40 protein-coding genes are annotated in these 56,045 nt (G+C 65.6%); 5 read left to right on the plus strand and 35 right to left on the minus strand.

Features of this window, described 5'->3' with window-relative positions; translation table 11 throughout:
* The 3 genes from QMZ25_RS01135 to QMZ25_RS01145 form a co-directional block, all read right to left on the minus strand.
* Positions 1–4,352: Ig-like domain-containing protein (locus tag QMZ25_RS01135; RefSeq protein WP_283218996.1), on the minus strand; the 4,352-nt coding region annotated here is incomplete at its 3' end.
* 590 nt (positions 4,353–4,942) lie between these two features.
* Entirely contained in the window at positions 4,943–6,409 is a 1,467-nt protein-coding gene (locus tag QMZ25_RS01140) for an amidohydrolase family protein (RefSeq protein WP_283218997.1), read from the minus strand.
* A 51-nt stretch (positions 6,410–6,460) separates the two neighbouring features.
* Positions 6,461–7,165 (minus strand): ankyrin repeat domain-containing protein, encoded by a 705-nt coding sequence (locus QMZ25_RS01145; protein WP_197571162.1) that lies wholly within the window; start codon positions 7,163–7,165, stop codon positions 6,461–6,463.
* A 92-nt stretch (positions 7,166–7,257) separates the two neighbouring features.
* Here QMZ25_RS01145 and QMZ25_RS01150 point away from each other — a divergent pair, with 92 nt between their 5' ends.
* The gene (locus QMZ25_RS01150) at positions 7,258–8,139 is read left to right on the plus strand and encodes a LysR substrate-binding domain-containing protein (RefSeq protein WP_283218998.1); all 882 of its coding nucleotides are present in this window, start codon (positions 7,258–7,260) and stop codon (positions 8,137–8,139) included.
* A 99-nt stretch (positions 8,140–8,238) separates the two neighbouring features.
* Positions 8,239–8,880, plus strand: coding sequence for a hypothetical protein (locus tag QMZ25_RS01155; protein ID WP_065175273.1), 642 nt, complete (start codon positions 8,239–8,241; stop codon positions 8,878–8,880).
* A 108-nt stretch (positions 8,881–8,988) separates the two neighbouring features.
* Here QMZ25_RS01155 and QMZ25_RS01160 read toward each other — a convergent pair whose 3' ends face one another.
* A complete protein-coding gene (locus QMZ25_RS01160) occupies positions 8,989–11,715 on the minus strand; it encodes a TonB-dependent receptor (RefSeq protein ID WP_283218999.1) in 2,727 nt (908 codons plus the stop codon).
* Positions 11,716–11,977: 262 nt separating this feature from the next.
* On the opposite strand from QMZ25_RS01160, the gene QMZ25_RS01165 reads away from it, so the two are divergent.
* Positions 11,978–12,529 (plus strand): GNAT family protein, encoded by a 552-nt coding sequence (locus QMZ25_RS01165; RefSeq protein WP_309250431.1) that lies wholly within the window; start codon positions 11,978–11,980, stop codon positions 12,527–12,529.
* On the opposite strand, the gene QMZ25_RS01170 is transcribed toward QMZ25_RS01165, so the two are convergent.
* From QMZ25_RS01170 to QMZ25_RS01225, 12 genes are all read right to left on the minus strand, one after another.
* A complete protein-coding gene (locus QMZ25_RS01170; protein WP_180875322.1) occupies positions 12,526–13,302 on the minus strand; it encodes a CDP-diacylglycerol diphosphatase in 777 nt (258 codons plus the stop codon). The genes QMZ25_RS01165 and QMZ25_RS01170 overlap by 4 nt on opposite strands.
* Positions 13,303–13,359: 57 nt before the next feature.
* Positions 13,360–15,057 carry a DUF2235 domain-containing protein gene (locus QMZ25_RS01175; protein ID WP_128989198.1) on the minus strand — a complete coding sequence of 566 codons (1,698 nt, stop codon included), beginning with the start codon at positions 15,055–15,057 and terminating at the stop codon, positions 13,360–13,362.
* Positions 15,044–15,544: a DUF3304 domain-containing protein gene (locus QMZ25_RS01180; protein ID WP_065182772.1), complete on the minus strand. Its 501-nt coding sequence runs from the start codon at positions 15,542–15,544 to the stop codon at positions 15,044–15,046. The genes QMZ25_RS01175 and QMZ25_RS01180 overlap by 14 nt, the downstream gene beginning before the upstream one ends.
* 16 nt (positions 15,545–15,560) lie before the next feature.
* Complete coding sequence (locus QMZ25_RS01185) at positions 15,561–16,424, minus strand: DUF4123 domain-containing protein (RefSeq protein WP_065182771.1); 864 nt, start codon at positions 16,422–16,424, stop codon at positions 15,561–15,563.
* 2 nt (positions 16,425–16,426) lie between these two features.
* Positions 16,427–19,201 carry a type VI secretion system tip protein TssI/VgrG gene (tssI, locus tag QMZ25_RS01190; protein ID WP_283219000.1) on the minus strand — a complete coding sequence of 925 codons (2,775 nt, stop codon included), beginning with the start codon at positions 19,199–19,201 and terminating at the stop codon, positions 16,427–16,429.
* A 122-nt stretch (positions 19,202–19,323) separates the two neighbouring features.
* Complete coding sequence (locus QMZ25_RS01195) at positions 19,324–19,941, minus strand: decarboxylase (RefSeq protein WP_128989192.1); 618 nt, start codon at positions 19,939–19,941, stop codon at positions 19,324–19,326.
* A gap of 126 nt (positions 19,942–20,067) precedes the next feature.
* The gene (locus QMZ25_RS01200; RefSeq protein ID WP_345782727.1) at positions 20,068–20,475 is read right to left on the minus strand and encodes a hypothetical protein; all 408 of its coding nucleotides are present in this window, start codon (positions 20,473–20,475) and stop codon (positions 20,068–20,070) included.
* A gap of 269 nt (positions 20,476–20,744) precedes the next feature.
* The gene (locus tag QMZ25_RS01205) at positions 20,745–21,200 is read right to left on the minus strand and encodes a decarboxylase (protein WP_283219001.1); all 456 of its coding nucleotides are present in this window, start codon (positions 21,198–21,200) and stop codon (positions 20,745–20,747) included.
* 197 nt (positions 21,201–21,397) lie between these two features.
* Positions 21,398–22,978, minus strand: coding sequence for a DUF2235 domain-containing protein (locus QMZ25_RS01210; RefSeq protein WP_331250516.1), 1,581 nt, complete (start codon positions 22,976–22,978; stop codon positions 21,398–21,400).
* A gap of 357 nt (positions 22,979–23,335) precedes the next feature.
* On the minus strand, positions 23,336–23,815 hold the full coding sequence (locus QMZ25_RS01215; protein ID WP_227255287.1) for a DUF3304 domain-containing protein: 480 nt from the start codon (positions 23,813–23,815) through the stop codon (positions 23,336–23,338).
* Between the two features lie 10 nt (positions 23,816–23,825).
* Positions 23,826–24,722, minus strand: coding sequence for a DUF4123 domain-containing protein (locus QMZ25_RS01220; protein WP_053518389.1), 897 nt, complete (start codon positions 24,720–24,722; stop codon positions 23,826–23,828).
* Positions 24,719–27,502 carry a type VI secretion system Vgr family protein gene (locus tag QMZ25_RS01225; RefSeq protein ID WP_283219002.1) on the minus strand — a complete coding sequence of 928 codons (2,784 nt, stop codon included), beginning with the start codon at positions 27,500–27,502 and terminating at the stop codon, positions 24,719–24,721. The genes QMZ25_RS01220 and QMZ25_RS01225 overlap by 4 nt, the downstream gene beginning before the upstream one ends.
* 233 nt (positions 27,503–27,735) lie before the next feature.
* Here QMZ25_RS01225 and tssA point away from each other — a divergent pair, with 233 nt between their 5' ends.
* A complete protein-coding gene (gene tssA, locus QMZ25_RS01230) occupies positions 27,736–28,794 on the plus strand; it encodes a type VI secretion system protein TssA (RefSeq protein WP_065182766.1) in 1,059 nt (352 codons plus the stop codon).
* A 56-nt stretch (positions 28,795–28,850) separates the two neighbouring features.
* Here the strand turns inward: tssA and QMZ25_RS01235 are convergent, their stop codons facing one another.
* The 6 genes from QMZ25_RS01235 to QMZ25_RS01260 form a co-directional block, all read right to left on the minus strand.
* Positions 28,851–29,636 carry an OmpA family protein gene (locus QMZ25_RS01235; RefSeq protein ID WP_111185953.1) on the minus strand — a complete coding sequence of 262 codons (786 nt, stop codon included), beginning with the start codon at positions 29,634–29,636 and terminating at the stop codon, positions 28,851–28,853.
* A gap of 2 nt (positions 29,637–29,638) precedes the next feature.
* A complete protein-coding gene (gene tagF, locus QMZ25_RS01240) occupies positions 29,639–30,622 on the minus strand; it encodes a type VI secretion system-associated protein TagF (protein ID WP_053518394.1) in 984 nt (327 codons plus the stop codon).
* Positions 30,619–34,320: a type VI secretion system membrane subunit TssM gene (gene tssM / locus QMZ25_RS01245; protein WP_283219003.1), complete on the minus strand. Its 3,702-nt coding sequence runs from the start codon at positions 34,318–34,320 to the stop codon at positions 30,619–30,621. The genes tagF and tssM overlap by 4 nt, the downstream gene beginning before the upstream one ends.
* Positions 34,321–34,336: 16 nt before the next feature.
* Entirely contained in the window at positions 34,337–35,770 is a 1,434-nt protein-coding gene (locus QMZ25_RS01250; RefSeq protein ID WP_283219004.1) for a hypothetical protein, read from the minus strand.
* Between the two features lie 42 nt (positions 35,771–35,812).
* The gene (locus QMZ25_RS01255; protein ID WP_053518398.1) at positions 35,813–36,073 is read right to left on the minus strand and encodes a PAAR domain-containing protein; all 261 of its coding nucleotides are present in this window, start codon (positions 36,071–36,073) and stop codon (positions 35,813–35,815) included.
* Between the two features lie 105 nt (positions 36,074–36,178).
* Positions 36,179–37,048: a M15 family metallopeptidase gene (locus QMZ25_RS01260; protein ID WP_263174667.1), complete on the minus strand. Its 870-nt coding sequence runs from the start codon at positions 37,046–37,048 to the stop codon at positions 36,179–36,181.
* A gap of 209 nt (positions 37,049–37,257) precedes the next feature.
* Here QMZ25_RS01260 and QMZ25_RS01265 point away from each other — a divergent pair, with 209 nt between their 5' ends.
* A complete protein-coding gene (locus QMZ25_RS01265; RefSeq protein WP_164151841.1) occupies positions 37,258–38,007 on the plus strand; it encodes a hypothetical protein in 750 nt (249 codons plus the stop codon).
* A 50-nt stretch (positions 38,008–38,057) separates the two neighbouring features.
* On the opposite strand, the gene QMZ25_RS01270 is transcribed toward QMZ25_RS01265, so the two are convergent.
* The 13 genes from QMZ25_RS01270 to tssB all read right to left on the minus strand — a co-directional run bounded on the left by QMZ25_RS01270 (position 38,058) and on the right by tssB (position 55,900).
* On the minus strand, positions 38,058–38,999 hold the full coding sequence (locus QMZ25_RS01270; protein ID WP_283219005.1) for a DUF6708 domain-containing protein: 942 nt from the start codon (positions 38,997–38,999) through the stop codon (positions 38,058–38,060).
* Between the two features lie 59 nt (positions 39,000–39,058).
* Positions 39,059–40,108 carry a DUF6708 domain-containing protein gene (locus QMZ25_RS01275; protein WP_164151845.1) on the minus strand — a complete coding sequence of 350 codons (1,050 nt, stop codon included), beginning with the start codon at positions 40,106–40,108 and terminating at the stop codon, positions 39,059–39,061.
* A gap of 3 nt (positions 40,109–40,111) precedes the next feature.
* Positions 40,112–42,853, minus strand: a complete 2,742-nt coding sequence (locus tag QMZ25_RS01280) for a T6SS effector BTH_I2691 family protein (RefSeq protein WP_283219006.1) — start codon at positions 42,851–42,853, stop codon at positions 40,112–40,114.
* Positions 42,846–43,697, minus strand: a complete 852-nt coding sequence (locus QMZ25_RS01285; RefSeq protein ID WP_081284442.1) for a DUF4123 domain-containing protein — start codon at positions 43,695–43,697, stop codon at positions 42,846–42,848. The genes QMZ25_RS01280 and QMZ25_RS01285 overlap by 8 nt, the downstream gene beginning before the upstream one ends.
* A 3-nt stretch (positions 43,698–43,700) precedes the next feature.
* Entirely contained in the window at positions 43,701–46,442 is a 2,742-nt protein-coding gene (locus tag QMZ25_RS01290; protein WP_283219007.1) for a type VI secretion system Vgr family protein, read from the minus strand.
* 121 nt (positions 46,443–46,563) lie between these two features.
* Positions 46,564–46,914 carry a hypothetical protein gene (locus QMZ25_RS01295; protein WP_053520392.1) on the minus strand — a complete coding sequence of 117 codons (351 nt, stop codon included), beginning with the start codon at positions 46,912–46,914 and terminating at the stop codon, positions 46,564–46,566.
* A 22-nt stretch (positions 46,915–46,936) separates the two neighbouring features.
* Positions 46,937–49,690, minus strand: coding sequence for a type VI secretion system ATPase TssH (gene tssH, locus QMZ25_RS01300; protein WP_253120209.1), 2,754 nt, complete (start codon positions 49,688–49,690; stop codon positions 46,937–46,939).
* Between the two features lie 66 nt (positions 49,691–49,756).
* Complete coding sequence (gene tssG, locus QMZ25_RS01305) at positions 49,757–50,848, minus strand: type VI secretion system baseplate subunit TssG (RefSeq protein WP_053520394.1); 1,092 nt, start codon at positions 50,846–50,848, stop codon at positions 49,757–49,759.
* Positions 50,812–52,647, minus strand: a complete 1,836-nt coding sequence (gene tssF / locus QMZ25_RS01310) for a type VI secretion system baseplate subunit TssF (protein ID WP_164151852.1) — start codon at positions 52,645–52,647, stop codon at positions 50,812–50,814. The genes tssG and tssF overlap by 37 nt, the downstream gene beginning before the upstream one ends.
* Positions 52,647–53,135, minus strand: coding sequence for a type VI secretion system baseplate subunit TssE (gene tssE / locus QMZ25_RS01315; protein ID WP_057496761.1), 489 nt, complete (start codon positions 53,133–53,135; stop codon positions 52,647–52,649). The genes tssF and tssE overlap by 1 nt, the downstream gene beginning before the upstream one ends.
* Before the next feature lie 126 nt (positions 53,136–53,261).
* Positions 53,262–53,759: a type VI secretion system tube protein Hcp gene (locus QMZ25_RS01320; RefSeq protein WP_006465355.1), complete on the minus strand. Its 498-nt coding sequence runs from the start codon at positions 53,757–53,759 to the stop codon at positions 53,262–53,264.
* Positions 53,760–53,905: 146 nt separating this feature from the next.
* Entirely contained in the window at positions 53,906–55,396 is a 1,491-nt protein-coding gene (tssC, locus tag QMZ25_RS01325; RefSeq protein WP_053517619.1) for a type VI secretion system contractile sheath large subunit, read from the minus strand.
* A 3-nt stretch (positions 55,397–55,399) separates the two neighbouring features.
* Positions 55,400–55,900, minus strand: a complete 501-nt coding sequence (gene tssB, locus QMZ25_RS01330; protein ID WP_053517620.1) for a type VI secretion system contractile sheath small subunit — start codon at positions 55,898–55,900, stop codon at positions 55,400–55,402.
* Positions 55,901–56,045 lie beyond the last annotated feature (145 nt).

A 56,045-nucleotide genomic window follows, 5' to 3' on the forward strand; every position in this document is an offset into this window, starting at 1 on the left:
CCGCTGCCATCGGCCGTGGTCTGCCCGATCGGAGTGCCGCTGCCGTCGGTCAGCACGATGACCGCATTGGCTTCCGCAGTGCCACTGATCTCGACCCCATTGCTGGGATCGATCACGGGCGCCGACGGCGCAACGCCATCGATGGTGATGGCCGCCGGCGCACTGTCGACACCCGAAGGACTGCGCGCGATCACGTTGACCACGGTCCCATCGGGCAGCGGTACGCCCGGGGTGAACGACCAGTTGCCACTGCCGTCAGCCGTGACCTGGCCGATCGGGTTGCCGCTGCCATCGGTGATAATGACCGTATTGCCCGGATCTGCACTACCGCTGATCACCGAACCGTTGCTGGGATCGATCAGCGGAATCGAGGGCAGCGAGCTGTCGACGGTGGTGCTTGCCGGTGCGCTGGTGTTGCCTGCGGCATCGGTCGCGGTGACGTTGACCACCGTGCCATCGGGCAGCGGCGTGGCGGGGCTGAAGCTCCAGTTGCCACTGCCATCGACAGTGGCCTGCCCGATCGGATTGCCGTTGCCGTCGGTCAGCGTCACGGTGCTGTTCGGTTCGGCGGTACCGGTGAGGACGTTGCCATTGCTGGCATTGACGACCGGCGTTGGCGGCGCCACCGCATCGACCGTGGTGCTGCCCTGCGGGCCGGTGTTGCCGGCCGCGTCCTGCGCGACCGCGTTGACCACCGTCCCGTCAGGCAGTGCCGTGGCCGGGGTGAAGCTCCAGTTGCCACTGCCATCGGCCGTGGTCTGTCCGATCGGGTTGCCGTTGCCATCGGTGAGGATCACCGTGGCGCCGGCCTCGGCGGTGCCGGTGATCGTCGTGCCATTGCCCGGTTCGAGCACGGGGGCCGGCGGCGGCAGCGCATCGACGGTGATGGCCGCCTGGGGACCGGTATTGCCGGTGGCATCGGTGGCGGTCGCCACGATCACCGTCCCGTCCGGCAGCGGCGTGCCGGGAGTGAAGCTCCAGTTGCCACTGCCGTCGGCGGTAACCTGGCCAATCGGATTGCCGCTGCCGTCGGTCAGGATGACCCTGCTGCCAGCTTCGGCAGTACCACTGACGGTGGTGCCGTTGCTGGGATCGATGACCGGCGCCGGCGGCGCACTGGCATCGACAGAGACGGTGGACGGCGGACTGGTATTGCCTGCCGCGTCCACCGCCACGGCCGTGACGACGGTGCCATCGGGCAGCGGGGTGGCCGGCGTGTAGCTCCAGTTGCCGCTGCCATCGACGGTGACCTCCGCGATCAGACCACCGTTGCCATCAGTGAGGATGATCGTGCTGTTGGGCTCGGCGGTACCGCTGACCGTGTTGCCGTTGCTGGGATTCAGCACCGGCGTCGCCGGTGGCAGCGCGTCCACGGTGATGCTGGTCGCGCCGCTGGTATTGCCAGAGGCATCGGTGGCGGTCGCGCTGACGACGCTGCCATCGGGCAGCGGCGTAGCGAGCGGGAACGACCAGTTGCCGTTGCTGTCGACCGGGGCCTGACCGAAGGGATTACCGCTGCCATCGATCAACGTGACGACACTGCCCGGCTCGGCCGTGCCAGTGAGCGTGATGCCATTGCTCGGGTTGACCACGGGTGCGGCAGGTGCGACGGCATCGACCGTGATCGACGAAGGCGCACTGGTGTTGCCGGTGGCATCGGTGGCCGTGGCGTTGATCACGGTGCCATCAGGAAGCGGCGTCGCCGGAGTGAAGGTCCAGTCGCCAAAGCCATCGGCGGTGACCTGCGCAATGAGATTGCCATTGCCGTCGGTGAGCGTCACCGTGCTTCCCGGCTCGGCGGTACCTACGATCAGGGTGCCATTGCTGACGTCGAGCACGGGCGCCGACGGCGCCTGCGAGTCGATGGTGACGCTGCTGCCGACGCTGGCGTTGCCGGAGCCATCCACTGCCACGGCGTTGACCACCGTCCCGTTGGGCAGCGGCGTGGCGGGCGTGTAGCTCCAGTTGCCGCTTCCATCCACCGTTACGCTGGCAATCGGATCACCATTGCCATCGGTGAGGATCACCCTGCTGCCAGGCTCGGCGGTACCAGTGACTGCGCTGCCGTTGCTCAGGTTCAGCACAGGCGCGGCCGGTGGCACCGCATCCACCGTGGTGCCGCCCTGCCCGCCGGTGTTGCCTGCCGCGTCGGTGGCGGTGGCATTGATCACGGTACCGTCCGGCAGTGGCGTGGCCGGGGTGAAGCTCCAGTTGCCGTTGCCGTCAGTGGTGGTCTGGCCTATCGCAGTGCCGCTGCCGTCAGTCAGCGTCACGGTACTACCGGGCTCGGCCGTACCGCTGATGCTCGTGCCGTTGCTGGGAAGGACGACCGGGGCGGCCGGAGCGACCGCGTCAACGATGATGCTGGCGCCGGGGCCGGTGTTGCCGGTGGCGTCCGTGGCACTGGCATTGACCACGGTGCCGTTCGGAAGCGGCGTGGCCGGGGTGAAGCTCCAGTCACCGTTGCCGTCGGCGGTGACCTGCCCGATCGGATTACCGTTGCCATCGGTCAAGGTGACCGTGCTGCCGGGCTCGGCGGTTCCGCTGAGCGTGGTGCCGTTGCTGGCCTCGAGTATGGGCGCGGCAGGCGGCTGCGAATCCACGGTGACCGTTGCCGGCGGGCTGCTGTTGCCTGAGGCATCCTGGGCAACCACCGTGACCACCGTGCCATCGGGCAGCGGCGTGCCGGGGGTATAGCTCCAGTTGCCGCTGCCATCGACGGCGACTTCCGCAATCGGATTGCCGTTGCCGTCGGTCAGCACCACCGTGCTTCCGGGCTCGGCGGTGCCCGTGAGCGTGCCGCCATTGCTGGGCTCCACGGTAGGCGTGGACGGCGCGACCGCATCGACCGTGATGCTTCCCTGGCCGCTGGTGTTGCCGGCCGGATCGGTTGCGGTGGCATTCACCACCGTGCCGTCCGGCAACGGCGTGCCCGGGGTGAAACTCCAGTGGCCATCGCCATCGGCGGTGACCTGGCCGATCGGGTTGCCATTGCCGTCGGTGAGGGTCACCGTGCTGCCGGCCTCGGCGGTACCGCTGATCGTCGTGCCGTTGCTTGGATCGATGACCGGTGCGGCAGGCGCAACGCCATCGATGGTGATCGACGTGGCGGGGCTGGTATTGCCGGCCGCATTCTGGGCCACGGCAGTGACCACGGTTCCATCAGCAAGCGCCGCAGGCGGCGTGAAGCTCCAGTTGCCGCTCGCATCCGCTACCGTCTGGCCGATCGGATTGCCATCGCCATCCGTAAGCAGGATGGTCAGGCCCGCGCCCGCCGTTCCGGAAATCACACTGCCATTGCTGGCATTCACCAGCGGCGCGTCGGGATAGTCGGGCGCCTGCACCGTGACCGGCGGACTGCTGTTGCCGGCCGGATCGGTCACTACCACGCTGATCGTCTCGCCTTGGGTCAGCGGTGGATCCAGTGGTACCGTGAACTGGCCGTCGCCGCCGATCACCACGGTGGCATCGGGCTGGCCATCGCCATCGGTATCCACGCCCACCGTTGCTCCCGGCTCACCGCTGCCGCTGATGCTGCTGCCGTCGTCAGCCACCACCACGTTGCTGGCCGCTGCAGGCGGTGTCGTATCGGGGGCCGTCGCCTGCCCCGGTCCGCTCACGTTGCCGGCGGCATCGACCAGCGTCACGCTGACGCTCTCGCCGTTGGTCAACGGCGGCGACAGGGTGACACTGAATCGCCCATCGGCACCCACCGTTCCGGTCGCATCAGGCTGCCCGTCACCATTGGTATCGACGCGCACCGTGGCACCGACTTCACCGCTGCCGGTAAGCGTCCGGCCGTCCGCACTGAATGCCAGCCCGGTGGGTGCGGCCGGCGGCGTGGTATCGGGTACCGGGGGATTCTGCGGTGGATTCGGCGATCCGCCACCGCCACCGCCGCCGCTGTCGGCCAACGCCACCGCTGCGCCGACCGCGGCCAGCCCGCCCAGCACCATCGCGCCGCTGATGCCACTGCCTGCGCTCGCGCCCGCTGCAGTCAGCGAGTCGAACCCAGCCAGCGTCTCCTGCGGCAGATAGCTCGCCGCCAACGGCCCATCGCTGGCCACCGCCGGCAGATCGACGGCCACGAGCTTCTTGTCATCCACCAGGAACAGATGGCTGGGCGATTGTCCTTCAGCATAGAAGTTGACGATGCGGACGTTCTCGCCGGTCTTCAGCTGCACCACGAGATCCTGGCCGTCCTTCACGTAGCCGGCGACCTGGTCTGGATCGATGTCCAGTGCGACGTTGCTGCTCTGCTGCAGCCTCACGACATCATTGAGGACGGTGGTGGCGGCGGTATCGGAGCTGATCGATTCGCTTGCCGGGACAACCTTGACGCGGATGGCCATGGGACATTCCTCTCTACAGGCGCACCGCCATGCGCACAACGACGTCACGCACAGCGATCACGCTGGCACGGCGGCACGGAATGGATATGTTTTCGCGCGAAGCCACCGCCAACGGGCAAAACGCCTGCTGCCGGATACGTGCTTCGGATTCTTCAGGCGACCGGATGCAGCGATGCGACGCGCCCGGTCGTGGTGCGATGCAGCGCTACAGCGTGGGCGCGAGATGCAGATGCATGAACGACAATCCTCTTGTCTGGAATCGCCGACGCGCGTTCAGCGACGCGGTCAGGGCCGTCGGACGTCGGCCATTGCTCCCCGTCCGCTGCGGGAGGGTATACACCGCGTCGAAGTGAACGTTCCATGCAGATCGCGTGCATGCGGCCTTCATCGCGCAGGTCGTTGAAAGCTCTGTGACGCAGTTGGCACGTCATTACGCCGGAACACCCGTTTTCACGGGAAAAAATGCGATCCAAATTGACGCTTCAGGCTCGTTTTGCGCAGCGCAAAACGAACGAAGGAACGGTCGGGAGTGCCCGCAGCAACGCGTGGCGACTCCCCCGTTCCCCTCATCACTACAACGATGACTGCGTTCAGTCCGCTGATCGGGCCTTGTCTGCTTCATCGTTCCACGCGGCCACGCGCGCGCGGGTGTCGGCCAGCATCTTGTCCAGCGCTGCACGATCATGCACGTGGCCGCGCAGGATCACGCTGTCGATCTTCCCGGTCGCGGCGATGTCCTGCAGCGGATTGGCGGTCAGCAGTACCAGGTCCGCCGCCTTGCCGTCGGCCACGCTCCCGTAGCGGTCCATCTGCCCGAACCAGGCCGGGCCAGACCGCGTGGCCGCTGACAGGGCCTGGGGCGGTGTCAGCCCTTCCTGCACGAACAGCTGCAGTTCCTGGTGCAGTCCGATCCCGGGATAGTTGAACGAATTGAGGAAGCCGGCGTCGGTGCCGGCAATGATCGTCACACCCGCTTCCTGAAGCATCGGCAGCACCGCGGCCACCTGCCGGTACTGCGCATGCCGCGCCTGGATCTGTGCCGGCGTGGCCTTGGCCGCGCGCTCCACGCGCCACTGGTAAGTGGCACGCAGGCCTGGGCCGATGTAGGCCAGATAGGGATCGTGGGCATGATCGTCCTGGTCGAGGAAGTCGAGAATGCGTCCGCCGTTGAGTGTGGGCGTCACGAACACGCCTCGACGGGCGAAATCACGATACGCGCGCATCGCGGTGTCACGGTCGAAACTGGCATCCAGCTGCCGGTTCGCTTCCGTACGATCGATACGCCCGGCGCCGAAATCGGCTGCAATCCGCGCCTCATCCCTGCTGCCCGCCTTGAACGCATAGTCCAGGTGTTCGATCGACGCCAGGCCAGCATCGACCGCCTGCTCCACGGTCAGCGCCATTGGGATATGGCCCGATGCCCTGAATCCTGCCTTGCGCGCGGCGGCAGCCGAGTACAGGAACAGTTCCGGCGTCAGCGTACTGTCCGTGATCTTGACGAAGTCAACCTTGTCGCGCTGCAGGCGCGTGATCGCCTGATCGGCATCGGCGCGGCTGCCGACTTCGATCGTCCCCTTCCAGACCGGCTTGATGCCTTCGATCTTGGCGCCGGAGCTGAGCAGGCGTGGACCGAACAGTGTGCCGGCGGCGATCTCGCCACGCCACTGCAGCACCTGCTGCGGCAGATCACCCGAACAGTCGCGCACGGTGGTGATGCCATGGGCGACGTACAGCGGCAGCAGTGCCTTGTTCTCTTCGATCAGCGCAGGGCCTCCACCGAAGTGCACATGCATGTCCCACAGTCCCGGAATCAGGTACTTCCCCTGCGCATCCAGCTGCCGGTCCGCGCGCCACTGGCCCTCCAGCCCTGCGTCAGGGCCGACCGCAACAATCGTCTCGCCGCGGATCACCACGCTCTGCCCCGGCAGGGTGCGGGCGTGCTCCACATCGACCACGGTGGCATTGCGGATCAGCAGATCGGCACGTTCGGCTGCAGCAGCGGACAGCGGTGCGCAGGCGAACAGCACAGCAAGGGACAACGGGCGGAAACAGAACATGGACAACATCCTGATGGGCACGGCCAGCGTGCGGAATGGAAGGAGCAGATATCAGCGTGTCGCGCCATGCTGGCGCAGCAGGGTTTCGATCGCGGCCTGGCCGCGCTGGCGCGCGTGAGCCAGCGGCGTCACGCCCTCGCCGTCGGCCAGCTCAGGATCGGCGCCCGCTTCGAGCAGCAGCTGCACGATCTGCGTGTGGCGCGGCCCTCCGTCGCCGAGCAGGATCGCCTCCAGCAGCGCCGTCCACTGCAGTCGATTGACGTGGTCCACTGCCACGCCCGCACGCAGCAGCATGCGCACCGTGGTGACGTGGCCACGCTCGGCGGCAGGAATCAGGGCGGTGCCGCCATAACGGTTGGTGCTGCGCAAGTCGGCACCATGGCTCAGGGTCAAGGCCAGGATCCCGTCCAGTCCGCGCGCACCGGCGTACAGATAAGCACTGTCCTGCAGCCTGTCCTTGGCGTTGACATCGGCCCCCGCCTCGATCAGCACGCGCGCCGCGTCCACGCGGTTGCCATGGGTCGCCAGCAGCAGCGCGGTGCGGCCCTGTGCGTCGCGCGCTTCCAACGCCGCGCCATCGGCCAGTGCCTGGCGCACCGCTCCGGCATCGCCGCGGCTGGCGGCCTCCCGCAACCGCACGTCGGCCTGGCCGGACGGGTCTGCGGCACAGGCCGGAAATGCCACGGCCAGCAGGCACAGCAGAAGCGCGCGCCGTGAAGGCGCAGCCCAGCGCAGACAGCGGTGTTGCAGGTGCATGATGAACCCTCCGGAATCAGTCGGCCGGACGTTGCCGGTACCTTGGCCGCATGGTAGAAGTCGCCACGGGTATCCAGAAATGAAATGTTCAAATGCAAGAAAGTTCAAGATCGAATAGGTCACTGTTCGAACTGGACCTGCTGCGGGCCCTGGTGATGGTGGCCGACTGCGGCAGCTTCACCACTGCGGCCACCCGCCTGCACTCGACCCAGTCCACGGTCAGCCAGAAGGTGCGCCGTCTGGAAGAGCTGGCCGGTCATCGCCTGCTCGAGCGTGGCCATCGCGATGTGCAGCCCACCGACGCCGGCCACACGCTGCTGGGCTATGCGCGGCGCATGCTCGACCTGAACGAGGAAATGGCACAGGCGTTGGCGGGCGCCACGGTCGAAACAGCGGTCCGCATCGGTGTGCCCGAGGACTTCGTCAACGCGCAGACCACGCGCATGCTGGCCGCTTTCAGCCGCCGCCATCCGCAGGTGAAGCTGGAGATCAGCAGCGGCCTCAGCCGCGATCTGGCCCATGGCTTCGATCATGGCGAACTGGATCTGGTCCTGGTCAAGCAGCGCCGCAACAGCCGCCAGGCCGTGCATTGCCGGCGTGAACCCATGCACTGGATCGACAGCCTGCGCAGTGGCTGCCTGCTGCAGGAGCCCCTGCCGCTGGTGACCTTCCCGCCGCGCGGACTGTACCGCGACGAAATGATCCAGGCGGTCGAAGCACTCGGCCTGCGCTGGCGCATCGCCTTCACCAGTTCATCGCTCAGCGGCATCCAGGGCGCGGTTGCCGATGGCATCGGCATCAGCCTGCTGCCGCGCCGGGCAGTGGGCCGCGGACACCGCATCATCGACGGCGAACGGAACCTGCCGGTGATCGACAACTACGAGATCGGGCTGCTGCACCGTGGCGACGCCGATGATGCCGTGCGTGCGCTGGCCAGCGAGCTGTGGCAGCAGGTGCAGCGCGAGCCGGTATGAGCCCGTTCGATGAATACCGCCGGGAGCAGGGGCGCGGCGGGGGCGCCGTACACAGCGCTGAACGGGTACCATAGACACCTGTTTCCGCTGTGATGCCGCATGGGCCCGTCCGACCGCCACGATCGTATCCGCCGCTGGCAGGCCGCTTCACTGCTTGCCGCCGCGCCGATCGCCAGCCTGTCCGCCAGCGATGCCGTCGGCGCTCCGCCGCCGCAGGCACCGCCTGGCCAGCAGCGGATCGCCCCGGCGGCGCTGGTCGAACGGCTGCATCAGCGGGTGCTGTCCGGGCAGAGCGCCACAGCCACGCTGGAAAGCTGGTGTGCCGAACACGGCCTGGCCCAGCAGGCCCGCGTCCGCGCGGTGCGCATCCATGGCGATGACAAGCAGGCCCCGGCCGAGGTGCTGCAGGCACTGGGCGCCGACTCCAGCGCCGCGCTGCGCTACCGCCGCGTGCAGCTGGTGTGCGGGAACCGCGTGCTGTCCGAGGCCGACAACTGGTACCTCCCCGGCCATCTCAGTACGGCGATGAACCAGGTGCTGGACAGCACCGACGAGCCTTTCGGCCGCGTGGTCGGCCCGCTGGGCTTCCAGCGCGAGACCGAAGCCGACCAGACCTTCTGGCCCCCCCGTGGCGAGGGCGACCACGGCATCATCCTGGAAGTACGCGCCTTGCTGCGCGACCGCCAGCAGCAACCTTTCAGCTACGTCATCGAATCCTATCTGGTACAGGCGTTGCCGTAAGCGTGATTGCGGATGGCTGTGACGACTGTCCGCGCGTCGTGAAGGCACCAAGCGACGCCTCTCCGCTCGCCGCAGACGCGAGTCGAAGAGGCGCCCCACCTGCGCTGCTCAGTTGAAGCGGTAATCCATCTCCATCCAGAACTGGCGGCCATAGGGGTCGTAGTTGCCGACCGGATAGAACGGCCAGCCCCCCCCGTTGCGGTCCGCCGGCGGCCGGCTGTTGCGCAGGTTGTTGACGATGACACCCAGCGACAGGTTGTCTCCGAAGGTGCGGAACACGCTCGCGTTGTACGTCATGTACGGTCCGATGCGGCCGCTGCCGTCGCTCTTCGGCAGCGAGCCATAGCGGTTGCCGTACACCGTCGCGGTCCAGTCACCGCGGTTCCAGGTCACGCTGCCGTTGACCTTGCTGCGCCACTGCCAGTCGTCGAGGGAATTGCGGATGTCACGCACCTCGTCATCGGCGAACTGCCGGTACTCATGCTCAAGCACGACGGTGTAGGCCAGGCGCGTGGTGAAGCGCCCCGCCCGCCCGGCATCGAAACGCCAGTTGCCCTTCAGATCGATGCCGCGCACGGACTCGGATGCCGCGTTGATCGGATTGATCAGCACCCGGGTGACCTGGTCCGGCTGCACCGCCGCCGTGGAAGGATTACGGATCACGCGGGCCAGCGCGTCCTGGCACAGCGGCGAACCGATATCGCGCACTTCACCGCCCAGGGTACGGCCGAGGCGGCAATCGGCTTCGTCGCGCAGAATGCGGCTGCTGTCGAGATTGGTCACCTCGTTGTCGATGCGGATGTCGTAGTAGTCCGCACTGAAATCCAGGCTTGCCAGCGGCGACCAGACCACACCAAAGCCGTACGACTTGGCGGTTTCCGGTTGCAGCTGCGGATTGGCGCGGTTGCTGAAGTCGATGGACAGCCTGTTGAAGTCGCAGTCGTCATACGGCTGACCGGCGGTACGGCACCGCCAGTAATCGGTCATGCCCGGGTTGTAGCCGCGGGTTTCAGTGGCGAACACGTAGTTCATGTCCGGCGCACGGAAACTGGTGGCGGCCGTGCCACGGATCAACAGGCTGTCCAGCGGGCGGAACTCCACGCCGAAGCTCCACGTCGCCTTGCCGATGTGTTCGCCTGCGGCCCGGTACTGATCGTAGCGGCCCGCCAGCGTGGTGGTCAGGCGCGGCAGCAACGGCAGCTGCAGTTCGGCGCCCACCGCATAGCGATCACGCTCTCCTCCTGCGCCAACGCCGGCACTGGTGTTCCAGAACTCTCCGGTTCCCAGCCGCGGGTCCGGTCGGTTGCGATACCCCTGGCTGCCGGCCTCGACCACGGCCGCCAGCGCCGCCTCGCCTCCGGGCAGTTCGAACAGGCGGCCGTTGACGCTGGCGCTGAAGGTCTGCAGCCACGCCGCATTGCGGCTCTCCTGGTAACCGGACAACTGCCCGTACTCGTCCGGCGTCAGCGGCTGGTAAAGCCGTGCCGGATCCGGCGCGTAGACTTCCACCCCGTCGCGCACGCCCAGCGTCGGTCCGAGCAGGTATTCGTTGATTCCCGCCAGCAGCACCGGCCGCCGCGTCCGGTTCTCGTAGCGCGAGCGGCTGTAGACGGCCTCGTAGTCCCAGTCGCTGTCACCCAGCTGGCCGCGTACACCGACGTTGAACGACCACGATTTTTCCAGGAAGCGATTGGCGTTGCGCGGCAGGCCGCCCACTTCTTCCGGTGCGAACCGGCGATACCAGCTCTCCAGTTCACCACTGTTCTGGTTGTAGAAGTAATTGCGTGCGGACGTCCACGTCGGGGCACGGGTGTTGTTGTAGATGGTGGCGCTGCCCACGGCCAGGTCGGCGAACAGATCGGTCCGTTCGTCCAGGTGGAAGGTCAGCAGGCCATAGCCATCGAGGTTGCGCTTTTCAGTCTGCACGGTCCAGTAGCTGGCGGCGGCCTCGTTGCTGCCGCAGTAACTGCCCAGGCGCGGATTGGTGGCGCGGAACACGCTCCCGCCGTAGATCCCGGAAGCGGCATCGCAGCCGTCACTGCCCGGGTCGATGTTCCTGCCGGTGGCTGCATTGCGCCGATAGGCGATGGCCGTGGCCTGCGGGACCGTGCCACGCGGATCATCGTCCAGCGAGTCCATGAAATCGCGCTGGCGTGCGTGGATGGCCTTGCGGATTCCCAGCTCGAAGCCGAACACGCCTTCCCATCGCTCACCGGCACCACCTCCCACCACCTGCACGCGCTGGTTGTCTCCCCCGCCCTGCTCGGTACCGCCGGCACGTACGTTGATGTCCACGCCGTCGTAGCGCTCCTTGAGAATGATGTTGACCACGCCGGCGATGGCGTCGGAACCGTACACGGCCGAAGCGCCGCCGGCGAGCACTTCGATACGCTCGATGAGGGCGCTGGGAATGTTGGCCAGGTTCACCACGTTGACCGAGCCTTCGTAGGCCAGCGGATAGTCGGACTGGCGACGACCGTTGACCAGCACCAGCGTGCGGTTCGGCCCCAACCCGCGCAGATTGATGGTGTTGGCGGCCGGGGTGAAGGTATTGCCGTAATCCTCGCCCTGCACGTTGCCGGTGTTCTCGGTCAGCGCACTCAGGGCGTCGAATGCATTGCGGTAGCCCTGCGCGTCGATCTGCTCCCGGCTGATCACGGTCACCGGCGACGGCCCTTCAACGCTGGCGCGCGGAATGCGCGAACCGGTGACCTTCACTTCCTGCAGCGATGTAGGTGCGCTTTCCTGCGCGAAGGCGGGCAACGAGGCCAGCATCAGGGACGACAGCGCGAGCACCAGCGGACGATGGCGCAGCGCCTGGGGAGAGGCGGACATGGGCTTCCTGGGGGAGTTGGACGATTGGACGGGACGCGGCGGCCTGTGCACGCATAACGATCCCGTAACGAAAGTGTCCCGAACGGACAGTTTCAGCGGAAATGACCAGGCCTGATGGGCTTATGCCGGAACCTGATAAGTGACACCGCGCGCTGACAACGTGCGTTTTACAACATTCTTGATGGTGTGGCGGCGCATGTACGGGCATCGTCAAGCCATGACGACCTGTTCCTTCGGCCCTCCGATTCCGCCGCTCCGCCCCGTGCTGCGCCAACACCTCGTGCAGCTGCAGGCGGCCCCGATCACCCTGCGCCTGTTCAACCGCGCCGATCTGCCACGCTGGCGCGCCTTCGACGATCGAAGGAGCCGCGGCATCTTCCGCCCGTCAGGCGTCGACGAGGAAGCGCGCTTCCTGGCAGGCGTCCACCGTTCGCGCCTGCAGCAGGACAACGACCAGCTGCTGCTGGGCGTGTTCGATGACCGGCACGGCATGCTGCATGATCAACTGCAGATCCAGCTGCACTCCGCCCACGCCCGTTGCGCCGAGCTGCGTTCAATGCAGCACAGCCACGAGCATCCCGCGCAGGCGTTGCAGGCGCTGTGCCCCTTCCTGTTCGACCAGGTCGGACTGCATCGCGTGTTCACCCTGCTTCCGGTGGCCAGCAGCACGCCTTTCGTCGATGCACTGCGCTCGGTGGGGTTCGAGCATGAAGGCCTGCTGCGCGATCACCATCTGGATATCGATGGCTGGCAGGACCGGCAACTGCTGGCCTTGACCGCGCCGCGCTGGCGACAACAGGTCCGCCCGGACTAGCGGACCCGCTCCAGCGCGGCATCCGCCCCGGTCAGTACCGAGCACGCATGGTCCTGCAGCTCCTCACCGCTGGCCTCATTGCCGGTCGCGGGATCCAGGCGGGTCGCCAGCAGAATGAAGCCGGGGCCTCCCAGCACATTCTCGCGGCCCGCCACCACCAGGCTCCATTGGCCGACATCGGGCAGCCCGCTCAGGTCATAGGCGAGCAGGTTCAATGGATTGGCACGCAGTTCTGCTCCCGGCAGCATGCGCGCAACGTAACGATGGCCACGCAGCGGCACGGGCAACGCCGCCCACTGCATTCCGACCGCCGGGGCGTGCGTGTCCAGCGCCTGCAGCACATCGGCGCGCAGGCAGTCGATGTGGATGTGAAGCTGATGCTGGGAACGGCCGTGCGGCGAGTTCAGTGCAAGGCTTGCGACAGTGCGCGGCAGGGGGCGGCCCAGCGCCTGTTCGGTATGCCCGCGGGCCTGCCAGGCAGCCGCGAAGTAGTTCGGCGCACCGCGCTGGTACAGCACAGCGCTCTCGATGCCACTGACCTTGTCCAGTGGCATCAGCAGGAACTGGTAGTCGCCATGGGCGTCCTTGATGAGCACATCGCGGCGGGCCGCGGTCGCGTCCCGTTGCAGGCAGGCGCCACGCGGCACATCGGCACCGCGGCAATCGCGCTCGATAAGCCTCCACAGCGCATCCGACGGGACCGGAGCCGGCGCAGGCGCGCTGGCGCAGGCCGCCAGCAGCGAACAGGACAACAACAGGATCAGGCGGGTCACGGGTCTCACAATCGACGGCACGGCCAAGGGCTGCGCCGGCCAGTGTACCCTGCCCCCTCAGCCGGGCACGGCTTCTCGCGTATCCGCCGTCTCCTCGACCTTGCCGGGCGTGTACTTGGTCGCGCCGAAGTACAGCACCCGCCATTGGCTCAGGTTGCCGATGAACCAGTGCGCCACCGAGTCATGACCGTACCCGTCGAAGAAGGTCTCCACGTCCGGCGGCAGCAGGGTCGTATTGTCCCAGGATTCCAGAGTGACCCGCTCGGCCATGGTCAGCGTTCTGCCGCGCTCCCGGCGCCGTCGCAGGCTGACGATCTTGTCCAGCAGCGTGTCGTTCTCCTTCTCCAGCCCCCGGCGCTGCTTGCGTACCGCAGAGAGCTCATCGTTGCGCGCCTTCAGCTCGTCTGACACCCGGTTCCATTCGGCGGTCTTCTCCGCATTGCCCTGGTCGGCCAGATGCAGGTTGTCGTTGTCCCAGGGCGATGGCAGCTGCGACTGCCGTCGGCGCAGCGTGCGCACCTGTTCGCGCAGGGCCTCTTCGCGTGCAGCAAGCCGCTGCATCGACGGCAACTGGTCACCACGTGCCACGCGCACGCGCAGCCAGCGATACAGCAGCTCCATATGCGACGCCTGCACGTCCTCCATGCGTCCACGCTTGACCCGCACCGCCTGCAGATAGGCGTTGAACACCGCCTGCAGTTCCGGATCCTGCTTGTCGAACTCAGCCTTGACGTGCTGTTCCAGGCGACTGATCGGGTTGAGCAGCACCCCCCTGGCCTGCGCCATGTCATACATCTCGTTCAGGGCAAAGCGCGCGATGCTGTTCCGGCGCCCCTGGTGCTGGGGATCGTAGCCACCGCCCACGTCCGAGTGCACACCCGGGAACCATATTTCCACCGTGTTGGCGGGGTATTGGGCATGCTCGCGGGTGGAATCCAGGGGGAACTGGCCGCGCAGCTCATGGGCGGCGGTCATGTGCACCGACTGCTCCACGATCTCCGGTATGGTCATGCCTTCAGCCCATCCGGTATGCCCATTGCGGTAGTTCACTGCCGCCGCCGTCAGGCTGGGCCACACCGAGCACACCGTATCGAACACGCCCATGAATCCGATCCGCAGCGGAATACGCTCGCGGTACAGCCAGGTGCCATCGGCCTGGCGTCGGCAGCGCGCGGCCAGATCGCGGGCGAACGCGCGTGCCGAAGCCGCTCCGCGCGAAAAGCCCAGTACCGACACGCTGACCACCAGGATGCGCATCGGCTCGGGCTGGCTGTCTATCAGCTCGTCCAGCGACTGCAGCGCGAAGTCGATGCGCTCGCGCCCGCCCTTGCCGATGGACAGCCCCAGCAGCCCCCCCTTATCACCGACCTCCGGGCACGGTGTTCCTACGCCGGACAGGTACTGCCGTTTTATGTTCCGTGTGTCGTCCCTGTGCGCGATGAACAAGCGGGCGATGTTCGACAATGCGCGCTCATTCTGGGCCTTGTTCAGCTCCTCATCGCGATTGTTGCCGGTGCCATCGAAGAATACGGCCAGGTGCAGGCTCTGCGTGCATCCCGTAGTGGCCGCTTCCTTGTCGGGCACGGTGCCACACATCGCCTCCTGGCGACGGCGGCGCTCGGCATCGCTCAGCGGACGTGTGCCGCGGGCCAGTCGCGCAGTGCGTGCCGTGCCCTCAGCCTGGGCGACCGGATCCGGGGTGCCCGGTTCAAGATCCACCTGCCCGGGAATCGCGGTCGGATCAATACTGGTCATGGTCCTTGTGCTCCTTCGGCACTGGCATGCGCCGTACGTCCCACTTGTTCACGCCCTTGTCCAGCAGCTCGGCCTCGACATGGCCGTCCGCATAGAAGTGCAGCAGCAAGGTGGCCGGGTTGGGCGGATAGGGCGTCTTCAGCGGTACCACGGCTTCACGCGGCACGCGGTGCCCTTCATCCAGATAGCGGTTGGTGGCCAGATCGTATCGGTTGGCCTCGATCCAGCGCACGCGCACGCTGTGCGGCCCCTTGCCTCGTGGCGCGCGGGGGCCCATGCCGGAACCACCGTTGGTGTACCCGTCCAGCCCTCCGAGATACTGCCCGTCGACACGCACGTCAGCGAGGTAGTTCGGACTGTAGTTGAAGGCGAACAACGACATGATCGGCGTCTTACCGCGTGCCATCGCCCGGCTGCAGCCGACGCCCATCAGCAGCAGTGCGATCACCGCCAGCGCGCTCCACCACAGGTACTTGTTGCCCATCATTCCGATCGCGCTCCGTTCAGTCCCAGCTTTCTTCAAGCGGCCACACTTCGTCACCGATATCGGCAGCGCTGCGCCGCCCCGCCGCGAAGTCCTGCAGGCGAAGCCGCCATGCGGGATCCTCGCCAAGATCGACACCGGCCAGCAGCGCCCAGGTCGACACCATCACCAGCCGTCGGCTGTCCTCGATGCCGACGTCCGCGGCCGTGGCCACCACCCGTCGGAAGAAGGTATACCAGCGCGCACGGGGAAGCCGCGCCAGCAGCTCCGGATCGGAGAGCTGGAAGTGATCGATCAGCGTGTAGGGGTAGCTGGCATCGATCAGGGCGCGCCGCTGCGCCGCCTCCAGCACCCAGGGAGGATCGTGCGGATCCTGCACGCTGTCCTGCAATTCCAGGTGCGCCCATTTCAGATCGTGGCGCAGGTACCACCAGCGCTCTCCCAGCGCCAGGAAGGCCCGGCACTGCGCCGCGTCCAGCACCTGCACCCACCATGGCAGCACGCGCGCGTCGAAGAAGCGGGCCAGGAACAGCTTGCCGTTCGGGTAGCTGGCGTCCAGCCGTCTCTGCAGCCGCTGCTGCAGCTCTTCCGCAGGCAATGCCGTGTCGATCAGGCTGAGCAGGCCCGGAGAACGCGCGTACGACGCCGCACGCTGCAGGAAACCGTCAAGCTCCAGGCCACGCGGCAGGCGCGCGAGGAACACGCTGGCGTCATCCGTGCCATCGGCCAGCAGGCCGTCGAACAGGGGCAGCGGCGCCCAGGGCAGCGCGCGCAGCAGTTGCAGGGGCTGCTCGCACTGCGCGCCATCAAGCAGAACGTAACGCTGGGTGCCCTCCTCCAAAGGCGGTGGCGAGAACGGTGGGAACTGCCAGTCGTTGGCCACGCTCAGCCTCCCTTCGGTGTCAGCGGGGCTGCACGCTGTGCGGCCAGCAGCAGGCATTCCTTGCAGACCGACTGCGGGAAGACCGGCAACGGGTAACGGCCGCGATCGCCGGGCAGGAACGACTTGCGTCCGGCGTGCACGGCGATCCTCCCGGGTGCGTTGAACACGATGTTGCCGCCGCTGAGGGTGATGCTGGCCCCGCCTGCGGTGGCCACCTGCACCGTCCGGCCCGCAGCCACCTCCACGGCACCCTGTGCGCTCGTGCCCCGCAGCGACTGCCGCGACTGCACGCGCACTTCGTCCTGTTGCGCCTTGCCGTCCAGCACCTGTTCGCCACTGGCCAGGGTCAGCGCCGGCTCGCCCGGATCAGCCCCCTCCAGTGTTGCGGCCAGTACGCCGATGGCCTGCCGTCCATGCCAGCGCGCCTGCCCCATCACCACGGCCTCGCCGTGCTGGCCGCTGCCCAGTGCCAGTGTCTCGCCCGGCGCCCAAAGCAGCCCCTGTCCGGCCACCATCAGCGCACCATCAGGTGCAGCCAGGCCCAGCAGGGCATCGCCGGTATGCGGAACGCGGCCCTCGCCGGCATCACCGCTGCGTTCCGGCGCCGAGCCGGCCGCATCCTGCAACGCGCTACCGGGCACCGTACTGCGCACGCTGGCCAGCAGCACCGGCAGCGGTGACTGCGAAGCGTCCAACCGCGAGCGCTGCGGCGATTGCACGCCGACATGCGCGGCCGGCCGCACTGTCAGATGCGTACCCGCCGCCGCAGCATGGCTGTGGGCCAGCGTGGCCAGCTGCTGCAACAGCGCAGCAGGCTGTGCCGCCGTACCTGCCGGTTCGACGCTGCGGCGGGCATAGGCACTCAACCAGAGCCCGCCTTGCCCGCGCACGCTGCCCCAGGCGTCGCTGCGCAACTCGAATCCACTGCCGCGGAAGCTGCCTCGATGATTGTCCGCCTGATGGCGCAGATGCCCCAGCGTCAATGCCGAAGCCTGCTGGCTGCTGGCCAGCTGGGCCCGCAGCTGCTGGTCGCTGTCGTCGAACAGCAGCCGGTTCCAGCCACCCCCCTGCCATTCCCGTGATTGCACACCCCACAGCGCACCGGCGTTGCGGTGTGCCTGCTCTCCGGCCGCCGCCGCGTGCCAGGCAGGCGCTTGGCCGCCTCCGAGGTTGGCCTGGGCACTGCCGGTGCCATCCCTCGCCTGTGCGTACATGGACGTATCGGCTTCAGCGCTGGCGCCCGCCGGTGTCGGCGCGACGCCGGCTTCGCCGCGCCCGTTGTACAGCGCGCCCAGCACCAGCGGCCGGTCGATGTCGCCCTCGAGGAAGCCCACCAGGACTTCCTGGCCGATGCGGGGCAGGAACTGGCTGCCCACGCCCGGCCCCGCATAGCGCTGCGCGACGCGCAGCCACGCGCTGTCCGTGCTGCCCTCTTCCTGCTGGAAGTGGAACCGCACGCGGAGCCGTCCCAGTGCATCGGCGTGCAGCTCGGCGCCATCGGCGCCCTGCGCAGCCACCACGACCGCTGTCTGGTAACCGGGCGCCAGCGGCCGCGGATTGCGTCGCGCACCCGTGCCGTCCCATAGCGTCGGACGCCAACGCCGGTCGCGGGGCAGAGCGACGAATGTCTGTGCGTAGCCCTGCGTCTGGGCAGCCACCTGCAGCGTGTCCGCGGTGGCGGCGGCATCGTCCATCGTTGCCAGCGCCTGGCGCAGATCCACCGGCAGGTTGTTGACCCCGGCGTGCTCGACGTCCACCAGCAACAGTTCGGTCGGCACCGACCCCGGCGTTCCGCTCAATGACCAGACCTGGCCGGCATCAGCGCTGCGCACACTGCCACGGCCGTGCCATTGCAGTGCCTGCGCTTCCAGTGCCTCGGCGACCAGACGAGCGTGGTGCTGCAGCTCGGCCGCGTCGGCAAAGGCATGCGCGCCAACCGGGTCATAGTCCTCGCGCCGCGCCTGCCCGCTGCCCTGCACCGGCAACTGGCCGGCCAGCGAGCGCGCACTGCGGTAGTCGCTGCTGTGCAGTTGCACGTGCGTGCTCTGCAGCCGCCGTTGCAGGCCAAGCTGCTGCACGCCATCACTCTGCTCGGTGCCATCGGCGCGATGGAAGCGGATCCCTCCCGCCGACTGCGACGCAGCGGCTTCCGGCAGGAGGGTCGAATCGGCGAACAGCAGCACGCCGTGGCCGGCCGTCGCCTCCCCGGTATCCTGCACGCACCAGCCCAGCCCTTCTTCGGCCAGCAAACGCTGCACGAAGGCCAGGTCGGTCTCGCGGTACTGCACGCAATAGCTGCGCGGCCGGGATGCGGCCAGCATCCCGTCGACCTCATCGCTCCAGCGCCAATGCGCATGTTGCGGGTGCATCTGGAACACCGCGTCCACGATCTCGCGCACGCTCTGTTCCTGGAACACGCGGCTGCAGCGGGCCTGGTCGAGCCACCAGGTCCAGTCACGCAGCGTGATGCGATAGCGCACCAGTCCACCGTCAGCGCCCACGCACTGCGCATCGGCGATCACGCCGTGACGCGGCCAATCCTGGCCATCGGCCAGGTGCACATGCAGGCATGCGGGCCGCCCCGGCCAGTCAGCCAGTGGCAGCGATGCGTCCAGCGCGAGTACATCGATCTGAAGATGCCGCCCCTGCGACAAGGCATCACGCCCGTGCCACCGGTCGACAACGACCGCCGGCATGCCGGGGAGATCCAACCGATACAGGCGGCTGCCGGCATCAAGACCCGCTGCCTGCACCATGAGGTTGCGAATCGCTTCCATGGCGTTCCTACCGTTGCTGCCCTCCGCGACGCGGCGGGCAGGTCCTTCCCCTGTAGGGCGACGGTAGCAGATGGAAAACGGCGGCGCACGCGACCGCCGTCACGCCGGATTAACGCTCCGGATCAATAGGTTCCGTAGGACACTTCGACGATCACCGGCTTGCCTGTGTCTTGTGCCGGTTGCAGGGTGAAGCGGTCCAGCGCGCTGCTGTCATCGCCCAGCGGCGTGCTGCGGAACTGCAGACGGTAGGTCGCCCCCGCCTGCACGCTGCCATCGGGCAGCAGGCGCGCGTCGGCAGGCAGCAGCAGGCCTCCCAGATCGCTGTAGGCCTCCGGCGCATCGCTGAACCCGTAGTCGACCAGTTCGCCAACGCGGCGCATTTCGTACACCCGCGTCGGCCACGGGCGGGCCGTGCTGCGCCCGTTGCGCAGGTCGGTCACCCACTGCTCGGGCAATTGATAGACCTTGCGCAGCGCCGTGTCATCCAGTTCGGCGCTGGCCACCTGCAGGCAGCACACCAGCCGCTTGCTCTCGCGGTCATACACCGAGAAGCGCGCATCGCGTGCGACCGGCATCGGCAGCAGTGCGAACGGGACGTCGCGCAAGGCGGGCTCGGCACCATCGCGGGAGTCCAGGTTGCGCCAGCCACCAAAGGCCGGTTCGGCGGCCTGTGCCAGCGGCGCCGCCAGGCACAGCGCCACCGCAAGCCCGCCGGCGGTGCGTCCGATCCACTTCTGCATGTCGTTCATCCGTCGATGGCCGGTGGCCAATCAGTTTCGTGAGGATGCCATGAAGGTGCGACGGTTGCCACGTCGGGCAGCGCGGCTCGTTAAGCCGGGCCTGGCGATCGCCGGGGAACGCGGCCGCTACTGCATGTACTGCGTGGTGTGGCCGGTGAATCTGACACCATCGAATCCGAAGCAGAAGCGGCCCTCTTCGAATGCCCGGTAGACGAGCAGTGCGCCGCTCACGCAGAACGTGTCGCTCTCAGCGGATGTCTCCACCGTGCCATAGGTACGTGCGCCATCCTTGCCCACCAACGGGCCCGAGAACGCATCGATGGGCAACGGATACACGGTGCCGTCGCGGCTGTCGATCAGCACGATGGAGCGCTGGAAGTACTCCTTGCGCTCATCCAGCTGGACCAGGATGTAATGCCGGTTGAAGTTCGGCACCTGGGTAAGGATGGCCTGGTCGATCTGCGCGCGATGCTGCGCATCACAGAAGTCCACCGGGCTGTACTCGTACGCGCAGCCGGAGTGTGGATAGCTCATCACAACGCCTGCGTAGGGCGCGTTGTGGGGCGTCGATGCTGGTCCTTGGCTGGCCGCGGTCGAACCTCGCGATGGATCCGGCTTGCCGGCGCACGCGGCAATCAAGACAAGCAGGATCAGCAGCAGCACTTGCTGGAAACCGCAGCAGCTGTCCGAAGTCCTGTTGCGCCGCACGCAGTCCTCCATCAGGTTCGACATGCACATCCCGCAGTAGCCCCCAGGTCCGCATGTGTTCCGTACATGCCTGCGCGCCGATTCAATGGCGGCGACTAATAGGTTCCGAAGGGCACTTCGACCTTCAATGCCGCACCGCCCTTGGCCGGTTTCAAGGTGTAGGTATGAACGCCACCGTCACCATCGGCCAGCGAGGTCTCACGGCGCTGGACCGTATAACGCTCGCCGTCGATCTCCAGGGTGTCGGCCGCCACCGCCCGCGCGTCGGGTGGCAGCAGCAGACCACCAGCCGCTTCACGTTCTTCCTTGAAGGTGTAGCTGCTCAACGCACCCTGCACCTTCAGCAGCTGCACATGCGGGCGATAGGGTGCGGCATCGGGATTCCAGCCATTGGTCAGATCGGTGATCCACGGCCCCGGAATGTCAAAGCGATCCTGGAGCTCACTTTCGCCCACCTCGGCACCGTCCACCGACAGGCAACACACCACCTTGCCCGCCTTGGCGTCGTAGGCGGCCCATCGACTTCCCGCTGCTGCAGCGTGCGGCAGCATGGAGAAATGGTACTGTCGCTCCAGATCGCTGTCGGAGACTCTGCGCCAGCCGCCCACTTCGGGAGGCTGTGCATGGCACCCCACCGTGAGCAGTACACCGGCTACTGCAGCAGCCCGAATCACGAAGCCAGACATCTTCAGTTGCCTGCCTTGGACCAGGCCATCATTGCAACGGGCATTCCAGACGCTGCATCGCCTCACCCGCCCATTGCCGAGCCCAGCTGCTGGAACGCGCCGCCGATGGTGGGGATGTTCGCTGGCGGCAGCGTGGCCGGATCCCGGCACTCCTGAGCCCTCCTGCCGGCCACACTGAAGACCTCGCGATAGCGGAGGTAGCCGTAGGTATTGACGGCAGGAATATTCAGCTCCGTCCACTTCCCGATGTAGAAGCCGGCCAGCGAGTCATGCATGTAGTTGTCAAACAGCACCGTACTCACATCGGGTACCGGCGCACCGTCCAGCACAAGGTTAAGCAGAGTGCTGGTCTCGGCCGGGATTTTTGCGTAGTCGTAAGCCGCCTGGGAGGCCCGTGGCGTAGGTTCAAATACCGGACGCCCGATCTTGCGACCCGCCTCCATGCGTTTCTGGCTTTCGTCCAGCTGCCTGCGGTAGGCCGCCATCTCCTCCTTGCCCCTGCGCAGCTTTCCAACCAGATTTGCGAAATCGCGCTGCGCATTGGCCAGATCCACCTGATCCTCGGCATCGGACTGCTTGAAGAACGGCTGTTGCAGCACGCTCTGTGGACCATTCGGCAGCCGCTTGCCCTTCCAGGCAACGTACTGCCGGCAATGTCCTGCAATCTGCTGCGTGTGCGCGCCTCCGGGGACACCGTGACCGGTCAGCCAGGCGTTGTAATCGCGGATCAGCTGTGGGTGGCAGCCGAAATGCATGGCGAGCACTGGCTGCGCCCCCAGTTCCTCGATCGTTTTCATTATCACGCCTGCCTTGACGGCCTCATGATGCATGTCGATCAACGGAATCTGCGCAAGCTTGGCGGTACCGTTCGCGGCACCGGAAACGAAGTCCTTGCCCTGGCCGCCGGGCGAGTAGCCGCCACCGACATCCGAGTGCATGCCCGGGTAAAGCACCTCCTTCCCGCTGGTCGCCAGGTCCAGCGGGAAATTGATCCGCTGCTCGTGCAGGGCGGCGAAATGCACGCTCTGGCGCGCTTCCGGGTGAATGCTCATCATGTCACCGGCGGCCCAGTCCCACTTGCCCTTCGAGACGCGGCTCATCGCAGCAACGCCGACCGACGCAACGGTATCGAAGATGCCCATGAAGTTCAGGTAGAGCGGAATGCCGGCAATGTTGTAGCCACAACCGCTGCCCCAGGCTTCTGCCGTCTCATACAGCCGGTGCACGAACGCCCGCGCCTGTGCCGCGCCACGCGAGAAGCCGAAGACGGAAACGTGCACCGACTTGACGCGGCGCTGGTGCCCCTTGACCACGCGCTCCAACCGCTGCGCGATCGCCGTGAGCATCGCGCGTCGCGTCATGCCTTCCAGCAGTCGCGTCTCGCTCATTGAGGCGACCAGTACTTTGGCTTCGTTGGGCTGGATCAGGTCACCACCGTTCAGGTACTGATGTACCGAATTGATGACCTGCAGGATGGCCCAGTGGATGCGGTCCGCACCATAACGCGCGGCGCCGCCTCCCAGCGTGTCACCATCCTGGTTGGTATCGCCGACGTCGGCGAATGGCGTGCCGACGCCGGGAACGTAGATGCTGAAGAAGCCGTTGCCACGCTCCTTCAGGGCGGCGTCGTACAGGCGCGCCACATTGCTGTGACCGTTGCGGGCCAGCTGGGTCTTGGGGGAGCGCGTCTTGCCGGTTACAAAGGTCCCTTCCCACTCGCGGTTGTTGCCGGTGCCGTCGAAGTAGATGCCTACGTGCACCTGGCCCTGGCATTCGGAGCCCTTCTCGCGCATGCACGCCATGGCCCGCGCCCGCTGCTGCGCTTCGGCGCCGCTCAGCGCTCTGCGTCCATCTGCCGGCATTGGTTGCGCGCCGGTTGCCGTGCGTCCACTCATGTCCTTGTCTCCTGGATTCGCTGCTGGTCCCCGCCGGGATCGTTGTCCTTGTCACCCACGCCAAGCATTCGGATCGGATGCCCGGTGAGCGACCGGGCCCCGTGATCACTTTTCAAGCGGGCGCCGAAGGTGCTCCCAGACTGGATTCTCGCCCTCGCGCAAGGGCGCCTCGGGGCCGGTCAATGGATAGTCGGGATGACCGAGCACAAGATTGGTGACGAAGACCTTGATCTCGCCATTGCGCAGGAAATGGACGGCCAGGTTTCCGAGCTGGTTGTACTTCGGAATCGCAACGGTCTTCTTCTGGAACGTTTCGAGATCCGTGGTCCATTCGATCTCCACCTTCATGTCCGGCGTCCATCGATCAGGCAGCACGACGCAGCAGACAGTTCCGCCTTCCGAGTGGGAATCGGCCGACCCGCCACTGCCGCCATTCACGAGGAACTGCGCAATGTATGCATCCGTATGGTTGTAGCCGAGCACGGCCACCGGCGTGGAGGCCGTCCGTCCCTTGCAGGCCGCCAATGCCGGCAACAGGAGCAGCAACGCCAGGGCCGCCAGCAGATGGGTCCGCATCAAACGCATGATTCTTCCTTCACGTCCACGAGGGTGCAGGCTCGGCCTGCAAAGGCGAGGCGGTGTGGTCCCACAGCGGGACGCCCGTCGTCCAGACATCTTCCGGCAGCGCTGATGCCCAGTCCGCGAACGGCACCTCACAGCTCCCGGCAGGCTGCGCGAAACGCGCCTGCACGGCAGGATGGCCGCGGCACGCGCCGGAGGTGTACAACGCCAGCAACAGGTACTGCACGTGATCGTCCACCTGGTTCACACCGTGGGCGATCGTATCCTGCATAAGGTCGACGACGAACGGGTACAGCGATCGATACGGCACCCGCTTGATCTCATCGGGGATGACCCTGCGAAGCTGGGCAATGGCCACATCCGGCTCGCACGCGTCCAGCAGGCGCGTGTACTGGTCTTCGTCCAGGCGCAATGGCGGAAGCGCAGGCAGGCCGGCATCATCCATTCCGGCCAGCATCTCGGCCAGCGGCCATTCCTGCAGATCGCCGTAGCGGTCGAAGTACTGCAGGCGCTGTACGCCCTCCAGCAGGGCGGCACGCTGCGCAGGCAACAACAGATCCAGCAGTGCAGGCAGGATACGGGTGTCGTACCAGCGCAACAGCATCTCGCGACCGCCCTTCTCGGGCACCTTCACCAGATGGAAAGCACGCAACCGCTTCGCGAGATCGTCCAGTTCCAGTGCACTCCACAGCAGGGTCACGCCCGGCCTTTGCGCTCCCATCTGCCGGATCTCCGCATCCAGCTGCGCGTGCAGGTCCCTGTCCGTCCAAGCCACCAGCAAGGGAGCAATATCCAGCAGGCCGGCCTCGGCCGTGCCTTCGAACAGCGAGCGGTAGCGCGCGCCAAGACGCTCCAGCCGCTCATGGAAGTGCGACCGCTGCGCGCTGTCGATCACGGCGTAACGATTCACACCAGCACTCCCGGCGTGCCCTGGCGCATGGCGTCGAGAATGCAGCTCTTACAGCTGCTGCGCGGGAACTGGGGAAGCGGATAGCCCTGCTGCGCCGGGCCGACGAATGACTTGCTGCCGGCATGCACCTTGATCGTGCCCGGACAGGCGATGGTGATGTTGCCACCGGCAATGGTCAGGCTGGCCCCCCCGGACGTCGCCACGTGGATCGTATTGGCCGCGGCGAGTTCCACCGGCGCCTGCGCGCTGGCCCCGCGCAGAGCGCCACGCGACTGCACGCGCACCCCATCCGCCTGGGACTGGATATCGAGCATTTCAGTGCCGGCCACGACGTCAAGCGCGGTGGGTGCGGCCGCTGCGCCCTCAACCACGGACGCAAGCACGCCGATCGCCTGCCCCGCATGCAGACGGGTCTGCCCCATGGTAACCGTGTCGCTATGACCGCCACTGGCCAACAGCAGGCCTTCACCGCTCCCCCAGTGCACTCCCTGGCCTGCCACCTGCACCAGTCCCTGCGGTGCGGCCAGTCCAAGCAGTGGATCACCCGAATGCGGCACGCGATCCTGCCCAGCATCCGACTTGCGCTCGGTCGCACCACTCTTGCCGATATCGAATCCATCACCGCCCGTGGTGGTGCGTACGCTCGCCAGCAGCGCGGGAACCGGCGACTGATCGGGAACCAGCTCCGAGCGCTTTGGCGCGCGCGCGCCCTCCTGCATCGCCAACGGGCTGGTCAGGTGCGTACGCGCGGCCTGGGTGAAGCGTTCGCCCAATGCCTGCAACTGCGTGAGCAAGGCAGCGGGCTGCACTGCCTCGCCCGCAGGTGCCGTCGACCGATGCCCGTACGCCGTGAACCAGGCACCGGCCGTGGCGCGCACCGCGCCCCACGCGTCGCTGCGCAGTTCAAAACCGGTGCCACGCAGGCTGCCGACATAATTGTCTGCCTGGTGACGCAGGTGCCCCAGGGTCAGTTGTGACACCTGCTGGCTGCTGGCCAGCTGCGCGCGCAGTTGCTGGTTCGAGTCATCGAACAGCAGATGGTTGGCGCCCTGCCCGCCTTCCCACTCGCGCGAGCGGATACCCCACAGCGCACCGCCCTGCCGATGCGCTTGGTCCCCCATGCCGGCAGCATGCCAGGCCGGCGCCTGGCCGCCACTGAGGTTGGCCTGCGCGCTGCCGCGCATGTCTGCAGCCTGGCCATACAGCGACACGTCGCTCTGGCCGCTTCCGCCGGCTGGCGTCGGTGCCACGCCCGCCTCGCCACGTCCGTTGTACAGGGTGCCCAGCACCAGTGGCCGATCGATATCGCCGTCGAGGAAGCCCACCAGCACTTCCTGACCGATGCGCGGCAGGAACTGGCTGCCCACGCCGGGTCCGGCATAGCGCTGTGCCACGCGCAACCATGCGCTGTCGTTGGCTCCGCCGCCCTCGCCTTCCTGGAAGTGGAAACGCACGCGCACGCGGCCATGGCTGTCTGCGTGCAGGTCCTTGCTGGCGCCTCCGTCGCCGGCAACCACGACAGCGGTCTGGTAACCCGGCACGGTCGGGCGCGGATTCAGCCGTGCGCCACTACCGTCCTGCAGCAGCGGGCGCCACGGCAGGGTGCGATCCACCGCGCCGAAACGGTTGCCATACCCGGTTGCTTCGGCCTGCTGCCAGAGCGCAGCGTCGGCCGGATCGATCGGCGCCACGCCCAGCGCGTCATCGAGGCTTCGTCGCAGATCGGTAGGGAGATTGTTGATGCCGGCATGTTCGACGGCCACCAGCAGCAGCTCAGGCGGTGTCGCACCGGGGGCCTGCTGCAGCCGCAGCCATTGTCCGGACTGGAAGCCGCGAACCGTACCCGACCCCTGCCAGCCACGGCTGTGGGATTCGCGCGCCTGCGCCTGCAGGCGGGCCTGGCGCGCACCGGCGGTACTGTCGCTGAAGGCGTAGGCACCTACCGCATCGTAGTCTTCGCGCGACGATTGGCCACCTCCGCCCTCCATCGGCGACTGTGCCACCAGTGCGCGTACCTGGCGGTAATCATCGCTCTGCAGGCTGATCGAGGTACTGGCCAGGCGCCGACGCAGGCCGATGGCCTGCACGCTGTCACTGGATTCGGTGGCGTCACTGCGATGGAACCGCACGCCTGCAGCCGCGCTGGTGGCATCTTCCGGCAGCGCGACGCTGTCGGCGAAGATCTCCATGCCATTGCCGCAGGGCGCTTCCTCATCGGCGTACAGACGCCAGCCCAGGCCTTCTTCGGCGAGCACGCGCTGCAGGAAATCCAGGTCACTCTCGCGGTACTGCACGCAGTAGCTGCGCACGCGCTGGCCAAGGAAGGCGTCGACGCCCTCGGCCCAGCGCCAGCGCGCGATGCCAGCGTGCCCTGCCAGTACGGCATCGACGATCGCACGCACGCTCTGTTCCTGGAACACGCGGCTGTGCCGAGCATGCTGCAGCCACCACGTCCATGACACCAGCTGCAGCCGGTAGCGCACCAGGCCACCGTCGCTGCCCAGGCAGGAAGCGTCCGCGATCAGGCCGCTGCGCTGCCATTGACCACCATCGGCCGTCTGCGCGACCAGTGTCGCACGCGTGCCCGGCAGGGCGTCCAGCGCGATATCAGCGCGCGTGGCGAGTACATCGACATCGGTCCAGGCATGCTGGCCGAGCGCATCACCGCCGCGCCACCGCTCCACCGTGCACCCTTCCAGTGCATCGGACCGCAGTCGATACAGGCGTTGCGCGTCACCGAGCCCGGCAACCTGGGTCATCACGTAGTTCAGCTGATCCATGCCAATTCCAGTGTGAAGACGCCTGCACCTACCCGGCGGCGTCGGATTCCAGCCATCAAATCTACCAGATTGCGGTGTTCGTCAAAATCACGACGCCTCTACCGCCATGGAAGTGCGTTGTTCGTCACATAACTGACGGCATTCCGTATTCAGGCATGCCTGGACGGACCAATCCCGCGACCGCGTTCACATCGGCGGGCTAGAATCGCCCACAGTCCCCAACGAGACCCGCCATGCTGGATCAGGAAGCCCTGCTGGCCCCGATTTCGGAACACGCCCCGACCGGTGAAGACCTGTCGTTCTCGGCTGAATTCGATCGGATCATCGAAAACCGTCGTGCCGACGACCCGACCCTGGACCAGGGGGCGTGGCAGACCGACATCAAGTACGCTGACTGGAGCAGCGTGCTGCGCGATGCCACCGACCTGCTGCAGACCCGGACCAAGGACCTGCGGCTGGCAGGCTGGCTCAGCGAAGCCGCCACCCAGCTGGAAGGATTCCAGGGCCTCGCCGCTGGCTACCGGCTCACCGCCGGCCTGTGCGACCGCTACTGGGATGACGTGCATCCGCAGGCACCTGACGGCGATTTTGAAGAGCGCATCGGCAACCTGAGCTGGTTGCTGACCAACTCGCTGCAATGGCTGCGCTCCGTGCCGATTGCCGTCGCGCCGCAGGGGCGTTTCAGCCTCGCCGACTTCGAGCATGCCCATGCCCGTGCCAACAGCGGCGAAGAGGATGACGGCCGCCCTGGTCTGGACATTCTCACTGCCGCCCGCCGCGATACCCAGCACGGGTTCTACCGGCAGCTGGCCGACGACCTGCCCGACTGCAGCCAGGCCCTGGCCGAACTGCAGGCCGCGGTCGACAACCGCCTGGGGCTGGATGGCCCAAGCTTCAGCGCGGTGCGTGAGCAGCTTGAACACCTGCAGCGCACCGTGCTGCGCTTCGCACGCGAAGCCGGGGTGTTGCTCGATGGCGAAACCGAAGCCTCCTCCGACGATTTTGAAGATGCATCGTTCGGCCATGAGGCGCCCGCGACCGAAGCGGCCCCGGTGACAGCACCGCGTGGCCCTGCGGGTGCACCCGGCTCGCGCAAGGAAGCGCTGCAGCAGCTGCGCCAGGTCGCTGAGTTCTTCCGTCGGACCGAACCGCACAGCCCCGTGGCCTATCTCGCCGAGAAGGCCGCACGCTGGGGCGAGATGCCGCTGCATGTCTGGCTCAAGCGCGTCATCAAGGACCACGGCACGCTGGAACAGATGGAAGAGATGCTGGACGTCAATCCAGAAGACTGATCTGCCTGCGGATCCCGCTCATGCGGGGATCGGGTCTGGCCCGATCCCCGTCATGTTTACTGGATCTTGAACTCGATGCGCCGATTGCGTGCGCGGCCATCGTTGCTGGTGTTGTCCGCCACCGGCTCGTCCGGTCCCTTGCCGACGACATCCATGTGGCTGCCCGGAATGCCCTTGGACACCATGTAGTTCTTCACCGACAGCGCACGCGCGTGGCTGAGCGCCAGGTTCGATTCGCGCTGCCCGACATTGTCGGTATGGCCGATGATCAGGAAACGGCTGTCCGGCATCTGCGCCATCTTGGCGACCATCTCGTCGAGGATGCTCATGCCGAACGGGGTCAGACGCGCACTGCCACTCTGGAATTCGATGATGCGGTTGGCCAGCGTCTGGTCCAGCACGTTCTGCTGCGAGCCGACCTTCAGCGCGTTGGTCACGGTGTAACTGGTATTGCTGGCCAGACTCAGGTCGCTGGCCACCTGCTGCCGCAGCGCTTCGTTGCCGACCTCACCGGTGATCCGCACTGCCTGTCCGTTCACTTCCAGCTTGCCGGGCGACACCCGCTTCAAGCCGGGATTGATCATGCCCGCCACGTAATCGCCCCAGTTCGGCGGGGTCGCGATCGTCTCGACCTGGATGCGGTCGACCACGCGCTCGGCGCCATACACGGCACGCAGATTGTTCAGCAGCTTGGCCTTGGTCGCCTGGTCAGGCACCACGCCTTCGATCACCACCGGTCGTTCGGTGGCAGCCTGTGCCGCAGCAGGCGCGTTCTGCGCGGCCAGCGGCACGGCTGCGAGCAGCAGCGGCAACGCAAGGGAGAGAGGGTTGCACAAGCGCATCATCAGGTTCCCAGGAAAGTCTCGCCGAACAGCTTGCGTGCGGTGGCCAGGGCCAGATCGTCACGGTCGAGGAAGCTGCCGAAGCGGTTGAGGTTGTAATCGCCGCGCAGATAGTCGTCCACCCATTCCGAATGCTGGATCCGGATCAGGAAGTCGCCGGCTTCCGCCGGGTCCAGCACCGCACGCAGCACCTGGCGGTCGGCGCCGTTGAAACCGACGATCATGCTCGGCGCAGCGTCGTTGCGGATCAGCACCGCCAGTTCGAAATCGCCGCGGGAGACGAAGCTGGACAGCAGATCCAGCCAGAATGCCGCCACCAGTGGGCGATAGGCCGGGTCACGGACCAGCGGAAACACCAGCGCCTTGTCGATGTTGACATCGCCCCCGCTGAGCACCGGCTGCAGCAGCAGGCCCAGTGCCGGCAGCACCTGTCGCAGCGCCACCTCGCCGTGACCGGAATCGCGCAGGCGCGACTCGAGGTCTGCCACCGAGGTGCTCTCCAGGAAGTCCTGGAAGCTGCCGTTGTAGTCACCGGGATCGGTGCTGATGCTGAAACGTGCGTCCGCCAGCTGCGCCAGCGCCTGCGCCGCGTCGCTTTCCTGGTAGGCCTGGCGTGCCAGGCGGGCCAGTCCGGACCAGGCGTTGGACATCGCCAGCGGGCTGCGGCCGATGAACGGCAACGGTTCCGGCGCATCCAGGCGCAGCGCGGACAGCAGCGGGAAGCGGCGTTCGGAGGAATCGCGGCTGGCCAGGAAGTGCCCGCAAAGCACCATCTTGCTGCGAGAACCCAGGAACGCGTAGTGGATCTCCGGTGCCTCGTCGTAGCGCTGCTTCCAGTCCGGGCTCTGGCTCAGCAGTTCCAGGCTCTCGCCTGCCCACCGGTCCAGCCAGCCCAGCAGCTGGTGATTGTCGGCCGCACGGACGAAATCACCGCGCGAGGGCACCTTGCCGAAGTACGAAACTCCGGCACTGACGACGCGGCTCATTGCGCACCTCCCGTGGTCTGCGCCGCAGCAGGCGCGGTGGCCGCCGGCGCGGGCGCGGCAGGGGTACCACCGGCCACCCGCTCGGGAAGCTGCAGGCCGCGCTGCCAGTCGCCACCACCCTCGCTGCCGCTGCCGGCCCGGCGGACGATGCGCATTTCCACCGTCACGGCCACACCATTGCCGTTCCAGGTGATACGGCTGGAATCATCCAGGCGCTCGTATTCGCCTTCGGCCATCAGGCGGTTGAAGCCGTTCGCGCCCGGTGCACTGAATACCTCCACGGTACGACCATCGCCGGTCACCGCCGTGATCTTCACGCCCGGCACCTGCCCCGCGTTCGGGTACTGCATGGTGGTCCACTGCGGCGGGGTATTGCGATAACGAAGCACCTGGCCATCGATCTCGATGCTGTACTCCAGCGCGCCGGCAGCCGGCGACGGCAGGATCTCGAAGATCGTGGTGTCCTGCGCCGCGCCGGCGGCAGAGCCGCTCACCCAGTTGCCATAGTTGGCAACCAGCTCAGCCGACAGGTTCACACCCTGTCCTGCCCAGCGGCGGGTCTCCAGCAGCGGACCGCGCTGGATCACCAGCGTGCCGAGCGCGTCCTTGTTGAAGGCGGCAATGCTGCCACTGGCACCGAAGATGCCGGCGATGTCGCTCGGTGCGGCATCCACATCCGAGTTGAGGTTGAACGGGTACTGCTGTCCGATGCGTGCCTTGAACGGGTCGTAGACCTGCGCCTTCCAGGTCTTGTTGACCTCTTCCTCGGTCGGCGGGATCAGGGCGCTGAAAGTCTGGGTCAACGGGCGCAGCAGCAGCGGGCGCAGGGCTTCGCGCTGCTTCTCGTCCAACCCGGTCAGTACCTGCTCGTCGACCAGCGCCAGGCCCGCGCTCAGTTCGGAGCCTTCATTGCTGAAGGTGTCCTGCATCAGCTTGCGGGTGCCCACGCCGATTTCGCCCTGGCTCTTGATGGCATTCAGGCGCGCACGCAGTTTGCCCAGTGTCTCGAAGTAGGCCGTGATCACTGCCGGCTGATCGCCGCGCTCACTGGTGAGCCGCGCGATGCCTTCGAACGCCTTGCCGATCGGACCCACCGGCTGCGCGGCGGCCGTCGCTGCCGGGTCCTTGCGCAGGATGGTGCGCTGGAACCAGGCCACGAAGCCCTTGCGCGCCTTGCTCGAACGCGCCTGCGCCGGCGGGTTGTCCCATACCGTCTCCTCGTTGATGCGCTCCAGCAGAACACGGAGCGGCGAGTTGCCAGGATCACCCAGCTTGTTGATGCGGGCCACCGCCTCGTCGAACGTACTGAACTCGGCCACGCTCAGGCCCTGCACGAACTTGCTCCACTCGCGCGCGTAGTCGTTCTTGTACAGGGTCACCAGCTCGCGCGAGACATGCTCGGGGCTGCCGGCCAGCGACAGATCGCTCTGCTCGGTGGTACCCAGCACCCAGTCGGTGGTGCTCAGCTGGGTATTGGCTGCTTCCTTGATCGCATCCTTTACGTACTCTTCCCACGCCTTGCGCGTGAACGCACCGGAAATCGCATAGCTGCCGTTGATCAGGCGCCCGTTGCGCTCCACACCCACCAGGCTGTCGACGGTGGTGGTTCCGAAGCGGGCGCCGGCACGTGCCTTGATCTGCGCGTACACGCGCTCCATCGCCGGCTGCCCCTTCATCACCTGCCCCAGCGCCTGGCGCGTGTCGGACACCAGCGTGACCTTGTTCTGTATCTGCGGCCAGCTGGGCTGGCCCGCCTGCGCCACGTAGAAGGTCATCAGCTTCTCGGCCGCGCGCACCATCTCCTCACGGCTCATCTGGCCGCGGTTGGCCTCCAGCCAGGTGCGCCAGAACAGGGTCAGCTGCTGCGACAGGTGAGCACCTTCGACGTACTTCGGGTTACCCAGCATCAGGTAGGTCTTCAGTGCGTTGTACGCATCGTTGGTACTGGTTGGCGATGCGTTCTGATACAGCACCTCGCTCTCGGCAGCAGCGCTGCCGCCCTGGCCGAGCTTGTCGCGCTCGGCGACCACCTGGCCGAGATAGTTCTCCAGATTGGAGACGGTCGGCGCCAGCATCACCTGCTGCATGCCGTGGTTGTACTCACGCAGCAGCTTCTCGCGGATCGCGGTGCCCTGGTACAGGCCCAGATGGGTGGTGATGCCGCCTTCCTTGCCATAACGGTCCAGCTGCTCCATGCGATCCTGCAGCAGAAGCAAGGCATCGATACGCGACTTCAGGTCCATGCGGTCCTTCTGCACGCGCACGGCCTGATCCAGATCCTTGGTGGCATTGGCCACCAGCTGGGCATTGGTGGTGTACGACCAGGTCCACAGGCCCAGCGCGAGCGCCAGCACACCCACCGCGCCCAGGAACACGCCATAGCGCAGCCGGTTCTGGTGCGGGCTGGAATACTGCCGGACCAGTTCCTTGTCGGCGAAGATCACCTTGCGGAACAGGTCCTTGAGGAAGAACGCGGTATGGCCGGTCGGCGCCTCGTCGACATTGGACCCGCGCTCCAGGTTGAACTGGCGGCCGACGCGCTCAGACGCGTGATGCACCGAACGGCCTTCCTGCAGTGCGCTGGAGAAGTAAAAGCCACGGAACACCGGCTTGAACTGGTAGGGGTTGTCCTCGAACAGCGTAGCGATGAAGGTGCGCAGCGCCGGCTTGATGCCGACGAACTCCAGCGGCAACGACAGCAGCCCAGGCGAGACTTCACGGCCACGCTGCATCGCCATGTGGGTCAGGCTCATTTCCTTGATGCCTTCGGCCAGCTCGTCGAAATGGCTGTCGAATGCCGCCAGCGCGTCGCCCTGCTGATGCACGTCGAACGGCAGCGTCGCACCCCACACATGCTCGCGCTCGCCGGGATCGAGGTTGCGGAAGAACTCGCTGAAACCGGCGATGAGGTCGGCCTTGGTGAACAGCACATACACCGGCGCGAACACTTCCAGCCGCTCGGTGATTTCCTGCACGCGCTGGCGCAGGTTCTTGGCCAGCTCGATCGCGAACTCCGGCTTGCTGCCGGACAGCTCGGCCAGGCTGGCGGCGATGATCACGCCGTTGATCGGTGCGCGCGGGCGGTTCTTCTTCAGCAGGCCGAGGAAGGTCAGCCACTCCATGCGGTCCTCGACGCTGACCGAGTAGCGGCCAGCGGTGTCGAGCACGATACCGTTGGTGGTGAAGTACCAGTCGCAGTTGCGGGTACCACCGATGCCCTGCACCACGTTGCCGCGGTTGTCCTCGAACGGGAACTGCAGGCCGGAATTGAGGATGGCCGTACTCTTGCCCGCAGCCGGATTGCCGATGATCACGTACCACGGCAGCTCGTACAGCGCGGCGTTGCCCTTCAGCACGCCCATCCGCGAGGACTTGATCTGCTTGACCGCGTCCATCATGCGCGTGCGCAGCGCCTCGGTATCGGCACGCTGGGCGGGTTGAGCGGTGGCTACCGCCTTGTCCGCCTCATCCTTGACCATCGCCTCCACGCGCTTGGCCGCGCGACGGGCCAGGATCCGCTTCACGATCCAGACCAGCAGCGCCAGCACCAGCAGGCCGGCCAGCACGATGGCCACCCAGATGCCGATCTGCCGTGCTTCGGCCTCACCGTAGTGGGCCAGCGCAGCGGCACCGACCAGGCCGAGCACCATCCAGAGACGGTAGTCGCGCAGGTAGTAGCTGAAATTGCTCAAACTCATGCAGGGATCCAGGAAGTCAGGGGGCCGACGGCGCATCGGCCGCCTGCGTCGGGGAAGGAAGAGGGTCGACCAGGCCGAACAGTCGCTGCTGGTTGTCGGCCACGCCGAGCAACAGCACCGGCTCGGCCTGGCGGTCAAGCTGTGCGCGGGCCAGTGCCAGCTGCGCCAACGGCAGCACCGGGCCCAGTTCGCCTGCGCTGATCGCCAGCGCCAGGCTCTGCGGACTGAAGTCCAGGTCGGGAGCCAGCGACGCCGTGATGGCGGCGGCATCGACCATCAGATCGCCCCGGTGATCGGCATCATGCAGCACGAACTGGGCCTGTGCGCCCTCCAGGCCCAGCGTCTGCTGCCACTGCGCAGCGAGCGTCGCCAGCTGACGGCGCTGTTCGGCCGGCCGGGTTGCCTCGATCTGCTCGGCGCGTACCAGTTGCGGGCGCCACAGCCGCGCGTCGCCTTCATGGGCAACGCCCCGGCTCGCCAGCAGGACGCCGGCAGCACCCTCACCCGGTATGCGGCCATCCGGATTCTGTGCGGTTGCCAGCACACCGGAGGACTGCCATGAGGAAACGATGGCGGCATCGATCGAAGAAGACGCGGACACCAGCAGGTGCCAGCGTGGCTCGCCCTGATCCAGTGCGTCGATCACCCGTTGCAGGTGCGGCCACACCTCGCGTGCGCCGTCCAGCGAGGTGACCCGGACATCGAAGCGGCGCGCATCGATGCCTGCCATCCGCGCCTGCTCCAGCAGCCATGTCTGCACCCAGGGGCGCAGCGCATCGGACCAGCTGCCCGGCACCAGCAGCTCGACGCTCAGTACGTTCTCCACGCGCTGTTCGTCGCGACGCCGCAGACCGGCCACCACCACTTCCTCGGAAGCCATGATTTCCGGCAGCGCCGCGGATGCTGCCTCCAGCAGTTCCTCCAGCACCGGCTGCAGCAGGGCAAGCGCACGCCGTTCGTGGGCTGCGGTGTCGATGCCGTCCTGACGGGCCTGCAGCACCAGGAACTCATCGAGGTCCTGCGCCGCGCTCATGCGCACCGGCAGGTTGTAGTTGTCGCGGAAGCGGCCATCGAGCGTCGGACGCGGCGGCGCAGCGGCAGCAGCCAGCCATGATTGGGCATCCAGATCCACACCCAGCCTGAGGCCACCGGCAATCAACGCCACCGATGGCGGCACCATCGCCTTCGTCGCGACGGCTTCGCCTTTGCCCTTGGTCGGCTCCCCATCGTTGGCCGCAGCCTTGTCCAGCGCCGCATCGACGCCACGGCGCGCGGCGCCACGCAGCATGAAGCCGGCACCGCTCAGGCCGACGGGCAGCAGGCCCAGGTAGGCCAGCATCTGCATGCCGGTCGGTACCGTGCCGCTGTTGCGCCAGTAGAGAATCGTCGCGCCCCAGGTGGCGACGAAGATCATCACCACCGAAGCTGCTTTGCCCAGCCATCCTGCCATCAGTTGCCCTGCTCCATGCGCTGCTCCTGTCGACCGCGCAGGTCAACGCAGACCGGTCATGGCCTGTGAAGCGACCAGCGTCGCTCCACACGCGGTGCGGTCGCCGTCGCGCGCCACCGGCTGACCGTCGATGAGCACTGTCGCGTCGCCACTGACAATGGTGGTGGCGCCGTGCACGGCGCACAACGCACGATCACCGACGCGCGCCACCGGCCTGCCATTGATGTCGGTCTGTCCGGTGCCCGCCACCACGGTCCCTCCGTGGCTGAGCGGGTCACCGACGACGATAAACGGTCGTGCCATCCATCATGCTCCTTGATCCATGTGTGACCCGGCGTTCCATCGCCCCCCGGCTCCCCCGACGACGCAGGCCATCGGCGTAACCATACCAGTACCGCCGTGCGGTTATCACCCTTGACGGGACAGTTCCTCGCGCTTTGCCACCCGGGCGGCGCGGCAGCGGTCCGTCATTTCCACGTGAACATAGTCCTTGATGCTCCGCCAGTTTCCGCCCCAGTCCAGGCCCGCCTGTTCAGCCAGCTCGCCGTACAGGAAGTACCCACGCCGGGTCCACGGATCTTCCATGTCCCATTGCAGCTTGCCATCGCGGATGGGTGCGCTGTCCACGCCCAGCCCATACTGGTGGCAGCTCTGCCAGGCACCGGCCCGGGTCGCCTTGCCACCGGCCATCAGTTCGGCCTGCCGCTGCGGACTGCGATAGCCTTCGATCAGCACCATTTCGTAACCGTACTGGCGTCGCATGACCTCATAGATGGCCAGCACGCGCTGCTGCAGATCGGGATCGATCTGACCCCATTTGCGATCAGCCGTGACGATTTCGGGCCGCAGACGACGCACTTCGGCAGTGGTGAACACCTCCGGCGGCGGCGGCGGTGGCGGCGTCAGCCGCTCCCCGCGTAGCAGCTGGGCGACCATCGAACTCGATTCCGCCAGATCATCGCCCCTGAAATCCTCCAGCACCACGGTCTGCCGCGTGACGAATATCACAATTGGAGGAATCAGCAGCAACGCTGCGGCGACAACCAGAATGAGCCAGTGGCGCCGCAGTGCGCCGTGCACGGCTCCGACCTCTTCACGAACCCCACTGCGCACGCGGGTGGCGCCGTGGCCGACCCGGTCACCGACCTGCCCCGCCCGACGACGGAATCCGCCCAGACGCTTCGCGATCGCCTGACGCAGCGATTCGACCGTCTCGGGGAACAACAGTACCCAGCACACGCCAGCCACCAACAGTACGACGGCAATGGCAGCAACCACGATTGGCAACACCGGTCCTCCCTGACACGCGATCTGGTTGACGCCCCAACCGCTTTCACTAAGAATGCGCAAATTCGCTTCGGCAGTTGCCGACTCAAACCAAGGGCTGGATGCACTTGAATAATGGCGGAATCAATCGGCCAAGTCTGCTCTCAGGGGGAGCGCAGGCAAAGGGCCAGGCCCCGAATTCGGGCCGTATTCTGGCAGACATGGAGGGCCGGCAGGCAACCGCGTCGCCACGTGCCGCACGCGCGCCGTCCAGCGGCAAACGCCGTACGGTCCTGTGGCTGGCATTGGCCAGTGCCGTGGTCGTCATCGCCGGGCTGACCGCCTGGGGTCTGTCCGGTAGTAATGACTACAGCGACCCGTCCGAGTATTCACTGACACCCGACACCGGCCATGTGACCGGGCACCCGGACGCCCCGTCGGTGGCACCGGGTGAAGGCGCCGCGATGATCGTCGATGCGCCCGCTTCTCCGTCTGAGCCGGCGCTGCCGGCCACCACCGGGAGCCCACCCGCTCCTGCCGCTGACGCGGCAACCGTTGCTGCGGGCGCTGCCGCAACCACCGGCACCGCTGCAACGACGCGGGCACGGGGCGCCCAGCCGGGTGAACGCAGCAGTCGCGCCGCCGGTACCGCAGGCAAGGGCGATGAAAATCTGCTCGGCACCCTGCTCGGCATCATCAAGGAAGAGGACAAGGCCAAGGCAAAAGCCAAGGCCCAGCCTCAAAGCATGGATGATCTGATCGCCCAGATCGAAGCAGACCAGCGCAAACGCGCCGAAGACGAGCGCGCCGCGTTCGAGCGCGTGGCCAGCAAGAAGTCCGCCTCGACCGAATCCAACATCCAGGCGCAGCTGCGCAGCTGCCCCAGCCCCACCTCACTGAAAGGCGTGGACTGCCGGCGCAGGATCTGTGCGGCGGTGAGCGGCAAGGATCCGGCCTGCCCGGCGATGTGATCCTCAGCCCTGCCTGCTGACGCGGGCAGGGGCCTGCCGCACGGGCCCGCTCAGAGCGGACGCCGATCGGGCTCGAACTGCGCCATCACCTCGGGTTCCACGAGCCGAAGAGGATCGTTGGCATCGATTGCGCACTCGTCTTCCACCCACTGTGGCCACACGGGCGCGCGGCAGGATCGAAGGACCAGCCATCTGCACAACACCAAGGGCAGCAGCAAGGGCATCAGGATGAAGCGCGCGCCCAGCAGGCTGGGACCGAGACTGGCCACCACGAACAGGTAGCAGTTGCGCCATGACGGCGTCACGGACAGATTCATCTGGCGACCCTCGATGGTATCGACCACCTCTGCCGGCCCCTGCTCCATGTAGCGGCGAATGAACTCCCAGATGCCGCGGATCTTCTGTTCGTCGTCGAAGTAATGGCCCACCGCGAAGGTCCGTTTGATCACCCGATCCCCAAGGATGCTGCAGCGCAGGTCGCGCAGGAAGGCCTGGCTGGTCCCCTGCCCGATGTAGAACACGGCCTCTTCCCATGGGACGGATACAGCGCCCTCTTCCCCACCCGTGAAGAAATAGACCGTCCGGTTGCGCCGGTTGAACCGTGTCGGATACCAGACATAGGTGAAGAACTCGTAGCGCAGCGTCGTGTGCCAGAACAGCACCGGGGCACCGACCACGCACACGCCGACCATGGCGTACATCACCCAGTCCCAGAAGTCGCCTTCCAGGTTCGGGATCACCAGCGTGAAAAGCAGGAAGAAACCGAACAGGAACAGGGCCAGTGTCCCCAGCAGGACCATGGTGGTCGAGACCATTCCGCGCAGGCGGAACCTTCGGTCGATCAGATCGATGTAGGTCGAGTTGAAATGAACCAACGACGCACGTTCGTCAGGTGCAACCTCCTCGGCGACCCGAGGATCGAAACGCGAGGCGCTCTCCTGCGCCGAGAGAAAGCGATCCGTCGGGAAACTGCGCATCCAGCCGCTGTACATCCGTGATCCTCGCTCACTCGTCTGAGCGAGAATGCCACGCCATGCATCCAACGCCCACTTCACGCATTCAACGAGGTTGCCTGCAGCTGCTGACGAATCTCATCGTTACGGGCCTTGGCTGCCGTGATCGAGTCCTTCCAGAAGCGCTCCATTTCATCGGCACGACCTTCCACGCGATTTACGCGTCCGTATACGACGGGTGCACGGAGCGGAGCTGCGCCCGAGTCGTCAGATACCTCGCGCCTGATCACCCCCACTGGCCAGACTGGCCTGCGGCACAATTTCATTGTCAGGAAACGGAATAGCGCCCAAGGCAATGTAACGGGCAGCGCTATCCACATCAGTCCCGCGCCAGCGGAAGACACATGGATGATGAATGCATTTCGCAACGTTGGCGCCACCGATGTGTACAGCTGAAGCGGAGGAAACGGAAGTGCAGAGCGGCCATCCTCCATGAAGCGCCTGATCATTTCCCAATGTGCGAGCGTGATGCCAGGATTGGACCCGCTATCCGAACCAACTGCAAAGGTATGGACGACCTGATCTCCCTTCATGACCAATCCACGCAGGTCATACGTGGCACCTTCATCCGGCCCAAGAGGCTTGTCCCTCCCAATGACGAAATTGACACTTGACCATGGCACTGAAATTACGCCCCTTCGCCCCCCTGCGAAGATGTGGACTTTCCTCTCACGCCTATCGAATCGGATGGGGTAGTACTGATATCTGAATATATCTCTACCAAGAAGCATCCGGTAGGTGAAGGCAGCGAAACCGAGCATGAGGACAGAGAGGACGCCGACCGTAATCGTCATCTCAGAACTAATGGACTTTCCCTCGGCGTGCATCGCGAGAGTTGCATACACAAATGCCAGAACAAAAACCAATACAAGACCGAGGATCACGCACCCCCACATCGCGCCCCAGCCACGATAGAGGAAATGGCGGTCGACGTACTCAATGTAGTCGTCATCAAGGTACACGATCCCCTGATCAAGTGGCGTGACGCCTGACGAATCGAATTTTCGAACATCTGCAGCGATCTCGTAATCCGTCAAGGAGCGATTGTTACGGTATCGCTGTCCAAGCCAACCTGCGAACTGGCTCATCGGTCAGGCTCCTGCGGGAAGCATTGCATTATATGCGTCCACCTGTGCGTCAACCGAGTCAAACGAGCCATGGTTATGAACACCGAATGGCGTCATATCAAGCCAACGCTCAATTTTATCATCCCGAATTAGATTAATTAGCCACTCGCCGAGCATACTGATAAGCCCCAGAACCAAAAGCACGATAAATCCCACGCCAGCGGTCATCACGCCAGCCAACATCAAAACAGCGACAACCGCTCCTGACACCGCAGTGACGGTATAAAACGCAACCATCGGAACGTCATTTCGCTTATAGGCGTCATAAGCCTTCCACCCGTCGATTACCGCGCCCAATAGACCCCCCACAGCCCCAAGCAGCTTTCCAAAGAACCCTACCATTCCCGCCCGGGTGGAGGCTTGAAGTGCGCCAAATCGAATCTCTGAGGACAGTGCGGCACGCCCCCACATCGACTTGCCCAGAGCCAACCCGGTCAACTCGACACTGGTCCCCGCAAAGCCGGCAAGCGCGGCGCCTAGATTAAGATCGCGACGCCCACCCGGCCCCTCTTTTTCGTCATCCAATTTGCCGTAGGAATCCGCAACATTCCAAGCGTCCAGCACCAGCCCCACAACCCCCAGACGCACGTCTAAACTCACACGTGGAGCGGTGTACTGCGCGGCGCGATTCCTCACCAGGACCCTCACCTGATCTTCGCTCATCAGCATGTTTGACATAGCCCCCGGTTGTCCATTCCGGACGGCTGCCATCGCTTCCTTATCCCAGAACAAGGCCCACTCGAAGACCTTCCTGCCGCGCGCATTTCGATCGCCTGTCGCGACTCTTGCGCCACTGCGCTCACTGAGCTCCTGTCGAAGATGCTGATCAACACGGGCCCTCAGCTCCCGCTTGTTGACACCAGATTGTCCCTCGCTGAGCGCCTCCACCAGAAAGTGCGCCATCTCACGCTCCGAGGCACGAATGCCGACCCTCTGAATGCGCTTACCCGAAAGAACACCGAGCAGGCCGACCAGATTGTTCCTCGTCGCCGTAGAAATAGCGATATTGATGCCTGCCTTTGCGACAGTTGATCCTGCCTTGGTTAGGGCTGTAACAAACATCCCAGACGTCTTGAAGACAAGACCTGCAACCAGGCCTAACCCCTGTTGCAGTTCCTGGGGCTTGCTACCTCCTCGATCGAGGACGTGAGCATATGCCTTGAATATGTTGGACCAAGCACCGGGGTTATCTGAATTGCTCAAGAATGTCTTGGATTGCTTCTCAATAACCTCCGCCGCGATCTTGTCATTGAGCGTCAACGCTCGAACAGTGCAGTTCTTGATGTCCTGAAAACGACCAGCGAGATCCTCCAGAAGCGCAGCCTGCACACAGTCAAATCCAACAACCCCTTCAAGCGAATTATCGACGATCTCCGTCAATCTCATTGAACTATATGACAGTTCATCAAGGTGATTACATGCCAGCCAAGTCCTGAAATCGTCGTTCCTGTACCAGCGAACGAAACTCTGGGCAATCGGGTTCAGGTGCGAAGCGATGTATCGCTCCATTTCCGGCATGAGGCTTTTGTCAAACCTATCAAGCGCTTGCTGGCTGTAATCATCACGGTAGCGATCCCATGCGGAGTCCCTGGCCCTCTTGTCTTCTTCGGCCGTCAACTCCTCACGCATTTTAGTGATTCCCGCCGCATACAGCTCCATCGCCGCGCGCCCGGTGTACGCGCTGGCACGTACGGAGCTCAGCTTCTCTGCGGCCGCCTGATCCTCAATTGCCTGCCGGATTCCGCGGATCGCCACTGAGGTTGCATACTTCCACCCCCTGTCATCTTCCTCTTCGAACTCTCGGGTCTTCTGCCGAATAAGTGCGGAAAGCTCCTGCGCTATTCCTGCGGGATCATTCAACGCAACCATCATCGGACGCGCAGACAAAGAGCTCTTCTGAAGCCATGCCTCCATTCCTGGCACATCCTGTTTACACCTTGAAAAAGGCGCAAAGGAGAACGAAAAGCCAGGATTAGCATACACATCAACGACTTCGAGGATCGTCTCAACTGCACGATCCACAATTCGGGGCTTCCCAGGGTCCGCAGCCGGTGGCGGACTTGAGGGGAGCATAGGGATCTTCACTTCAGACTCGGATTTTACCCTCTTGCCAAACTTGAACTCGCTGACCATGGAGGGGGCGTCAGCCGCACTTCCCACGTGATCCAGCGACTTTCCTTTGAGCCACATCTGGACATCAATACAGCGCATGTGCTTCTTGCGCTCGCTGGATTTTCGATTTCGCTCCATGATCTCTTTCGTCCATGGAGCCTCCGAGAAGCCAAACCAAACTTTTCCAGCTCGCTTGGGGTCGGGGATGATAACGAAGCGGGCCACCTGCGAATCGGCCATTCGCGCGCATGTAGGTTGAAACTCTTCCTGCGGTGGAGGAGCCGCATGCGGATCGAACTCCAAGAGATAGGAGTCGCTGGTGATCTGATAGCCCTTCCATTCGCCACGGATCTCGTTGAATACATAAAGATACCCTTGGCGGGCAAGTCGCAACGTGTAGTGAGCCTCACTGGCCGGAAGGGTGACACTGGCCACATCCTTTCCAAACCCTCCTCCCAGCCTTGGCCCTTGCCACATTTCCTTGACGTCTGAACGGCAGATGGCGTATCTGATCGGAAGAATCGGCAAGCCGACCTGATCGCAGACATCACACTTCTTCGCGGGGTCACACGACTGTGTCGGCCTCTTATCCATGCTGCCAAGCTCCTTGTTCTGTCTGCTCCAATGAAGGTTCATCCACCTCTTCGTCGGAGGGGTCGCTGACGGCACTGCGGAACGCGCCAGGCTCTAAGCAGGCGATCCGAAGAGCCTCTTGATACCGCGGCGTGTTATGAACTTCAGGTGATTGAAATACTGAAGCAAATGCATACGCTTCCTTATCGTCAGGGTCTGTCAGCCCGCACTCGCCGGCCTTCTCCATCTCGTCAAAGACACGTCTCGAAAGCCCAGCACCCTCAATGCTCCCACCCTCTCGATGCAACCGATCGATCACCCTGTTAACAGAAGCCAACGAGGAAATCGCGTACAGCTGATCGGACGTTAGATGCATCCCATCCTTGTTACAACCACTGTTTTCGTATGATTGCCACCGCGCGCCCTTGTCCACGGTTGCGGTCCAGGCATTGATGGGACCAAGCAATGCATCCAGCTGCGACGACAAGAGAATCCACTTCAGCGCGTTCCAGACACGAGGATCGTAGTATCTGAATAGCATCTTCTCACCATCAAATTTTCTCACCATCATACGAGCCAAGTGATTTCGGACTCGCTGACTGTCGGCATTGCATTTCAGCAACGCCGAGAATGGGATGCGGTCATGATCGCGTGCGTAGTGCACAGTTTCATCAAGTGCCGCTAGACGCGCATCAGGCTCAATTTCTTCCAGTCTGATTAGATAGGGAAGAAGATGCTTCTGCCCAAGGAGCTCCTTGGGAACGATGGGTTCGCATGGCCAAAGCTTGGCGATACGTCGATCGATCTGGAGTGGATTGATCAACGCATACTGATGAGCTTCGAATAGCCGGTGATCGAGTTGCATCTCTCAGGCTCCCAGTGGGACCAAGCCGGCGCCCGACTGTTCCGCTGCACGCACGCGATACTCGCATGCCTTGTGTGAACCGTCTGGCACCTTCACCTCCCCCACCACACTCGCCGGCCCCAGCCATTCCCTCTGGCTCGCCTTGAATTCCACCTTGCCCGGCGCGCCCAGTTCGATGTTGTCGCCCTCGATCCGGATGTAGGCCCCGGCCGCCGTCGCCAGCAGATGCTTGCTCGGCGCCGACAGCTGCACGTCCGCTTCGGTACTGGCGATGCGTACCTGCGTCTTGGCCGCCACGATCGCCTGGTTCTTGTGCGCACGCGCACTCACCTTGCCCTGTGCCGCATGCAGCGCGATGCCGCGCTCCTGGTTCGGGCTCTCGCCGCTGGGTTCCATGCCGGCGGTGTACAGCACCAGCCCGCCGGCGACGGCCATCGTCAAGGAGCCCTGGGTCATCCAGTTCAGCGCCACGCCGCTGGCCAGCGTGGTGTGGGTGCCACTCACCCACACCTGGTCGGCCGGGGTCAGGCTCAGCACGCCGGCCACGCCACTGCCCAGCAGGACCGGCGCACTCCAGCCCGGCGCTTCACCGTCGCCACCGGCAATGCTGCCCGCCGCGCTGCCACTGTGGGTGGCGCGCAGGGTCTCCTGCAGTTCGGTCAGCGTCGTGTCCACCGGCAATTCGTTGGGATCACTCGGAAGCTGTGCCTGCTGGTTGGCCGCCGACTCGGCCAGCTGCTGCAGCAGCTGCTGGCTTTCCTGCAACTGGCTCAGTGCCTGCGGCGCCGCCAGCTGCGGCGTACCCGGCTCGGTGGTCAGCAGCAGGCCACGGCCGGCGCGCAGTGCACCCTGGGCCTGCGTGGACAGTTCCACACCAAAGCCCCGCTCGCCCTCGCGCACGTTGTCCTGTCCGCCCTTGAGATGGCCCAGGGTCAGGGTGGTCTCGTGCTGGGTGGTGGACAGCTGCGCGCGGCCCTGGCCCGGCGTGTCATCGAAGCGCAGCTGCTGGTAGCCGCCCTGCCCGCCCTGGCTGTCGGCCAGCGCCTGGCTCTTGAAACCGGTATACACCGCGGCGTGATCGTTGCCCTCGAACCACGCCGCCGCATTACCGGTGGCGTTGGCACCGCCACCGTTGATCTGGTTGTGCTGCGCGTCCTGCTGGCCACGGCCGTTGTACACCGCACCGACCACCACCGGACGGTCGATGTCGCCCTCCAGGAAGGCCACCAGCACTTCCTGGCCGCGCCGTGGCAGCACCACGCCGCCCCAGTTGTCGCCCGCCCATGGGGTCATCACCCGCACCCACGTCCAGGCCCCCCCGGTGGCCGGGGCATTGTCGTCCCCACCCGGATGGGTCAGCCCGCTGCTGGCGTTGCCGCCGCGCTGCCACGGGAACTGCACCTTGATGCGGTGGTCGCGGTCGGACAGCAGCGGGTCGCCATCGCTGACCACGATCGCACTGAGCGTGCCGGTGATGGTCGGCCGCGGATGCAGATGCGCGCCATGGCCATCGTCGGTCTGCGGCCGGTAGGTCACCTCGGCCGGGATGGCCACGAAGCGGTTGTCGTAGAAGGCGGTGGAGACCTCACCGGGCGCACGCCCATTGGCCAGGCCCGACAGCGCGCCCGGCAGTGCCGGCGCGGCCACGCTGGACGGACCCAGGGTCTGCTCCAGCGCATCGAATACATCGGCATCGAGGTTGTTGCGCGCCTGGTGCTGCACCGACAGGCACAGGAACTGCGCGTCCTGGCTCACCTGCGGGTGCTGCGACAGGCCGAACCGTGCACCCGGGGCCAGCGTGCGCCACTGGCCGGCACCCTCGATGGTCTGCGCGCGCACGCGCAGCGCATCCAGGTGCTGCTGCGCGCGGCGCTGGCCGCGGGCATTGTCCTGCCAGCCGTAGGGGCCGCAGGTGTCGCGGTCGATGATGCCCAGGTCGTTGGCCTGCCCGCTTTCGGCGCTGGCCTGGCGGCGCTCCAGCGTGCGGTAGTCCCAGGTGGCACGCTGCACCTTGCCCGGACGCCAGCGGTGCGCGGTCGACCACTGCTGCACGCTGTCACTGCGCTCGCTCTCATCGCGCCGATGGAAGCGCACGCTGCCCAGCTCGGCGGTGTCATGGCTGTGATCGGCCAGCACCAGGGTGTGGCTGCCGAAGTCGGCACTGCCAGGGTCACCGGCGTGCTCGAACCAGTAATAGATGCCTTCCTCGGCCAGCAGCCGCTGCAGGAAGGCCAGGTCGCTTTCCTGGTACTGCGTGGTCAGGCTGCGCCGGGCGTACTGGCCGGCATCGGCCAGCGACCAGCGCCAGGCCGGGGCCAGACCACCGTAGTCGGCGAAGATGTCCTCGACGATCTCCACGACCGTCCTATCGTGGAACACATAGCTGTCCACCCGCTGCGACAGGAACGCCAGCCACGGCTGCAGGCGCAGCCGGTAGCGTGCCAGGCCGCCATTGCTGCCCAGCCGCTCGGCGGCGGTGATGCGTCCATGCAACGGCCGCAGGCTGCCGTCGGCCTGTTGCATCTGCAGCAGCGCGCCCTGCCCGATCAGCGGGCCCAGCGGCAGGCCCGCATCCAGCGACAGCGCCGTGATCGTCCACTGGAAACCGATGCCGTCGATCTGTTCGACGCCATCCAGCGTTTCGGCCACCAGCACGTCGCTCCCCAGCGAGGTGTGCAGCCGCAGGAAGCGCTGTGCATGCGATGGGCCGGCCAGCGCTGCCCGCAGGTTGTTTACCAGGTCCATGGTGATTCCCCGACTTTCCGTGCTTCAAGGTGGTCTGCATGCGGCGTGCGCATCGGCTTCCTCCGGTTCCCGCTTCCGCGTGGCCTGCGCCCCTGTGCGGGGCGACAGGCTCACACGATCATCAGGCGGCCTGGACGATTTCTTCCAGCTGCAGGCGGACGCCTTCGCTGATCTTCAGGCGGTAATCGCGTCCACCGGCCGTGATCTGCAGTTCGCGCACGTTGCTCACCAGCTGCGGCTTGCCCACGACCGGGGCATCCATGTGGATGCGCCAGGAACCGCGGCTGATCTGCGCGGCCACGTTGCGGGCATCCTGGCGGGCAGCGGGCACCGCGGTCTCCAGCAGCTCGATCACATGTTCGGGGCGCAGCCGGTTCCAGGCACGCACACGGTCCAGCTCACGGCCAAGGCCGAGTTCCAGGCTGTCACAGTGGTTGAGAGCCGCTTCGCGGTCGAATCCATAGAATTCCATTGCCTTCTCCATTTGCTCAGTGTCAAGACACTTTGTATTTGAAGTCACCCTTCTTGCCGGCGGTGACCTTGATGGCGTTGATCCGGTTCCCCTCGGCCATCGCCGCCAGCACGCTCTCGGCGATTTCCGGCAGCAAGGTTCCATTGAGGATGTGGTCAACGTTGCGGGCACCTGAGTCCACTTCGGTGCAACGCGCAAGCACGGCCTCCACCAGACTGTCGTCCCAGCTGAAGGTGGCCTTGTGGTTGGCAATGACGCGGTCGCGGATGCGACCGAGCTTGAGCGTGATGATCCGCGCAAGCACGTCATCGTTGATCGGGTAGTACGGTACGACCTTGAGGCGGCCGAGGAAGGCCGGCTTGAAGCTGCGCATCAGCACCGGGCGCAGCGCGTCGGCGAGCGCGTCGGCCGCCGGAATCTCCTCGGCCGGCTTGTTCAGGCAGGCCTGCATGATCTGCGAGGAGCCGATGTTGGAGGTCAGGATGATGAGGGTATTGCGGAAGTCGATTTCGCGGCCTTCCGCATCATCCATCACGCCCTTGTCGAACACCTGGAAGAACATCTCCAGCACGTCGGGATGGGCTTTCTCCACCTCGTCAAGCAGCACCACGCTGTACGGGTTGCGGCGCACGGCTTCGGTCAGCACGCCGCCTTCGCCGTAACCGACGTAGCCCGGCGGCGAGCCTTTCAGCCCGGACACGCTGTGCGCTTCCTGGTATTCGCTCATGTTGATGGTGATCAGCTTGCGCTCACCACCATAGAGGATGTCAGCCAACGCCAGCGCGGTCTCGGTCTTGCCGACACCGGAGGGGCCGACGAACATGAAGACACCGCGTGGCTTGTTCGGGTCTTCCAGTTTGGCCGTGGCGGTGCGCACGCGCTGGGCGATCGCATCCAGCGCGTGGTCCTGTCCGATCACGCGCTCGACCAGCAGGTTTCCGAGCGTGCGCACGGTACGGATCTCGTCCTTGACCATGCGGCCCAGCGGCACGCCGGTCCATGCCGACACGATCTCCGCGACCACGGTTCCGTCGACCTGCAGCGGTACCATCGGCGTCTCGCCCTGCAGCTCGCGCAGCTCGGCCTGCAGTCGCGCCAGTTCAGCATGCTGCGGCGACAGTTCCGGCTTGGCCTTGCCGCGCTTGGCGGCCGGCTTGGCCACGGCGACGTCGCCCTCACCGTCATCGCTGGGCGCTTCGCCATCGGCCGCCTGGGCCTGGCCCTGCTCCATCTGCTGGCGCAGCGCGGCAATGCGGCCTGCCAGTTCGCGCTCACGGGTGAGGCGCTCCTCATTGCTGGCCAGCACCGCCTGCGCTTCCGCCTGCTGGGCATGCAGCTCGTCCAGGCGCTCGCTGTGCTGTGCACTGCCCCCTGCGGTTTCGCGCTGCAGCGCGCTGATTTCCGCCTGCAGGCGATCCAGGTGCTTGCGGGTGTCTTCGATGATCGCAGGCGTGGCGCTCTGTCCAAGCGCGACCTTCGCGCAGGCGGTATCCAGCACGCTGACAGCCTTGTCCGGCAGCTGGCGGCCACTGATGTAACGGTGCGACAGACGCACGGCTTCGGTCACCGCTTCGTCCAGAACGCGGATGTTGAAGTGCGACTCCATCAACCCGACCATGCCGCGCAGCATCGCTGCGGCCAGCACTTCACTGGGCTCTTCAACCTTGACCACCTGGAAGCGGCGGGCCAGCGCCGCGTCCTTCTCGAAGTACTTCTTGTACTCGCTCCAGGTGGTCGCCGCGATCGTGCGCAGCTCACCGCGGGCCAGCGCCGGCTTGAGCAGGTTCGCCGCATCGTTCTGGCCGGCGGTGCCCCCGGCACCGATCATCGTATGCGCTTCATCGATGAACAGGATGATCGGATGCGGGCTCTTCTTGACCTCGTCGATCACGTTCTTCAGGCGGTTCTCGAACTCGCCCTTGACGCTGGCGCCGGCCTGCAGCAGCCCCATGTCCAGCGTGTGCAGCTCGACACCCTGCAGCACCTCCGGCACGTCCTTGTCGGCAATGCGCCGGGCGAGCCCTTCGACCACGGCGGTCTTGCCCACGCCGGCTTCGCCGGTGAGGATCGGGTTGTTCTGGCGGCGACGCATCAGGATGTCGATCACCTGGCGGATCTCGCCATCACGGCCGATCACCGGATCGATCTTGCCCTCACGGGCGCGCTGGGTCAGGTTGGTGGTGAACTGGTCCAGCGCCGGCGTCTTGGACAACCCACCCTTGGCCTCGCCGGACACGGCATCCTCGCCCTCACCGCCCTCTTCCTTCGCCGAGGCATCGGCGAAGCGGACGGTCTGCACCGCCTCCTGCGAGCCCTCGGTGAGCTTGGCGAAGTCGTGCTTGAGCTCTTCGCGCTTGAAACGCACGAACAGCTTCGAGCCACGGTAGGCCAACTGCGCCAGGTCCGGCTCGGTCAGCAGCGCCAGCAGCAGATGGCCGCTACGGATGCGGGTGGTTTCCGAGTCCAGCGAGGCGATCAGCCAGGCGTGCTCGAACAGCTTGGGAATGTGCTGGGAGAACACCGGCGTGCGGCCGTTGCCGGTCTTGAACTGACTGATCTCATCGTTGAGATCACGCTCCAGCGATTCCGGCAGGATGCCGCTGCGACGGGCGATCAACACGAAATCGCTCTGCGGCTGCTCGAGCAGGGCCAGGAACAGGTGCTCCAGGTCCACCTCATAGTTGCCGCGCGCCATGCACAGGTTCGCGGCCCGCTCGGCCGCCTGGCGGCAGGTGTCGTCCAGCTTGCTGATCAGGGTCTTGAGGTTGATGCTCATGCGGAAACACGCACTCCTTGCTGGAACCGTTCGAGGACCGCAGGCACGGACGCCTGCGGCGGGTTGTCATTGCAGCGTGTGGATGCCATAGGTGGTGTCCTCACGCGATGTGGTCTGCGCCTGGGTGCACATGTAGCTGTCCCAGCCCAGCCGAGCGCCGCCGCCGCTGCCGAGGGCGCTGCCCTGCACATCCTCGGCGCGCAGCACCAGCCGCACTTCGTACTCGAGAACGCCGCCGGTCAACAACGACAACCACTTGGACAGGGCTTCGGCCGCACTGCCACCCGGCAGGAAGGCGTCGAACTGATCGCGCCGCAGCGGCCCGATGCGCAGTCGCATGCGCAGGTCTCGCTGCCAGACGCGATCGCCAGCCAGGGCACTCGCCCCCAGCACCGCATTGGCCTGGCCCAGCCGCGTTGCCTGACCGGCGGGCACCCGGTACCACGCGCCGACAAACTGCTCCAGGTGCAACGGCACCTGGAAATAGTCCGACAGGATGCGCTGCATCAGCACGGCCGATACGGGGCGCTGGCGCACGGCACCGGCGTAATAGGCAACGGCCTGATCGAAGATCTCGCCCTCGCCCTCGTGCAGGCGATCGCGCAGCTCGCTCATGCCCATGCCGAGCAGCGAGAGCACCAGCGGCAGGAAGCGCTCGCGGCGATCCAGTTCGTACTGCAGCGCCAGCCGATGCTTCTTCCACGCCGCGTAGTGCAGCGATACGGCGCGTGTGGAGAAGATGTCCAGGAACGCGCGCGCGGTGCGGTCGCGCTGGTACAACTCGCGCAGCTGCAGGGTCTCGGTGTAATGCAGCGGCAATGCGCCAGCGGTGCCCAGCAGGCCCATGAACTGCGGAGTCAGGTGGACCTCGGCCAGCTCCTCGCCGTGCAGCGCCTGCTCGATGGCCTCGCGCCCCTCCAGCCGCTCGCCCTTCAGCGAGTAGACCTCACCCTCCGCGGACAGCTCGGTGGCCGGGAAGCCCAGCGACAGCGAGTTGCGGAAGCGCACGCGCATCGGCACGGCCTGGCCGGGCTTGACGCCTTGCCGCTGGAACACCTGCTCAAGCAACCGCACCGCCTGGAAGAACTGGAAGCGGTGGGGCTCGGTGAGCAGCTGCTGGGCTACGCCAGGATCGATTCGCCGCTGCGCGCTGGGCATCGGACGATCTCCTCCCCGCTGTCGCCGGAAACCAGCACCAGACGGGTAAAGCTGTTGGCATGCACGTAAAGTGCGAAGAAGTGGTCCATCACCTGGGCAAAGGCGGCCACACCGGTACCCACGAAGTGGGCTTCATTGATCGTCAGGCGGATCTCCAGGCCACGCACCACCGAAGCGAACTGGCGACCATGCATCCAGGTGGTGGTCGGGGTCTGCTGCAGCTCAAGGATGCCGTCGATCTGGCGAGCGGAAACATTGCTGCCGGACAGGTCATACAGGCGCAGCATCTCCTTCAGCGCTGGCAGGCCGCTGGCGGTCAGTGACAGCTGGTTCAACGACAGGTGCGAGATCAGGCGCCACTGCGCATTGCGGCCATGGCGGAAACGCAGCGGTTTGGTCGGTTTGCGCAGCAGGCTGATCGCCCTGGCCGGGCTGCCTCCCTCGATGTTCAGGTCACCACCGGCCACACCGAACGCCAGCTGGTTGGGCAGATCGCGGTTGCTGCAGGTCAGCTCCAGGCTGACCGTGTCGGTCTGCGGAAGCACCGGATTGAATGACAGGTCGACGAAGCTGATCTCCGTCTCGAATCCGGGGCTCTGCCGTGCGACATCCTCATCACGACGTGCCACCCAGTACTGACCGGTCCGCTCCGGATCTTCACCGTGATGCAGCGAGTAGAACGGACGGAAGGCCTGGATCAGTTCGCCCTGCGGTGTCTGCCGGATGCGGTGCACCGAGTCGATCGAGTGCACCTCGTAGGCGAAGGCGCGACGCGCGTCGGCCAGCACCGGATAGTTGACCGTGCGATGGGTGACGCGGATCGGCTCGCCACTGGTCCTGAACAGGTTGACGATGGGGGTGCAGCCCAGGCGCACGTTGTGCGTTCCCAGCTCCTCCAGCACCATCATGTTGCCCCGGTCCTGGCCCTGCGCATGCAGCACCAGGTGAAGCGTGAAACGACGGCTGGCGCCGGCGGTCACTGTGGGCAGATGCAGATCGACGAATCCGAACTTCTCCGGATAGGCGAACAGCTCGGTCAGCAGCCGGTACGCCGGATGCGAGCGCGCCGGGAAGTCGATCAGCGCCTCATCCTCGGCGAAGCCCACCGGGCTCAGCGGGACCTTTTCCAGGCGTCGCCAGCGGCCATCGCCATCGGATTCGACATAGGCCGCCTTTACCCCGAGCATCAGCGCATCGCGCAGAGCGGCCCGCACCGACGGCTCGCCATCCAGGAACAGGCGAAGCTGATCGGTGCCCAGCTGGCCGAAGCCGAGCTGATCGGACAGCAGCTGGAAGCCCAGCGAGATCTGGCCGCCGGTGCCCGCCGGCAGCGTCGTGGCCATCGGTGCATCGGCGACACTGCGGTAGACCACCTGCTGTACCCCGACCGGTGCCAGGACCACGTCGTAGGCGGTGCGGAAATCACACGGAACGCCACGCACGGGGCGGCTCTGCAGGGCGGTACCGCGGGGTACGCGCACCGGCGCGCTCAGTTTGGACGCTACCCCTTCCATGTCGAAGTGGGCGATCGAGCACGACGGGAACGGGCGCAGGTAATGTGGATAGAGCACATCCAGCAGCGCGTCGGTGAACTCGGGATAGTCGTCCTCGATGCGCTTGGAAACGCGGGCACTGAGCAGCGCGAACGCTTCGATCAGCCGCTCGACATGCGGGTCCTGGCTGCCCTCCGCGGACAGTTGCAGGCGGCCGGCAATCTTCGGGTAACGCTCAGCGAACTCGCGTCCGTAACGACGGAGATAGGCCAGTTCGCGTTCGTAATAAGGAAGCAGGTCCTGCATCAGGCGGCCTGCGTGCGACGTGCGCGGGTGACCTGGTACTGCAGGGTCGAGGGCTGCAGCATCGCGTCGAAGCTGACCGGCTCGCGCGCCGGTTCCAGATCCAACAGCGCATGGATGGTGAAGTGCAGGCCGCCGGCAAACTGATTGCCGGCGTCCAGGTGCACGTTGACGTTGCGGAGCCGGCGCTCGTGTCGCGCCACGGCCTGCTCCAGGGAGCGGCAGATGGCGGCGCGATCATAGGCGTTGGCCAGGCTCATCGCGGAGAAATCGGCCAGCCCGTAGGTCAGCAGCGACTGCCGGCAGTTGGGGAACTCCTTCATGTCGCCTTCCTGGAACGCGGCGCGCGAATTCAGCAGCCCTTCCAGGTCACGGGCAATGGATTCCTTGTACTGCTCCAGCGAGACGGACTTGAATACCGGCCCGGCGCCCGGCTGCTTGGGGGCGTCGTCGAACAGTTTTTCCAGCAGGCTGGGTTCGAGTCCCTTCATTGGTCGATCCACTCAGGTTCGGCATCCGTGCGGGCGGCAGCGGTGCGGCAGAGACAGGGCCGTTCCTGGCCCTGCCCGACGATCAGACTGCGATGGCGCACGAGGCGCCATCGCAGTGACACAACATCACACGGTGTAGTTCGGGATGTTCTTGGTTGCGCTCCACTGCGCCACGGTCTTGCCACCAACGCCGCCTTCCGGCTTCTGCTGCTGGTAAGTCCACTTGATGGCGCCGAAGCTCAGCTGAACAACTTCCTGCGGCATGCCTTCCTTGTCCACCGTCGTGGTGACGCGGTGGACCAGCACGTTCAGCAGCTCGACCGTGTAGTAATTGATCGCGTTGCCGTCCTTGTCGGCGCGCATGAACTGGATCTGCGCCTTCGGGAAGGTGGTGCCGTTGGAGGCGGCCTGGTTCAGGGCCGTGGAGGCGAGGTCGATCGACTTGGTGATTTCGATCGGGGACAGGTTCACGCGGGCAGCGGTGGTGCCGCCGGAGGTCGACGCGGTGGCCGAACGCGGCTGCAACAGGTCCTGCGAGAACGACTGGATTTCAATCCAGTCCTTGTGCTTGTCGTCGTGCGACTCGCCCTTGATGGTGTCAATCGAGAGGAAAGCGTGCTGCATATCTGGTCTCCTAAATTCCGTTCTTCCGTGAGATTTGATGTGCCAGGCGGGGGCCTGGCGGTTAAGGGGGGCTGCGCCCTCTTGAAATAAGCGTCACTGCAATCCGGGGAGCGGACTCCCCTGGACGCTTCAGTTACAGCAAACCGTTACGACTTTTTCGCGGACGCCGGCAGTTCGGCGACCAGACGCAACGAAACAGACAGCTCATCGAGCTGGAAATGCGGCCTGATGAAGGCCACCGCGCGGTAGACACCAGGCTTGCCCGGCACCTCCGAAACCTGCACAGATGCCTCGCGCAACGGGAACTGGGCCTTGGCTTCCTGCGATGCGTTGTCGTCCAGCAGCACGTACTGGGCGATCCACCGGTTCAGGAATTCCTCGACGTTGCCCGCCGATGCGAAGCTGCCGATCTTCTCGCGCATCATCGCCTTGAGGTAATGGGCGATGCGCGACACCGCGAAAATGTACTGCAGCTGGGCAGACAGGATCGCGTTGGCGTTGGCCGAATCGGTGTTGTACTTCTTCGGCTTCTGTGCCGACTGTGCGCCGAAGAACGCGGCGTAGTCGGTGTTCTTGCAGTGCACCAGCGGCATGAAGCCGAGGTCACTGAGTTCCTTTTCACGACGGTCGGTGATGGCCACTTCCGTCGGGCACTTCAGCGCGACTTCGCCATCATCGGTGCGGAAGGTATGGGTCGGCAGGTCCTCGACCAGGCCGCCACCTTCCACGCCACGGATTGCCGCGCACCAGCCGAAGTTCTCGAAGGCCTGGGTCAGGCGCGCACCCATCGCATAGGCGGTGTTGCACCACAGGAACTTGCTGTGGTCGGCCGCTTCGATCTCCTCGACGAAGTTGAAGCCTTCGACGGTGGTGCCATCCTTCGGGTTGTAGGGCAGACGACCGAGGAAGCGCGGCATGGTCAGACCGACATAGCGGCTGTCCTCACTCTCGCGGAACGACTTCCACTTCGCGTACTCGACCGTGTCGAACACCTTGGCCAGGTCGCGCGGCTTGCCCAGATCGGTGAAGGTTTCCAGGCCGAACATGCCTTCACTCGCTGCCGAAATGAACGGCGCGTGCGCGGCGGCAGCCACGTGCGACATCTGCTCGATGAAGTACATGTCCTCCGGCTGGCGGCCGAGGAAGTAGTCGCCGATCAGTGCGCCGAACGGCGCGCCACCGAAGGTGCCGAACTCTTCTTCGTAGACCTTCTTGAACAGCGCGCTCTGGTCGAAGTCGATGGCCGACTTGAAATCCTTGACCAGATCCTTCTGCGGAGAATTGAAGACCTTGATCTTCATGTTCGGGCCGGTGGAGGTCTGCTGGCACAGGTAATGCAGGCCTCGCCAGCTGCCTTCCAGCTTCTGGAACGGTTCGGCATGCATGACGGCGCTGAGCTGCTCGGAGATGATCCGGTCGATCTCGGCGATGCGCGCATCGAGGGTGAGGTTGAGGTTGTCGGAGACGACCACGGTGCCGTCCAGGACTTCCTTCGCCAGCGCGGCGATGATGTCCTTGGCGCGGTCATGCTCGGTCTTCGACTTGGCGACCTTGCTCTTCTCGACGATCTGGTCGAGCAGGCCGACGTCTTCGGCAACGGCGGCCTGCGTGGCCAACGGGCTGGCTTCGGCTGACATCGGTCAGTCCTCCTTGGTCACGCCGAGCTTCTTCAGCTGCTCGGTGTTGTTGAGCACATCGGTCAGCAGGTCTTCCAGCTTCTCGTTGCCGGCCAGCTTGTTGCGCAGGTCGGCGAGCTTGGTGCGCGACTCGAGCAGGCGCCGCAACGGCTCGATCTGCTGGACCACCGCCTCGGGACGGAAGTCATCGATGGAGTTGAACTTCAGCTCGACGCCGAATTCGCCACCTTCGTCGCTGATCTTGTTCGGCACGCGATAGACCGCACGCGGGGCGATGCCTTCCATCACTTCGTCGAAGTTGTCCATGTCGACGCTGACGAACTTGCGATCCTTGACCTTGGGCAGCGGCTGCTCCGGGTTGCCGCTGAAATCGCCCATCACGCCGACCACGAACGGCAGTTCCTTCTGCTCGATCGCGTCACCCTTCTCGACATCGTAGGTGAGCTGGACGCGCGGCGGGCGGATCTTCTGCAGCCGCTTCTGGATGCTTTCCTTCTTGGCCATGTGTGTCTCCTGACTGGGGCCGGGTCCGGATCAGTTGCCGATGTTCTGGAACGGATCGGAGTTGTTCGAGCGGGCAGCGGGCTTGGCCGGCTGTGCAGCGGGCTGTGCGGCAGCGGCGGGCGCGGCGGCACGGCCGGCACGGGCG

Origin of the sequence: Stenotrophomonas sp. RS-48, assembly GCF_030053245.1 — a bacterium.
Taxonomy (GTDB): domain Bacteria; phylum Pseudomonadota; class Gammaproteobacteria; order Xanthomonadales; family Xanthomonadaceae; genus Stenotrophomonas; species Stenotrophomonas maltophilia_P.

Bases quoted from the DNA above. Each gene is read 5' to 3' on its own strand.
- QMZ25_RS01140 (WP_283218997.1), bottom strand. From the start codon at position 6,409: ATGTTCTGTTTCCGCCCGTTGTCCCTTGCTGTGCTGTTCGCCTGCGCA.
- QMZ25_RS01145 (WP_197571162.1), bottom strand. From the start codon at position 7,165: ATGCACCTGCAACACCGCTGTCTGCGCTGGGCTGCGCCTTCACGGCGC.
- QMZ25_RS01150 (WP_283218998.1), top strand. From the start codon at position 7,258: ATGCAAGAAAGTTCAAGATCGAATAGGTCACTGTTCGAACTGGACCTG.
- QMZ25_RS01155 (WP_065175273.1), top strand. From the start codon at position 8,239: ATGGGCCCGTCCGACCGCCACGATCGTATCCGCCGCTGGCAGGCCGCT.
- QMZ25_RS01160 (WP_283218999.1), bottom strand. From the start codon at position 11,715: ATGTCCGCCTCTCCCCAGGCGCTGCGCCATCGTCCGCTGGTGCTCGCG.
- QMZ25_RS01175 (WP_128989198.1), bottom strand. From the start codon at position 15,057: ATGACCAGTATTGATCCGACCGCGATTCCCGGGCAGGTGGATCTTGAA.
- QMZ25_RS01180 (WP_065182772.1), bottom strand. From the start codon at position 15,544: ATGATGGGCAACAAGTACCTGTGGTGGAGCGCGCTGGCGGTGATCGCA.
- tssI (WP_283219000.1), bottom strand. From the start codon at position 19,201: ATGGAAGCGATTCGCAACCTCATGGTGCAGGCAGCGGGTCTTGATGCC.
- QMZ25_RS01195 (WP_128989192.1), bottom strand. From the start codon at position 19,941: ATGCAGAAGTGGATCGGACGCACCGCCGGCGGGCTTGCGGTGGCGCTG.
- QMZ25_RS01200 (WP_345782727.1), bottom strand. From the start codon at position 20,475: ATGAGCTATCCACACTCCGGCTGCGCGTACGAGTACAGCCCGGTGGAC.
- QMZ25_RS01205 (WP_283219001.1), bottom strand. From the start codon at position 21,200: ATGCTGCCGCACGCTGCAGCAGCGGGAAGTCGATGGGCCGCCTACGAC.
- QMZ25_RS01215 (WP_227255287.1), bottom strand. From the start codon at position 23,815: ATGCGTTTGATGCGGACCCATCTGCTGGCGGCCCTGGCGTTGCTGCTC.
- QMZ25_RS01225 (WP_283219002.1), bottom strand. From the start codon at position 27,502: ATGGATCAGCTGAACTACGTGATGACCCAGGTTGCCGGGCTCGGTGAC.
- tssA (WP_065182766.1), top strand. From the start codon at position 27,736: ATGCTGGATCAGGAAGCCCTGCTGGCCCCGATTTCGGAACACGCCCCG.
- QMZ25_RS01235 (WP_111185953.1), bottom strand. From the start codon at position 29,636: ATGCGCTTGTGCAACCCTCTCTCCCTTGCGTTGCCGCTGCTGCTCGCA.
- tagF (WP_053518394.1), bottom strand. From the start codon at position 30,622: ATGAGCCGCGTCGTCAGTGCCGGAGTTTCGTACTTCGGCAAGGTGCCC.
- tssM (WP_283219003.1), bottom strand. From the start codon at position 34,320: ATGAGTTTGAGCAATTTCAGCTACTACCTGCGCGACTACCGTCTCTGG.
- QMZ25_RS01250 (WP_283219004.1), bottom strand. From the start codon at position 35,770: ATGGCAGGATGGCTGGGCAAAGCAGCTTCGGTGGTGATGATCTTCGTC.
- QMZ25_RS01255 (WP_053518398.1), bottom strand. From the start codon at position 36,073: ATGGCACGACCGTTTATCGTCGTCGGTGACCCGCTCAGCCACGGAGGG.
- QMZ25_RS01265 (WP_164151841.1), top strand. From the start codon at position 37,258: ATGGAGGGCCGGCAGGCAACCGCGTCGCCACGTGCCGCACGCGCGCCG.
- QMZ25_RS01270 (WP_283219005.1), bottom strand. From the start codon at position 38,999: ATGTACAGCGGCTGGATGCGCAGTTTCCCGACGGATCGCTTTCTCTCG.
- QMZ25_RS01275 (WP_164151845.1), bottom strand. From the start codon at position 40,108: ATGAGCCAGTTCGCAGGTTGGCTTGGACAGCGATACCGTAACAATCGC.
- QMZ25_RS01280 (WP_283219006.1), bottom strand. From the start codon at position 42,853: ATGGATAAGAGGCCGACACAGTCGTGTGACCCCGCGAAGAAGTGTGAT.
- QMZ25_RS01285 (WP_081284442.1), bottom strand. From the start codon at position 43,697: ATGCAACTCGATCACCGGCTATTCGAAGCTCATCAGTATGCGTTGATC.
- QMZ25_RS01290 (WP_283219007.1), bottom strand. From the start codon at position 46,442: ATGGACCTGGTAAACAACCTGCGGGCAGCGCTGGCCGGCCCATCGCAT.
- QMZ25_RS01295 (WP_053520392.1), bottom strand. From the start codon at position 46,914: ATGGAATTCTATGGATTCGACCGCGAAGCGGCTCTCAACCACTGTGAC.
- tssH (WP_253120209.1), bottom strand. From the start codon at position 49,690: ATGAGCATCAACCTCAAGACCCTGATCAGCAAGCTGGACGACACCTGC.
- tssG (WP_053520394.1), bottom strand. From the start codon at position 50,848: ATGCCCAGCGCGCAGCGGCGAATCGATCCTGGCGTAGCCCAGCAGCTG.
- tssF (WP_164151852.1), bottom strand. From the start codon at position 52,647: ATGCAGGACCTGCTTCCTTATTACGAACGCGAACTGGCCTATCTCCGT.
- tssE (WP_057496761.1), bottom strand. From the start codon at position 53,135: ATGAAGGGACTCGAACCCAGCCTGCTGGAAAAACTGTTCGACGACGCC.
- QMZ25_RS01320 (WP_006465355.1), bottom strand. From the start codon at position 53,759: ATGCAGCACGCTTTCCTCTCGATTGACACCATCAAGGGCGAGTCGCAC.
- tssC (WP_053517619.1), bottom strand. From the start codon at position 55,396: ATGTCAGCCGAAGCCAGCCCGTTGGCCACGCAGGCCGCCGTTGCCGAA.
- tssB (WP_053517620.1), bottom strand. From the start codon at position 55,900: ATGGCCAAGAAGGAAAGCATCCAGAAGCGGCTGCAGAAGATCCGCCCG.